The organism is Geodermatophilus sp. TF02-6, assembly GCF_003319115.1.
Taxonomy (GTDB): Bacteria; Actinomycetota; Actinomycetes; order Mycobacteriales; family Geodermatophilaceae; genus Geodermatophilus.
Genome location: NZ_QOHF01000017.1, coordinates 1 through 55,928 on the forward strand (window position 1 = coordinate 1; position 55,928 = coordinate 55,928).

The window sequence follows — 55,928 nt, forward strand, 5'->3', positions numbered from 1 at the left end:
CGCTGCAACGATGGATCGACCAGTGGAACGAACAGGCGCGGCCCTTCAAGTGGGTCAAGACCCCGGACCAGATCCTCAACAAGATCGCCCGATACTGCGCACGGATCTCCGGATCGGAACACTAGGGCAACGCGGCGACCGACGGTGCCCCCCTGCGCTGCCCCTCCGGGGTCAGACGACCGCGCCGTCGTCACCATCGTCGGTCGAGCGCTCGCGCATCCGCGACACGAGCACCCCGACCCCGCCGACGACGGCGGCCACCCCGAGCACCAGTCCGAGGTCCGCGGACAGCCCGAGCACCCGCGGGGCGCCCACGAGCACGGCGCCGGCCGCGATGAGCAGCACCGCGTACAGCGAGGCGGGCGCGGGAGCCGGGACAGGCGGGGGTGGCGGCGGCTCGTAGTGCTCGTCGGGCCGGTCGAGCACCGACGGCTCGACCGGTGCCGGAGGCGGAGCGGCGGAGGCGTCGGTGTCGCCGGATCCGAGATCGACCCCGGTGCGGCCGTGCTCGGCCTCGAACGCGGCGACGATGCGCGCCCACTCGGCGTCCTCGTCGACCTCGCGCCGGGGCGCCCGCGGAGCACGGGTGCGCTCCGGCGCGGCGTCGTCGACGTGCTGCTCGACCAGGGCCCGGGCCTCGCTGGTGCGGGAACGGTCCACGAAGAGCCGGTCGGTCGGCGGGCTGGGCAGCGACACGGCCCGGGTGTAGGGCTCGACGTCGGCCGAGGGCTCCAGGTAGGCGGCGACCCCGGCCTCGCGCAGGACGTCGAGCAGGTGCTCGCCGACCCGCGGGTCGACGTCGCGCAGCGGCGTCCACAGGGTCGCGGGCAGGCCGTTGTCCCGGCGGCCCCGGCCGCTCACGCGCCCTCCTCGAGCGCGGGCACCCGGGCGCGGATCCAGTCGACCGAGCCGGCGAAGATGCGCGGGGCGTCGTGGTCCAGGGTGGCGACGTGGTAGCTGTCCTCGAGCAGCACCTCGGTCGTGTCGGTGCTGGCGACCCCGGCCAGCAGCACCCGCACCGACGCCGGCTCGACGACGTGGTCGGTGACGCTGCGGAAGACCAGCAGGGGAGCGGTCACCCGGTGCAGGTCGGCGCGGGTCGCCGTCCACAGCCGGCCCAGCCCCAGCACCGCCCGGGTGGGCAGCCGGGAGTAGGCCCGCTCGGTGACGCCGGGCTTCTTGACGTCGTCGCCGATCGCCGTCCAGGCGGGGGTCAGCCGGGCCAGCAGCGGCAGGAGCCTGGCGTCCCGGCGCTCGGTCAGCAGCGAGGGGTTGACCAGCACCAGACCGGCGACGTCGTCCGGGCGCAGCTCGGCGAGCCGGACGGCCAGGGTGCCGCCCATCGACAGCCCGGCGACGACGACCCGCTCGCACTCGGCGGCCAGCTCGTCGAACGCGTCGGAGACCGCGTCCAGCCAGTCCCGCTCGGTGGTGCGGTTGCAGTCCTGCCAGCGGGTGCCGTGCCCGGGCAGCAGCGGTGCGCGGACGGCGAAGCCCTCGGCGGTCAGGTGCTCCCCCCACGGGCGCATGCTGAACGGGGACCCGGTGAAGCCGTGCACGAGCAGGACGCCGGTGCCCCCGCCGGCGGGCCCGCCGGGGAAGGCGAACGGCTCGGCGCCGGGCACCAGGTCGGGAATCGGCACGTGTCCTCCTCGGCGTCCGGCGGGAACGGGGTGCTCCGGCGGGACGAGGCGGGCGGATTGTCCTCACACCCCCGGGCTCCCTAGTCTGGCAGCCCCAGAGGGAGGGCGTGTTGTTCTACTGGTTCCTCAAGTTCATGGCGATCGGGCCGGTCGTGAAGCTGTTCCTCCGGCCGCGGGTCGAGGGCGAGGACCACGTGCCTCGCACCGGAGCGGCCGTGCTCGCCAGCAACCACCTGTCGGCGGCCGACTGGATCTTCATGCCCCTGTCGCTGCGCCGGCGGGTCACGTTCCTCGCCAAGGCCGAGTACTTCACCGGCCGAGGGGTGAAGGGCTTCCTGCAGCGGGCCTTCTTCGCCGGCGCCGGGCAGGTGCCCATCGACCGCAGCAGCGCCTCGGCCGCGGAGAACGCCATCCGCACCGGCCTGCGGATCCTGCGCGAGGGCAAGCTGCTGGGCATCTACCCCGAGGGCACCCGGTCGCCCGACGGGCGGCTCTTCCGCGGCAAGACCGGCGTGGCCCGGATGGTGCTGGAGACCGGTGCCCCCGTCGTCCCCGTGGCGATGCTCTACCGGCGTCGGCGGCTGCCGCTGGTGGGGCTCCACCTGCCGGCGGTCCGCGTGCGCTTCGGCCCTCCGCTGGACTTCTCCCGCTACGAGGGCCTGGCCGGCGACCGGTTCGTCGAGCGGTCGGTCACCGACGAGATCATGTACGAGATCATGACGCTGTCCGCGCAGGAGTACGTCGACGTCTACGGCGCCCAGGTGAAGAAGTCGATGGAGGACACCGGCGCCAGCGCCTCCGAGGTGGTCTCGCGGCTGCAGCCGCCGGTCCACGAGGCCGGCGACCGGGCACCGGAGTCCCTGGCCGGCTGAGAAAGGACCCGGCCCCCTTGCAGGGGCCCGCCGCGAGCTTGCGAGCGGTGGGGGGCAAGGGGGTCCTTACTGGGGCCGACCCGGGACCGACCCGCGAGGGGGCCGGGGCCGGGGAGGGCTCTGCCCCTCCCGCTTACGGTGGGACTCGTGCGGCGGTACTTCTACGACACGGAGTTCATCGAGGACGGCACCACCATCGACCTGGTGAGCATCGGCGTCGTCGACGAGACCGGCCGCGAGTTCTACGCCGTCAGCACCGAGTTCGACCCGGGCCGGGCGATCCCGTGGGTGCGGCGACACGTCCTCGACCAGCTGCCGCCGCCGGCCGACCGCGCCTGGCGCGACCGGCAGCGGATCCGCGAGGACCTGCTGGCCTTCCTCACCGGCCCCGGCGAGGAGGTCGAGCTGTGGGCCTGGTTCGCCGCCTACGACCACGTGGCGCTGTGCCAGCTGTGGGGGCCGATGCCGGCGCTGCCCCGGCCGATCCCGCGGTTCACCCGTGAGCTGCGCCAGCGCTGGGACGACCTCGGGCAGCCACCGCTGCCGCCCCGGCCCGGCGGCACGCACGACGCGCTGGTCGACGCCCGCTACAACCTGGCCCGCTGGCAGGCGATGCAGAGCGCGCGACGCTGAGCACCCGCCGGCCGGGACCCCGCACCGGGCGTCCACGAGCCCGGTCGGCGGACGGGGTGCGCGCGGGTCGGGCGGCTCCTGTGACGCCGCTCACGGGGTGCCGACGACCCGGCTCCCCACCTGCGGCATCATGACGCCTGCCCATGCCCCAGCAGCGCTTCGCACCCCGGAGGACGGCACATGCGCATCGGCATCCTGACCGGCGGCGGCGACTGCCCTGGCCTCAACGCGGTCATCCGGGCCATCGTCCGCAAGAGCCTCGCCCAGCACGGCGACGAGGTCGTCGGGTTCCGCGACGGCTGGCGCGGGGTGCTCGACGCCGACACGGTGACCATGGACCTGCGGGCGGTGCGCGGCATCCTGCCGCGCGGCGGCACCGTGCTCGGCACCTCGCGCACCAACCCCTACGCGCTCGAGGGCGGCGCCGACCGCGTGCTGGCCAACCTGGAGCGGCTCGGCATCGAGGCGCTGATCCCGATCGGCGGGGAGGACACCCTCGGCGTGGCCACCAAGCTCGCCGAGGCCGGCCTGCAGGTCGTCGGCGTCCCCAAGACGATCGACAACGACCTCGACGCCACCGACTACACCTTCGGCTTCGACACCGCGCTGGGCGTGGCGACGGAGGCCATCGACCGGCTGCACACCACCGGCGACAGCCACCACCGCACGCTGGTGGTCGAGGTCATGGGTCGGCACGCCGGCTGGATCGCCCTGGAGGCCGGGATGGCCGGCGGCGCCACCGTCGTCCTCATCCCCGAGCAGCCCTTCGACGTCGACGCCGTCGTCGCCCACTGCCAGCACCGGTTCGAGTCCGGCTACTCGCCGATCGTCGTCGTCTCCGAGGGCGCCTCGCCCAAGGGCGGTGAGCTGATGCTCGCGACGGGGGAGATGGACGCCTTCGGCCACGTCCGGCTCGGCGGGATCGGTACCGCCCTGGCCTCGCTCATCGAGCAGCGGACCGGCCGGGAGGCCCGGGCGGTGGTGCTCGGCCACATCCAGCGCGGCGGCACCCCGACGCCGTTCGACCGGGTCCTTGCGACCCGCTTCGGGCTGACCGCCGTCGACGCCGTGCACGACGGCGAGTCCGGCGTCATGGTCGCCCTGCGCGGCACCGACATCGTGCGGGTGCCGCTGTCGCAGGCGACCGCGCAGCTGAAGCTGGTCCCGCCGGAGCGCTACGCGGAGGTGGAGGTGTTCTTCGGCTGAGGTCTGGACACCCGTACCCTGTGGAGGCGTGACCCTTCCCGACCCCGCGGAACTGGTGCCCGGTCTGGACCGCTGGCGGGAGCTGCCCGCCGCCCAGCAGCCGCAGTGGCCCGACCGCGCCGCCCTGGACGGCGTCCTGTCCACGCTGTCCTCGGTGCCGCCGATCGTGGCGCCCAGCGAGGTCGACGAGCTGCGCGGTCGGCTGGCCGAGGTGGCGCGGGGCCGGGCGTTCCTGCTGCAGGGCGGCGACTGCGCGGAGACCTTCGACCTCAACACCGACGCGCACCTGCAGAGCACCACGCGCACGCTGCTGCAGATGGCCGTCGTCCTCACCTACGGCGCCAGCGTGCCCGTGGTCAAGGTGGGCCGGGTCGCCGGGCAGTACGCCAAGCCCCGCTCGTCGGACACCGACGCCCTGGGCCTGCCCTCCTACCGCGGCGACATGGTCAACTCGCTCGAGCCGGTGCTCGACGAGCGCATCCCCGACCCCAGCCGGCTGGTCCGCGCCTACGCCAACTCGGCCGCGGCGATGAACATGATCCGCGCCTACGCCCGGGGTGGGCTGGCCGACCTGCACGCCGTCCACGACTGGAACAAGGACTTCGTGGCCAGCTCCCCGGCCGGGGTGCGCTACGAGGTGATCGCCCGCGAGATCGACCGGGCGCTGGCGTTCATGAAGGCCTGCGGGGTCGACGACACCGCGTTGCGCGGCGTCGAGCTGTACAACAGCCACGAGGCGCTGGTCCTCGACTACGAGCGGGCGCTGCTGCGGGTGCACGACGGGAGGGCCTACGCCTCCTCGGCGCACTTCGTGTGGATCGGCGAGCGCACCCGGCAGCTGTACGGCGCGCACGTGGCGTTCATGTCGCGGATCGCCAACCCGATCGGCGTCAAGATCGGCCCGACGACGACGCCGGAGCAGGCGGTGGAGCTGGTCGAGCGGCTCGACCCCGATGGCGTCCCCGGCCGGCTCACCCTGATCAGCCGGATGGGCAACGGGCGGATCCGCGACGTCCTCCCCGCCATCGTGGAGAAGGTCACCGCCAGCGGCCACGCGGTCGTGTGGCAGTGCGACCCGATGCACGGCAACACCCACGAGTCGCCCACCGGGTACAAGACGCGGCACTTCGACCGGGTCGTCGACGAGGTCCTCGGCTTCTTCGACGTCCACCGGGCGTTGGGCACCTGGCCCGGCGGCATCCACGTCGAGCTGACCGGTGAGGACGTCACCGAGTGCCTCGGCGGCGCGATGGAGATCAGTGACGAGGACCTCAACAGCCGGTACGAGACGGCCTGCGACCCGCGGCTGAACACCGGCCAGTCGCTGGAGCTGGCGTTCCTCGTCGCCGAGATGCTGCGGGGATGATGAAGGACCCCTTGAAGGACCCCCCTTCCCCCCACCGCTCGCGAACTCGCGGCGGGACCCTGAAGGGGGGCCGCCTTGTCCGCGATGATTGACCTGCGGTCGGACACCGTCACCCGCCCGACCCCGGCCATGCGCCGGGCGATGGCCGAGGCGGAGGTCGGCGACGACGTCTACGGCGAGGACCCGACGATCCGGGCGCTCGAGGAGCGGGTCGCCGGCCTCCTGGGCCACGAGGCAGCGCTGTTCGTCCCGTCGGGGACCATGGGCAACCAGATCGGCATGCGCCTGGTCGCCGAGCCCGGCCAGGAGGTGCTCTGCGACGCCGACGCGCACGTGGTCACCTACGAGATGGGCGCGGCGGCGGCGGTGTTCGGCATCTCGACCCGCACGGTGGTCTCGGGCGGGCGGCTGGACGCCGAGGCGCTGGTCGCCCAGGTGCGCCCGCGGGGCGACTGGCACCTGACCGCGACCGCCGCGGTGGCCGTGGAGAACACGCACAACCGCGGCGGCGGGCTGGTGCAGCCGCTGGACCAGCTGCAGCGGCTGTGGAACTGGTCGCGGGAGGCCGGGGTCGCGGTCCACCTCGACGGCGCGCGCATCTGGAACGCCTCCGTGGCCTCCGGGATCGACCTGGCCACCTACGGGCGGCTGGCCGACACCGCGTCGGTGTGCCTGTCCAAGGGGCTCGGCGCGCCGGTCGGCTCGGTCGTCGTCGCCTCGGCCGAGCGGATCGCCGCCGCCCGGCTGTGGCGCAAGCGGCTCGGCGGCGGGATGCGGCAGGCCGGCGTGCTGGCCGCGGCCGGGCAGTACGCGCTGGAGCACCACGTGGAGAGGCTGGCCGAGGACCACGAGCACGCGCAGGCGCTGGCCAAGCGGCTCGGCGTCGACCCGGCCGGCGTCGAGACCAACATCGTGGTGCTCGACGACGTCCCCGCGCCGGTGGTCGCCGAGGCCGCCAAGGCGCGCGGCGTGCTGGTCTCGCAGGTGGGCCCGCGGCGGATCCGGCTGGTCACCCACCTCGACGTCGACCGCGCCGGCATCGAGCGCGCCGCCGACGTGCTCGCCGAGCTGCTCGCCCGCTGATCGGGGCCGATCGCCGTTGATCACCACGCGCTGACGGTGGTCGAGGCTGGGAATCCGGTAGCCGTCAGTGCGTGGTGATCACACGGCCAGGGCGTCGGCGATCATCGTGACGACCCGTTCGGGCCGCCGCATGTCGCTGGCGGTCACGAAGAGCACCCGCCACCCCGCGGCGAGGAGGCGGTTGAGCCGGTCGCGGTCGCGGGTGAACTCGCCCGGCCCGCCGTGCCAGGCGCCGTCGTACTCGATCGCCAGGCGCTGCTCCGGGTAGGCGAAGTCCACCCGGGCGACGAAGCGGCCGTCGGAGCGGACCTCGTACTGGGCGACCGGAGCGGGGAGTCCGGCTCGGTCGACGAGCAGCCGCAACCGCGTCTCCTGAGGTGACTCGGCGAGGCCATCGGCGCGGGCTGCGACGGTCCGTGCCTGACGGCTGCCCCGGCATCGCGGCAGGGCGGCGACGGCTGCCCGCACGTCGTCGAGGAAGGCGACCCGCCGGTGCACGAGCTGGTCGAGCAGGACGACGGCATCGTCCTCGGCGCCGCGACGGACGAGGTCGACCGCGGTTCGGGTGCGATCGGTCCATCGCAGCGTTCCGTCCGTGACCGCGGCACCGGTGGTGTCCGACGTCCGGACGACGACTCCCGCACCGGCGTTCCAGCGCACCCCCGGCGGGAGGACGACCTCCACCGGGTCGTCAGGTCCGGCGAAGGGCCCACGGGTGCTCCACAGCGTGGCCGCGGTGAGTCCACCCAACACCGCCGCGGGCGGGGCCACCAGGGCGACCGCCCGCGCGTGCAGCTCGTGCACGACCGGCAACCGGGAGTCGGCGTAGACATCGTGCCGCAGCCGTCGCCACGCCGATCCGCGTAGCTGGGCGCGGGTCAGCAGGCCCGCGGCCAGGGCCTCGCTCCCGCGGAAGACGGTGTCGATCGGAAGCGGGCCGGGGTGGGACACGAGCGCAGAGCCTGCCGCGAACCGGGCCGACCCCGCTCCCGCCGTCCACAGACGGTGATCACGGCACCCTGGTGGCTGCCACACCCGGCTGCGGAGCAGCCACCGACGTGTGGTGGTCGTGCTCGGGCCGCACTCAGGCGGCGGGGGCCTCGCCTGACCTGGACGTGCGCGCCGATCGGCGGCGCACCCGCAGCAGTGCTCAGCGTCCCGTCCTATCCGCTCAGCGTCCCGTCCTATCCGAAGGTCACCAGGATCGTCACCTCGGTGCCCACGTCGACCACCTCACCGGCCCCGGGGCTCTGCCGGAACACCCGGTCGCCGAAGAACTGGCTCACCGTGACGTGCAGCCCCGCGGCCTCCAGCGCCGCCCTCGCCTCGTCCTCGCCCTTGCCGACGACGTCGGGCACGGTCACCTGCGGCCGGCCGACCGACACCTGGATGGTGACCGTGCTCCGGTAGGGCGCCTGCTGGCCGGCCGCCGGGGTGACCGCCATGACCTTGCCGGAGTCGACGTCGGCGCTGCGCCCCTCCGCCCGCGAGACGGTGAAGCCGAGCGCCTGCAGGTTGGCCGTCGCCTCCTCCGGGGAGAGGCCGACCACCGCGGGGACGCCCACCGGCGCGTGCCCGCGGCTGACGAACACGGTCAGCGGCTGGTCGCGCTTGAGCTCGGTGCCGGGCTCGGGGTCGAAGCCGGTGACGGAGCCGGTGGGCACGTCGTCGTCGTAGTCCTGCACCTCGGTGGGGACGACGGGGATGTGCGCGAGCGCTTGGCGGACCTCCTCCAGCGGGCGGCCGACCAGCGCCGGGTCGACCTCGAACCGCTCGGGCCCCTTGGACACCACCAGCCGGACGTCGGTGCCGCGGATCGCCTCGCCGCCGTCGGGGTCGGCGGAGACGACCACACCCTCGGCGACGTCCTCGTCGAACTGCTCCGTGCAGCAGTCGGGGTCCAGCCCCGCCTGCTGCAGCAGGTCGATCGCGGTCGCCTGGTCCCTGCCCACCAGCTGCGGGACGGTCGTCCAGCGGCCCGAGCCCATCCACCAGCCGATCGCGCCGATCGTCACGGCGAGCAGCAGGACGACGGCCACGGCCAGCCGGGCGCGGCGGCGGCGGACGTGCTGCGGGACGCCGGGACGGGTGCGCTCGACCCCGGGGTGCCGTCCGGCCACGTCGGTGGTCGGGCCGGGGACCGTGCCGGGCAGCATCGAGGTGCGTCCCCCACGGCCGGGGCGGGTGCCGCTCCCCAGCACCTCGGTGCCCGGGTCGCTCGGCCGCCCCGGGTCGCTGGGGTGGCGGGCACGGGGAGGCCGGTTGGTCGGGCGCAGCGTGTCGGGGCCGGCGGTGCTGCGGCCGGTGGGCACCGGTACCCGCTCGATGCCCAGCTCGCGGCGCACGTCCTCGAGGTCGGCGAGGAATGCGCCGGCGTCCAGGGGGCGGACGGCGGGGTCGCGTCGGGTGGCGCGGGTGACCAGCTCGTCGACCTGCCACGGCGTGCCGGGCACCTCGTCCGACGGCGGGGGCATGTCGTGGTGCACGTGCTGGTAGGCCACCGCCAGCGGGGTGTCGCCGCCGTAGGGCGGGTGGCCGGTGAGCATCTCGAACAGCACGATCCCGGCGGCGTAGACGTCGCTGCGGGCGTCGGCCCGGCCGCGCTCGAGCTGCTCGGGGGAGAGGTAGGCGACGGTGCCGATGAGCACTCCGCCGGTGTGGCTGGTCTGCCCAGTGCCGGTGAGCGCGCGGGCCAGGCCGAAGTCGGCCACCTTGACGCCGCCGTCGGTGCCGATGAGGACGTTCTCCGGCTTGATGTCGCGGTGCACGATGCCGGCCCGGTGGGCGGCGGTGAGCCCGGACAGGACCGGCTCCAGGACGGCGAACGCCTCGGCGACGGTGAGCCGGCCGCGGGCCTGGAGCAGGTCGCGCAGCGTCCGGCCGCGGACCAGTTCCATGACGAGGAACACCAGACCCTGGTCGCTGCCCTGGTCGCTGACCGACACGACGTGGGGGTGGCTGAGCATCGCCGCGGCGTGCGCCTCGCGGGTGAACCGGCCGACGAACGTGGGGTCGTGGGCCAGGTGCTCGGCCATCACCTTGACCGCCACCGGACGGTGCAGCCGCAGGTCCGTGGCGGCGTAGACGGTGGCCATGCCGCCGCGCGCCAGCCGCTCCTCGAGGACGTAGCGCCCCTCGAGGACGAGGCCGACCACGGGGTCGGTCACGGCGGTGTCCACCCGGTCGAGTGTAGGAGCGGGGGCGGCCGGAACCGCCTGCACACGCGCAGGTGAGGGGTCTGCCGGGTTCACCCGTCACACCGGCCACGACGGCCCCCTCCAGGGCCCCGCCGGCCCCGTCCAGAGGCTCGCCGCGAGCCTGCGAGCGGGGAGGAGGACGGGGTCCCTTCTCCGAGGGGTGGGGAGGAGGTCCTTTCTCAGGCCAGCTCGAGGCCGGGGTAGAGGGGGTGGGCGTCGAGCAGCTCGGCGGCCGCGACGCGGGTCCGCGCGGCGACGCCGTCGGCGGTCGTGTACCTCGCCTTGGACGCCCCACCGTCGCGGGCGGCCGTGGGCGCGGTGGCCGAGAGGACGTCGACGATGAGCTCGGCGGTGCGGTCGAACTCGGCCGCCCCGAAGCCGCGGCTGGTCAGCGCGGGCGTGCCCAGCCGGATGCCGGAGGTGTACCAGGCGCCGTTCGGGTCGGCCGGGACGGCGTTGCGGTTGGAGACGACGCCGGCGTCCAGCAGCGCCGACTCCGCCTGCCGCCCGGTGAGACCGAAGCCGGACACGTCGATGAGCACCAGGTGGTTGTCGGTGCCGCCGGTGACCAGCCGCGCACCGCGCCGGGTGAGCCCCTCGGCGAGGCTCTGCGCGTTGTCTGCGACCGCCTGGGCGTACGCGGCGAACGCCGGACGGCGGGCCTCGGCCAGGGCGACCGCCTTGGCGGCCATGACGTGCGGCAGCGGGCCGCCGAGCACCATCGGGCAGCCGCGGTCGACGGCGTCGGCGAACTCCGGCTGGGCCAGCACCATGCCGCCGCGCGGGCCGCGCAGCGACTTGTGCGTCGTCGTCGTGACGACGTGCGCGTACGGCACCGGGTCGAAGTCGCCGGTGAACACCTTGCCGGCGACCAGCCCGGCGAAGTGGGCCATGTCGACGACCAGGGTGGCGCCGACCTCGTCGGCGATCTCGCGCATCACCGCGAAGTCGACCCGGCGCGGATAGGCGGAGTAGCCGGCCATGAGGATCAGCGGGCGGAACTCCCGGGCCCGGTCCCGGACAGCGGCGTAGTCGAGCAGCCCGGTCTCCGGGTCGGTGCCGTAGGAGGACTGCTCGAACATCTTGCCGCTGATGTTGGGGCGGAAGCCGTGGGTGAGGTGGCCGCCGGCGTCCAGGGACATGCCCAGCATCCGCTGGTCGCCCAGGGCGCGGCGCAGCTCGCGCCAGTCGGCGTCGGTCAGCTCGTTGACGTGCCGCACGCCGGCCCGCTCCAGCGCCGGGGCCTCCACCCGGGAGGCGAGGACGGCCCAGAAGGCGACCAGGTTGGCGTCGATCCCCGAGTGCGGCTGCACGTAGGCGTGCGGCGCGCCGAACAGCTCGCGGGCGTGCTCGGCGGCCAGCGCCTCGACGGTGTCGACGTTCTGGCAGCCGGCGTAGAAGCGGTGCCCGACGGTGCCCTCGGCGTACTTGTCGCTCAACCAGGTGCCCATGGTGAGCAGCACCGCGGGGCTGGCGTAGTTCTCGCTGGCGATCAGCTTGAGCGAGGCCCGCTGGTCGGCCAGCTCGGCGCCGATCGCCTCGGCCACCCGGGGCTCGACGGCGCCGATGACCTCCAGGGCGCTGCGGTAGGCGGCGGAGGCGGCCACGGCGTCCGGGACGGCGTCCGGGACGGTGGTCGGGGAGGTGGTCGCGTCGGTCGTCATGGGAGCACTCCAGCAGATGTCGACGAGGGGGGTGCCCAGGCGCCCGGCGGGGACGTGCAGGCCGCTCCCCGGTGGTTGACCCACCCCTGTGCGCCAGTCACGGCCCACCGTCGATCCTACCGAGCCGCCGGGCAGGGGGAACGGTGTCCCGGGGCGGCGGTGACGTCGCCGGGCCGACGGCCCGGCACGGTGGGTGTCCGCTCGTCGGGCGCCATAGGCTCGCACCCCATGGAGACGCTCACCCCTGCGGAGGTCGCCGCTGTCCTGGGGGTCTCGCCCAACCGGGTCCGCCAGCTGCTGCGCGAGTACAAGCTCATGGCGGTGCCCGGCAGCGGCAACAGCCGCATCCCCGCCGACTTCCTGCAGGACGGCGCGGTCCTCAAGCACCTGCCCGGCCTGATCACCGTGCTCAGGGACGGCGGGTTCAGCGACGAGGAGGCCTTCGCGTGGCTGTTCCGCGCCGACGACTCGCTGCCCGGCACCCCGGTGCAGGCGCTGCGCAGCGACCGGCACGGCGAGGCCACCCGCCGGGCTCAGGCGTTGGCGTTCTGATCCTCCCGTGGGTCACCTGACGTACCTGGCGCTGCTGGTCGGCTGCCTGGTCGTCACCACGCCGCTGGAGCTGGTGCTGCGGGTGCGGGTCTACGCCCGCTGGCGGCGGCTGCTGCTGGCGGTCGCCCCGGAGTTCGCCGTGTTCGTGGCCTGGGTGCTCTACGCCATCGCACAGGGTCACTGGAACTACTCGGCCGAGCTCACCCTCGGCGTCCGGCTGCCCGGCGGCATCCCGGTCGAGGAGGTGCTGTTCTTCCTCGTCGTCCCGCTGTGCTCGGTGCTCGCGCTGGAGGCGGTGCGCCGGGTCACCGGCTGGGACGCCGGCTACCCGGCCGAGGAGGCCGAGCCGGTGGCGCAGGAGCGGTCGTGAGCTACTCCGCCCTCGCGGTCACCGCCGTCGTCGCCGTCCTCGTCGTCGACCTGGCCGTCTACCGCACCCGGATGGTCACCCGCCCGGTGTTCTGGGTGGCCTACGCGATCATCCTGACCTTCCAGCTGCTGGTGAACGGCGTGCTGACCGGCCTGGACGTGGTCACCTACGACCCGGACACCATCTGGGGCCCGCGGATCGCCTACGCCCCGGTCGAGGACCTGCTGTTCGGCTTCGCCATGGTCACCCTGACCCTGGCCAGCTGGGCGGCGGTCAACCGGCGGGCGAACACCGCCAGGCGCCGCGGCCGGGACACCCGCACGCGGCGGTCGAGCACCCGGTAGTCGGCCCGCTCGATCTCGGTGAGGATGCCGCCGTAGAGGGCGGTCGCCGCGCGCACGCAGTCGCGGGACTCCGGCGCCAGCATCGGCGTTCCGGGGGCGGCGTCGTCGTAGCGGCGGCGCACGATGGCGATCATCTCCCGCATGAGCTCGCCGAAGTTGCGGTCGTACCGCTTGGCCGCCAGCTGCTCGCGGGTCACGCCGTGCGCGGCCATGAGGTCGGCGGGCAGGTAGACCCGGCCGCGGTCGACGTCCTCGGCGACGTCGCGGCAGAAGTTGGTCAGCTGGAACGCCTCGCCCAGCGCGATGGCGTGCGGCGCGGCCTCCTCGCGGGCCACCCCGGGCGCGGTGCCCAGCACCGGCAGCACCTGCAGCCCGATCACCGCCGCCGAGCCCCACGTGTAGCGGTCGAGGGCGGCCGTGTCGGCGTAGCCGGTGACCTCGAGGTCGCTGGTCATCGCGGCGAGGAAGTCGACCAGGTGCTCGACCGGGATCCGGTACCGGCGGTAGGTGTGCACCAGCGCCAGCCGCACCGGGTCGGCCGACCAGCCGGCGTCCAGCTCGGCGAGCACCGCCCGCGACCACGCGAGCAGGTCGCCGGCCGGGTCGGCACCGGGGACGTCGACCAGGTCGTCGGCGGTGCGCGCGGCGGCGTACAGGGCGTGGATCGCCGGACGGCGGTCGGGCGTGAGCAGCCGGGTGGCCAGGTGGTAGCTCTTGCCGTGCCGGGCGGCGATCGCGGCGCAGTGCCGGTAGGCGGCGTCCAGCCGTGCCTGCTGCTCGGCCCGCGTCGAGGGTGGCTGGACGACGCTCACCGGGTCCGCGCCGTTCCGGGAGGGGCCATCGTGGCCACTCCGGCCCTCGACGGGCCGGTGATCCGCTCGGCGGCCAGCCGGCCGCTGATGACGACCATCGGCACGCCCACGCCCGGCTGCACGCTCGACCCGGCGAGGACGACGTTCTCCGGGCCGCGGCGGGGCAGGGTCGGCGTCCGGAACGGGCCGGTCTGGCCGAAGGTGTGGGCCAGGGCGAACGGGGTGCCGGCGGCCATGCCCTGCGCGGCCCAGGTCAGCGGGGTGTCCACGTGCTCCACCTCGATCGCTGCGGTCAGTCCGGTCCAGCCGCGGCCCTCCAGCGCGGCCAGCACCTCCTCGCGGTAGCGCGGGGTCAGCGTCGTCCAGTCCAGGTCGGGGTTGCCGCCGCTCCCCGGGTCCAGGTTGGGTGTGGGCGCCACGATGCTGAGCACCTGCCCGCCGTCGGGGGCCAGGCTGCGGTCGGTGACCGACGGCATGCTCACCAGCAGGCTCGGGTCGCTCATCGGCCGGCCGTCGCGGGTGAGCTCGGCGAACACCTCCCGCCAGGCGGCGCCGAAGCTGATCGTGTGGTGCGCCTGGCCGGGCAGCTCGGCGCGCACGCCCACGTGCAGCGCCACGCAGGAGGGCGAGTACACCGGGCGGCGGCGCCGGGCGAACCCGGGCACGAGGCGCTCGGGTGAGTCCACGGTGACGACCACGACGTCGGCGGGCAGCCGCTCGCCGTCGTCGGTGAGCACCCCGGTGACCCGCCGTCCGGCGCCGTCGAGCCGCTCGACCGACGTGCCGTACCGGAACTCGACCCCCGCGTCGGCGGCGGCCGCGGCCATCGCCCGGGGGACGGCGGCGATGCCACCCACCGGGTGCCACACGCCGGCGCCGATGTCGAGCTGGGCGATGACGGCGTAGGCGGCGATCGCCCGGTACGGGCTGACCCCGGCGTAGAGCGCCTGGAAGCTGAACAGCCGGCGCAGCCGGTCGTCGGTGAAGTGCCGCTCGACGTGCCGGGAGAGCCGGCCGAACCCGCCGCGGCGGACCAGCGCGACCAGCTCGGGGCCCAGCAGGTCGAGCGGGGTGTCGAGGTTGCGGTCGATGAAGGTGGACAGCTGCAGCCGGTACAGCTCGGCCAGGTCGGCCAGGTAGCGGCGCAGCGCCGCGGCCTCGCCCGGCCCGCACAGCGCCTCGACCTCGGCGGCGAAGGCGTCCACGTCGGCGTGCACGTCCAGGTGCGAGCCGTCGGCGAACCGCGCCCGGTAGGTGGTCTCCAGCGGTACGAGGGTCAGCCGGTGCTCCGGCTTCTCGCCGACCGCGGCGAGGGCGTCCGCGACCAGCTCGGGCGCGGTGAACACCGAGGGGCCGGTGTCGAGGGCGTACCCGCGCAGCTCGACCCGGCCGGCGCGTCCGCCGGGACCCGGGGCCCGCTCGACGACGGTGACCTCCCGGCCGGCGCCGCGCAGCCGCAGCGCCGCCGACAGGCCGGCCAGACCGGCGCCCACGACGACGACGCGGTCGGTGCGGCCCGGGACGGTGCGCGCCATCAGGCGGTGCGGGTGGTCGCTGCCACGGCGAGCGCGTCGAGCGCGGCCCGGGCGTCGTCGGTGATCGGGGCGCCGGCGATGGCGGTGCGGGCCAGGGCGGTGCGCTCGGCGATGCGCTCCTCCACCCGGACGCGGGCGCCGGTGCGCTCGATGAGGTCCCGCAGCGCGTCGAGGTCCTCGCTGCCGGCGTCCGGGTTGCCCAGCACCTCGGCGAGCAGCCGGCGGCCCTCGGCGTCCGCGGCCTGCTCGGCCAGCGCGATGAGCAGCGTCTGCTTGCCCTCGCGCAGGTCGTCGTCGGCGGACTTGCCGGTCACCGACGGGTCGCCGAACACCCCGAGGACGTCGTCGCGCAGCTGGAACGCCTCGCCGAGCGGCAGCCCGATCCCGGTGTACACGTCGGCGGCGCGCTCGCCCGCGCCGGCGATCGCGGCGCCCAGCTGCAGCGGCCGCTGCACGGTGTAGCCGGCGCTCTTGTACCGGGCGACGGTGAGCGCGCCCTGGGCGCCGGGCAGTCCGCCGGCGGCGCGCAGCAGGTCCAGGTACTGCCCGGCGGTGACCTCGGTGCGCATGGTGTCCCACACCCCCCGGGCGCGCATCAGCGCCGCGGGGGACAGCCCCGAGTGGCGCAGCAGCTCGTCGGACCAGACCAGCGCCAGGTCGCCGACGAGGATGGCCGCGCCCACCCCGAAGGCGTCGCCGTCCCCGGCCAGCCGGCCGTCGCCGTGCCGCGCGGCGAACCCGACGTGCGTGGCCGGCCGGCCCCGGCGGGTCAGGGCGCCGTCCATGACGTCGTCGTGCACCAGGGCGCTGGTGTGCACGAACTCCAGCGCGGCGACCGCCCGCAGCACGGCCGCGTCGTCCTCGGCCGGGCCGTCCTCCTGGTGGTCGCCGAGCACGCCGCGCCAGCCCCAGTAGGCGAACAGCGGCCGCAGCCGCTTGCCGCCGTCGGCCAGGGCGCGCACCTCGTCGACGACCGGCAGGAGGGTGTCGTCCATCGCGGTGAGGGTCTCCCGCTGGACGTCGAGGAAGCCGGTGAGCGCGGCCGAGACGGCGCCGCGGACGCGGTCGAGCTCGGCGACGGCCGGCGGGGATGCCGGGGGGAGGGCGGTGGACTCGCGCTGCTGCGCCCCGGCGGTCACGGTCCGAGTATCGCCCGCGACCCGAGTCGGCGCGGCCGGAAGCCGGGGCCCGGTCGGCGTCAACAGGTCGGCCTCCTCGTCCCTCGGCGGTCGCGCTGGTGCTGCGCGGTCTTCGCCCGGACGGCGTCCGCCGGATGCGGCACGGGCGGACGACGGGGTCCGTATCCTCGGCAACCGTGACCCCCACCGTGCGCGAGCTGCTCGCCGACGCCCGGCCGACGTGGTCGTTCGAGTTCTTCCCGCCCAAGACCCCGGACGGCGCCACCCAGCTGTGGACGGCGCTGCGCGAGCTGGAGCGGCTGCGGCCCTCGTTCGTGTCGGTGACCTACGGCGCGGGCGGCTCGACCCGCGAGGGCACCGTCTCGGTGACCGAGCGGATCGCCACCGAGACGACGATGACGCCGCTGGCGCACCTGACCGCCGTCGACCACAGCGTCGCCGAGCTGCGGCACGTGGTCAGCCGGCTGGCCGCCGCGGGGGTGCGCAACCTGCTGGCGCTGCGTGGCGACCCGCCCGGCGCCGACCCGCAGGCCGAGTGGGTGACCCACCCCGAGGGGCTCGCGTACGCGGCCGAACTGGTCGAGCTGATCCGCTCGATGGGCGACTTCTCCGTCGGCGTGGCCGCCTTCCCCGAGGGACACCCGCGTTCGCCGGACCCGGACAGTGACGTCGAGATGTTCGTGGGCAAGTGCCGGGCGGGCGCGGACTTCGCGATCACCCAGATGTTCTTCCGCGCCGAGGACTACCTGCGCCTGCGCGACCGGGTGGCCGCCCGCGGCTGCGACGTCCCGCTCATCGCCGGGGTCATGCCGGTGACCAACGCCAGGCAGATCACCCGCATCGTGCAGCTGTCCGGGCAGGCGTTCCCCGAGGACCTGGCCGCCCGCTTCGCCGAGTTGGACGGCGACCGGCCCGAGGACCGGGCGGCGGTGCGCGCCTACGGCGTCGAGGTGGCCACCGAGCTGTGCCGGACCCTGCTGGACGAGGGGGTCCCCGGCATCCACTTCATCACCATGAACCGGTCGACGGCGACGCGTGAGGTGTACGCCAACCTGGCCGCGGTCGGCGCTACCCACTGAGCCGGGTCCCCGGCGCGGTCAGCAGCTCGGCGGTGCGGGTCGCGGCCCGGCGCAGGCCCTCCCGCTCGGCCGCGTAGCCGCCGGCCACCCCGACCACCGGCAGGTAGGCCAGCGCGCGGTGCCGCCGCTTGCCCCGCGGGCGGGCGTCGAGGGTGTCGTCGATGCGGCCGAGCAGCCGGGCGATGCGCCACAGCGTGCGGACGTTGCCGCGCACGCCGGCCCGCTCCTCCCGGGCGCCGAGCGCCTCCTCGGCGTAGCTGCCGCGCACCCGCTCCAGCAGCGGCTCGACCCGCTCGGCGGGCAGGTCGCGCTCCAGCAGGACCCGGGCCAGCAGCGACACCCGCTCGGCCGGGTCGCAGACCCCGTGCTCGGTCGCCACCCCGACGACGACCAGTGCCTGTACCGCCGCCCCGACGGTGTTCTGCAGCGGCAGCAGGTCGGCGACCTTGCCGGCCAGGCGCGGCGAGGCGCTGACTCCGGCGGCCACCCGGGCGACCCGGTCGGCCCACCACCGGTCGCGCTCGGCCTGCGGCAGCGCCGGTGGCCGGCCCAGCCGGCGGACCAGCGGAACGGTCAACCGGTCGACCCGGCGGAGGACGTCGACGACGACCGCGTCGCCGATGGGAGGCGCCATGCCCGCGCCCTACCCGCGGCCGCGGACGGACCATGCACGGCGACGTGCGCGAGGACGTTCGATGCACAGTGTCGTTCAGTGCAGCGTCGTTCAATGCACAGTGTATTGAGCCGGGGGTAGTCTGACCGCGTGGGCTCGTTGCTGCAGATCAGGGACGTGCCGGACGACGTCCGCCGCGCGCTCAAGTCGCGGGCAGCGGCCCGTGGGGAATCGCTGAACCGGTACCTGCTCGGTCTGCTCGAGCGCGACGCCGCCCGGCCCACCGTGCAGGAGGTCCTGGAGCGCGCTGCGCGCCGCACCGAGACGGCCACCGAGTCCGCGCTCGTCGCCCTGCACGAGGAGCGGGAGGAACGCGAGGGGCTGGGGGAGATTCGGCCGACGCGGTGATCGTCGTCGACTGTGCGGCCGTGGTCGACGTCCTGACCGGGGTCGAGGGCAGCGATCCGCTGCGGAGCCGCCTCCTGGCCGAGGACCTGCACGCGCCTGCGCTGCTGGACTACGAGGTGGTGTCGGCGCTGCGCCGCCTGGTTCGCCGTGGGGCGCTGAGCGCCGACGGGGCCACCGGCGTCCTCGCCGACTACAGCGACCTGGCGGTGGAGCGGTGGGCGGCGCATGACGCCCTCCGCCGCCGTGCATGGGTGTTGAGGGAGAACGTCTCGGCGTACGACGCGGCCTACGTCGCCCTGGCCGAGGCGCTGGAGTGTCCGCTGGTCACCCGGGACACACGACTGGCCCGCACCCCCGGACACGGTGCTCTCGTCGAGGTCCTGTGACGCGGACCCTGCCAGTTCGGCCACGGCGTGCCGTCCTCCTCGCCGCGACCGGCTCACCGCTCGGAGTGCACCGCGCCCGGCGTCCCGACGACGACCGCCGAGGGCCCGGCGACACGCCGCCCGTACGGTGGGTCGCATGGCCGCACGGGCGCACGGCGCGATCCGGCGCTGGGCGGTGGTCGGGCTCCTGGTCGCGACCCTGCTGGTGCTGCCCTCGCTCGTGGGCGCGCTGCCCGCCGACGTGGGGGACGCGCCGGCGGCCGAGCTGCGGACCGCCGCTCTGGCCAGCGCGGACGTCGGCTTCTCCGGGTACGCGGTGTCGGCCGGCGGGCTCGCCCTGCCGGTCTCCGACCGGCTGACCGACGTGGCCGACCTGTTCAGCGACCGGACGCTGATGCGGGTGTGGTGGCGCGGCCCGACCGAGCACCGCGTCGACGTGGTCACCGCGGCCGGCGAGACCGACGTGCACCGCGATCCCGCCGGGACGTGGACCTGGGACTTCGAGGCCGGGACGGCCACCCGCGGCGTCCCTGCGTCCCTGGCGCTGCCCACGGCGCCGGACCTGCTGCCCTCCTCGCTCGGTCGCCGGCTGCTGTCCGAGGCGCACGACGACGAGCTCTCCCGCACCGGCGCCCGCCGCATCGCCGGCCGCGAGGCGCAGGGGCTGCGGCTGGTGCCCTCGGACGCCGCCTCCTCGGTCGGCCGGGTCGACCTCTGGCTCGACCCGGCCAGCGGGCTGCCCCTGCAGGTCGAGGTCTACGCCGAGGGCGCGGAGCACGCCGCGCTGGACACCCGCTTCCTGGACCTCGACCTCGGCGACCCGCCGTCGCGGGTGCTGGCCTTCACCCCGCCGGCGGAGGCGAGGGTGCTCACCGCCCCCGACACCGACGACCTGATCGCGCAGGCCGAGCAGCGGGCACCGCTGGTCGCGCTGCCGTCGCAGCTGGCCGGGCTGACCCGCCGGACCCTCGACGGGGTGCCGCCGGCGGTCGGCGTGTACGGCCGCGGCATCACCCTGCTGGCCGTGGCGCCCGTGCCGCCGCGGGTGGCCGGCGGGCTGGACACGACGCTGCGGGCCAGCCCGGACGCCGTCGTCGACGCCCAGGGGGTGCGGGTCGCCGCCGGTCCGCTCGGCTTGATGCTGGTCGAGCGACCCGGCCGCACGGCCTACGTCCTGACCGGCACGGTCTCGCTCGACGCGCTCGCCGAGGCCGCCCGCCGGCTGCCCGGGGTGCCGACGTGACCTCGGTGGTCCGCACCCGCGGCCTGGTCAAGCGCTACGGCCGGCTGCGTGCGGTCGACGGCATCGACCTCGACGTCCGCGCCGGTGACGTCTACGGCTTCCTCGGCGCCAACGGCTCGGGGAAGACGACGACGGTGCGCATGCTGCTGGGCCTGGTGCTGCCCACCAGTGGGGAGGTGGAGTTGCTGGGCGAGCGGATGCCGCGGGCCGCCCGGCGGGTGCTGCCGCGGGTGGGCGCGCTGGTCGAGGGGCCGGCCGCCTACGGGCACCTGTCCGGCCGGGCGAACCTGGCGCTGTTCGACGCCGCCGGGCCCGGCGGCCCGCGCCGCACCCGCCGGCGGCGGGTCGAGGAGGTGCTCGAGCAGGTCGGGCTGGGTGGCATCGACCGGCGGCCGGTGCGCGCCTACTCGCTGGGCATGCGCCAGCGGCTGGGGCTGGCCGCCGCGCTGCTGCGCCGGCCCGAGCTGCTCGTCCTCGACGAGCCCACCAACGGCCTGGACCCGCAGGGCATCACCGAGATCCGCGAGCTGCTGCTCGACCTGCACCGCGGCGGGACGACGGTGTTCCTCTCCAGCCACCTGCTGGCCGAGGTCGAGCAGCTGTGCACCCGCGTCGGCGTGCTCGACCGCGGCCGGCTGGTGCTGCAGGACGAGCTGGCCACGCTCACCGCACCCACCGGCGCGACCGTCGTCCACACGCCGGCGGCCGACCGGGTGCCCGCCGTGCTCGACGGGCGGGTGGTCGCGGTCGACGGCTCCCGGGTGGTCGTCCGCGGCGCCGACCCGGCCGAGGTCAACGCGCTGCTGGTCGGCGCGGGTGTGCCGGTGACCGGCCTGGCGCTGCAGCGGCCCAGCCTGGAGGAGGTGGTCCTCGCCGCGGCGGGCAGCAGTCTCGACCGGGTGGAGGTGCACCGGTGATCGCTGTCGAGCTGCGCAAGCTGTTCCGGCGGCCCCGCACCTGGGCGACGATCGCCGTCCTCAACGCGCTGCCGGTGCTCGTGGCGGTCCTGGTGCGGCTCACCGACCTGGTGCCCCGGCCGGGGGAGGGGCCGCCGTTCCTCTCCGCCGTCCTGACCAACGGGTCGCTGTTCCCGCTGGCCGCGCTGGCCATCGTGCTGCCGCTGTTCCTGCCCATCGCCGTCGCGGTCGTGGCCGGGGACTCGGTGGCCGGCGAGGCGCAGGCCGGCACGCTGCGCTACCTGCTGGTCCGCCCGGCCGGGCGCACCCTGCTGCTGGTGGCCAAGCTGGTCGCCGTCGTCGCCTTCGTGCTGGTCACCGTGCTCGTGGTGGCGGCCGTCGGCTACGTCGTCGGGACGACGCTGTTCGACGCCCAGCCGCTGACCGCGGCCACCGGCGGGACGTCGGTGTCCGGGACCGGGCTCACCCAGCAGGAGCTGGTCGGCCGCACGCTGACGGCCATCGGGTACGTCGTCGTGTCGATGCTCGGCGTCGCCGCCTTCGGGCTGTTCTTCTCCACGCTGACCGACTCCCCGCTGGCCGCCGCGCTGGGTGCGCTGGCCGTGCTGGTCGCCTCGTCCCTGCTGTTCACGCTGGACGCCGCCTCGCCGATCGCGCCGTACCTGCCGACCCGCTACTGGCTGGCCTTCGTCGACCTCTTCCGCGACCCGATCCTGTGGCGCGACGTCGTCCGCGGACTGGCGCTGCAGGGCGTCTACGTCGGCGTGCTGCTCGCCGCGGCCTGGGCCAACTTCACCACCAAGGACGTCACCAGCTGAGGGGACCCCCTGCCCCCGCCTGGCCCCGTCCAGGGCCCCGCCCTGAGCTCGCGAGGGGTGGGAGGACGGGGTCCTTCTCGAGAGGGACGGGGTCCTTCCACCTGCAGGAGGCCGCCCGGGAGGGGGCCGCGCTCGGGGACGCCGAGGAGGCGGCCTCCCTCAGCCGCGCAGACGGGCGCAGTCGGCCGGGCCCAGCTCGACCGGCGGGCCGGCGCCGAGCTCGGCGAGCACCATCGCCTGCACCAGCGGGTCGCCGGGCAGCTCGGCGTGGGTGACCAGCGCGTCGGCGCACACCGACTGCACCGGCAGGTCCAGCGCGCCGGCCAGGCGGGCGGACTCCGGCGGGGTCACCGTCTGGTCCTGCGTCGTCCAGATGCTGATCCAGACCGGGCCCTCCGGCGTCTCGTCGCCGGCGTTGAGCCGGGTGAGCAGCTCGCTGCCGGTGGTCATCTGCCGGCAGGCCTCGGGGCACTGCTGCCCGACGGAAGAGGCCAGGTCGGCCAGCGTGGTGCCGTGGTGTGGGGAGCCGAGCGTGACGACCCGGCGGGCGACGTCCGCACCCCCCTCGGCCACCCACAGCCGGGCGACCACCCCGCCCGCGGAGTAGCCGACGACGTCGACGCTGTCCGCGCCGGTGCGCTCCATCGCCTGCTCGGCGGCCGTGGCCAGCGCGTCGGCGGAGGCGGCGAGGTCGCCGGTGCCGTCGCCGGGGACGGCGACCACCGTCGCGTCGCGTCCCTCGGCGGCCAACCGGTCGGCCAGCGGCGCCAGCGCGGCGGTCGACCCGCCGTAGCCCGGGACCAGCAGCACCGGCCCGGGCTCGTCCTGCGCGACCTCCTCGCCCCCGGCGGCGTCCGACGACCGGCCCAGCAGGAGCGCTCCACCGGCGACGAGTGCCGCGACCACGGCGAGGGCCAGGACGGCGAGGACCAGGCGGCGGCGGGCGGGGGACAGGCCGGCGAGCACCCCTCCACTGTCCCCGCCCGTGCCGGTGCTGGTGGACTGCACCGGTGATGGGGGCGCCGTGCTGAGCCGCGAGGAGTACCTGGCCGCGTGGTCGACCTGGCACGGCGGGACCGACCCCGGGGAGAGCCGGCTGGTCCGCGGGTGGCTGTCGGGCGCCTACGCGCTGGCCCGTCCCCTCGCCGGCCTGCCGCCGGTCGCGGTGACCGCCGCCGGGCTGCTCGTCGCCGCGGCCGCCGTCGTCCCGGCCCGGCTCGGCGGGCCCTGGCTGGTGCTGGCCGGGGTGCTCGTCGGGGTCTCCGCCGTCCTGGACTCCCTCGACGGGGCGGTGGCGATCGCCACCGGCCGGGCCTCGCGCCGCGGCTTCGTGCTGGACTCCGCGGTGGACCGGGCCAGCGAGGCCGCCTTCGCCACCGCGCTGTGGGTGGCCGGCGCGCCCGGTCCGCTCGCGGCGGCCTTCGGCGCGCTGTGCTGGCTGCCCGACTACCTGCGGGCCCGGGCCGGGCAGGCCGGGCTGGCCGAGACCGGCGCGATCTCGGTCTGGGAGCGCCCCACCCGGGTCGCGATGACCGGCTTCACCCTCGGCGGGGCGGGGGTGCTCGCGGCCCTCGGGCTCGACGGAGCGGGCGTGCTCCCCGCCGTCGGCGGCGCGGCTGCGGTGGTCACCTGCGGAACCGCCGTCGGCTGCCTGCTCGGCGTCGTGGGGACCGCCCAGCTGGGAGTGTCCCTGCGGCGGGCGCTGGGGGGGTGACGGTCCGGACGGCGGCCCCGCCGGCCGGCTCCTATGGTGTGCGGTGCCGGACTGCCGTCCACCCGGACCCGACACCGTGCGGGCCGTGCACCCCAGGGAGCGCCCGTGCCCGTCGTCGTCACCGGCTCCATCGCCACCGACCACCTGATGACCTTCCCCGGGAGGTTCACCGAGCAGTTCGTCGAGGGGCAGCTGGAGAACGTCTCGTTGTCCTTCCTCGTCGACGACCTGGTGCAGCACCGCGGCGGCGCGGGCGCCAACACGGCCTTCGGGCTGGGCCTGCTGGGGCTGGCGCCGGTGCTGGTCGGCGCGGTGGGCAGCGACTTCGCCGACTACGACGCCTGGCTGACCCGGCACGGGGTGGACACCGCCAGCGTGCACTGGTCGCAGCTCAAGCACACCGCCCGGTTCGTGTGCACGACCGACGTGGTCAACAACCAGATCGCGTCGTTCTACTCGGGTGCCATGTCGGAGGCGTCGTCCATCGAGCTGGCCCCGGTCACCGCCCGGGTCGGGACGCCGGACCTGGTCGTCGTCGGCCCCAACGACCCGACGGCGATGGTGCGGCACACCCAGGAGTGCCGGCAGCGCGGCTACCCCTTCGCCGCCGACCCCAGCCAGCAGCTGGCCTGGGCCGACGGCGAGATGATCCGCGAGCTGGTGGACGGCGCGCAGCTGCTGTTCACCAACGAGTACGAGGCCGCGCTGCTGCTGCAGAAGACCGGGTGGACCGACCAGGAGGTGCTCGCCCGCGTCGGGACGTGGGTCACCACCCGGGCCGCCGAGGGCGTGCTCGTGCGCCAGGGCGGCGCCGAGCCGATCTCGGTGATCGCCGTCCCGGAGACCAAGCCGGTCGAGCCCACCGGTGGCGGCGACGCGCTGCGCGCCGGCTTCATCGCCGGCCAGGTGTGGGGACTCTCCCCGGAGCGGGCCACCCAGCTCGGCTCCGCGGTGGCCACCGAGGCGGTCGAGGTCGTCGGCACGCAGGAGTACTCGCTGGTCCGCGAGCCGTTCCTGGAGCGCTTCGCCGCCGCCTTCGGCGCCGACGCCGCCGACGAGGTCGCCGCCCACCTGCCTGCCTGAGGCCCGGGCACCTGAGGACTGGGCATGGGAAGCGATACGTGCACTTCCGGCGCCAGAACGCACGTATCGCTTCCCATGCCCAGCTAGCCTGCCCAGCTAGCCTGCCCAGCTAGCCTGCCCAGCTAGCCGTCGCGCAGCTGCTCGCCGATCGTCGGGTCCTCGACCCAGCGGCGGTAGGGGATCCGCTTGATCTCCCTGACCTCGCCGAGCGTCGTCCACTCGTTGCCGCCGAGGCGGGCCAGCGGGCGCAGCCGCCCGATCCGCGGCCGACCGCCCTCGACCACGCTCTCCCACGCGCTGATCAGCTCGACCCGGCCGAAGACCACGGTGCTGTCGCCCAGCCGCAGCGTGGCGTGCAGGGTGCACTCCAGCGCCACCGGCGACCCGGTGACGCGGGGGACGGCGACCCGCTCGCCCGGCTCGAGCTCGACCCCCACCGCCTCGGCCTCGCTGACCCCGTGCGGGAAGTCGGTGCCGGTGGCGTTGACCTGCTCGAACAGCCACTCCGGGGTGAGGCTGACGGTGAACTCGCCGGTGGCCTCGACGTTGCGCAGCGAGTCCTTGCGGCCGATCGAGGTGAACTGGACCACCGGCGGGTCGGCGCAGGCCACCGTGTAGAACGAGTGCGGTGCCAGGTTCACCACGCCCTCGGCCGAACGGCTGCACACCCAGGCGATGGGGCGCGGCACCACGACGGAGTTGAGCACCCGGTAGAAGGCGCCGCCGTCCATGGTCGCCGGGTCGAACTGCACACGAGCGTCCGAGCTGGTCACCGGGACATCCTCGGCCACCTCCGGTCCGGTGGCGCAGCGAGGGCGTGCGGGCGGGTCAGCTCCCATGCGGCCGCCGCGTAGCCGACCGCGACGGCGAGCTGCCACCACCACGGCGCGGCCCCCGGGCTGTTGACCTGGCACCAGTCGTCCAGGCCGTGCAGCAGCGCCAGCGGCCAGAGCGCGACGGTGTGCAGGCGGAGAGCGGCGAACCCGGCCCCGAAGGCGGTCGTGGAGACCACCTGGGCGACCGTGTCGTCGACCGGCCGGCCGAACGCGACGGCCGACAGCACGTGACCCAGCCCGAACAGCACCCCCACGCACAGCACCCGCGGGCGCGGACGCAGCGGCGCCAGCACCTCCTGCACCACGCCGCGGCTCTGCAGCTCCTCGCTCGCGCCGAGCACCAGGAACAGGACGGCGGACGAGAGCAGCACGCCGGCGCCGCCCTCGATGCCGGGCGCGGCGTAGGACAGGGCCACGGCGAGCACCGGCACCAGCAGCAGCGGTCGGCGCGGCCAGGCGGTGCGCAGCCACGGGCGGTCTCCCCAGCCCCGGCGCACGACCACCGCAACCGGTACGACGGCGGCCGCCAGGTTCACCACGGTGGCGCCCAGGTCGGGGAACCAGGACGGCGAGAGCGGGGGCAGGCCGTACGCGGCGGCCACCAGGACCACGTGCCAGGCCAGGGTGAGCGCCGCGGCCTCGGCCACCGCGCGGCCGGCCGCACCCCGCACGCCGTCGGCGGCCGGGTCGCTCCCCGCGCCGGGGTCGGGCACCGCCCGTTCCTACAGGACGCGACCGCGCCAGGTCAGCACACCCCGCCGCCGGGCGGCCACCGACCCGGCCAGCAGGACGTCGAACAGCAGCACCGACACCGGGTGCGCCAGCGAGTCCGGCCAGACCCGGCCGCCGGTCGCCGCGGCCGACACCGCCCGCCCGGCCACCCCCGCCGCGTACCCGGCCAGCCCGGCCCGCGAGCCGCGCAGCGCGGCCAGGGCCGGCAGCACCCAGACGGCGGTCAGCGCGGCGGCGACCGCGACGCTCGCCCCCGGCGACCCGCCGACCGCGGCCCACAGCGACTTCGTGTAGCCCGCCCGCAGCGCCGACCAGCCCTCGTACATCCGGCAGCCGGCCAGCCGGGAACCGTCGACCGGCACCGCCCGGCCACCGGCCCGTTTCACCGCCCGCGCCAGCGCGACGTCCTCGATCACCTGGCCGCGCACCGCGCCGTGCCCGCCGGCCCGTTCGTACGCCGCACGGGTCAGGACGAGGAACTGGCCGTTGGCCGCGGTCAGCGAGGGCCGCGGCGAGCGCTCGGCCAGCCGCACCGGCAGCGTGGTGACCCACAGCCAGGGGCCCAGCGGCTGCACCAGCCGCTCGGCCGTGGTCGCGGTCACCGGCCGCGGCCACGGGGAGACCAGGTCCAGGTCGTGGGCGTCGAGGACGGCCACCGCGCCGGCGACCGCGTCGGGGGAGAGCCGGACGTCGGCGTCGACGAAGACCAGGACGCCGTCGCCGGCGCCGGCCTCGCCCGTCGCCACGGCCGCACCGGTGGCGCAGGCGTGCGGCTTGCCCAGCCAGCCCGGCGGCGGGGGCGGAGCGGTCACCAGCCGTACCCGGGGGTCGGTCACCGCCCGCACCACCGCGGCGGTGCCGTCGGTCGAGCCGTCGTCCACCACGACCACCCGCAGGTCGGGCACGCCCCGCTGGGCCAGCACCGCGGCCAGGCAGCCGCCGACCTGCGCCTCCTCGTCGCGCACCGGCAGCACGACGGTGACCGGGCGGCGCACCGGCGGCAGCTGCGCGGGGGGGCGGCGCAGCAGCGCCACGTTGACCGCCGCGTGCAGCGCCCCGGCGACCGCCGTCGCGGAGAGCGCGCGCAGCAGCCGGCCGGTCACCGCGGCCGGCGGGCCTGCACCGCCAGGGCGACCAGCACCGGGACGGCGAGCACTCCGCCCCACACCGCCGAGCCGGGCAGGCCCAGCCAGCCGGCGTGCGCCAGCGCGCCGCCGAGGGTCATCCAGCCCAGCACCAGCAGCGGCGCGCCGTCCCCGGCGCGCGGCACGGCCGCGGCGGTGCGCGCGACCAGCAGGTCGAGCAGCGTCATGAGGACGACGCCGGCCAGCAGCCAGCCGGCCAGGTTGGTCAGCGGCACCGTGACGATGCCCGGCAGCGACGGAGCCGGGTGCGTCCAGGTCCAGTACCCGGCCTGCACCATCTGCGGGTCGAGCACGACGTCCCAGCCGGCGAACACCGCCGCGGCGACGGCGACCCGGGCCGGCCGCCGGCGGTCGGCCCGGACGTCGCGGGTGAGCCGGCGGGCCAGCAGCCAGCTCGGCCAGGCCATCATCAGCCAGGCCAGCGGCACGAGGAACGGGACGCCGAGCAGCGTGGGGCCCAGGTCGTCGCTGTAGGTGTACTCCCCGTAGGGGACGCCGGCGGCCAGGCCGACCGCCTCGAAGAGCACCGCGGTCGCCGCGGTCAGCAGACCGACGCCGGCGCCGGTGCGCGCGCCCCGGCTGACCGCCGCGTGCGCCACCGAGACCAGAGCTCCGAGCAGCACGATGGTCCAGCTGACCGCGTCGCGAGCGGCGCCGGCGGTGAGCGGGTAGGCGATCGCGGTCAGCACCAGCAGGACCGCGGGCACCCACGGGAGCGCGGTCGGCCCACGGACCGGTCGCACGGTGGCGAGGCCGGTCACGTCCGCGCCCGAGCCAGCAACCGACCCGCGGTCGTGCGCACCCGGGCAGGCAGCCGGCGATCGGCCAGGACGACGCGGGCCGCCGTCCGCCCGGAGTTGCCCGACACCCCGCCGCCGGGGTGGGTGGAGGCGCCGGCCAGGTAGAGGCCGGGCAAGCCGGGGACGCGGTACCCCGACAGGGCGGGCGTGGGCCGGAAGGCGAACATGCTGGCCAGCCCCATCTCCACGTGCATGACGTTGCCACGCAGCAGCGACAGTTCCCGCTCGAGCAGCAGCGGGGTCTGCACGTACAGCCGCTGCACCGAGGCGGCGAACCCGGGCGCGAAGCGGGCGACCGCGGCGACCAGCCGGGCCGCCTCGGACTCGGCGATCGCGTCCCAGTCGGCGCCGTCGGCGAGCTCGTACGGGTACCACTGGCCCCAGATGGTCACCACGTGCCGACCGGGCGGGGCGAGGGTGTCGTCGCTGGCCGAGAAGCACATCGCCAGCGGCACCGGGTCGCGCGGCAGCCGGCCGGCCAGCCAGTCGCCGTGCGCGCCGGCCAGCTGGGCCCGGTGGGTGCACAAGAGCTGCAGCCCGCCCAGCGCCTGCGCCGGCTCGACCCCCGGGTAGGCCGGCGGGGCGTCGGTGAGCGCGCGGACGACGAGGCCGAAGCCGTTGCCCACCGGCGGGTCGGCCTGCACCAGCGCCGGCGGGGCGTGCTCGCCGGCCAGGTCGCGGGTGGCCAGCACGTGGCAGGCGGCGACGACGACCGGGGCCGCCACCCGCCGTCCGGACCCGGTCTCCACGCCGCTCACCCGGCCGCCCTCGACCAGCAGCCGGGCCGCGCCGTCCCCCAGGGTGACCCGCCCGCCGTCGGCCTCCAGCCGGCGGCGCAGCGCCTGGGTCAGCCCGCCGGAGCCGCCCACCGGGTGGCCCGGCGGGACGTCGTGCAGCAGCGTCACCCAGGCCACCATCGCCGCGGTGCCCGGCTCGGACACCGGCGGGCCGGACTGCGCGCCGAACCAGGCGAGTGCTGCCTTGAGGCGCTCGCTGGTGAACCAGCGGTCCAGCAGCGCGTCGCCGGAGCCGAGGAAGTCGACGGCGAGGTCGCCGCCCGACGTGCGCGGCCGGCCGTCGGCGGGGGCGCCCAGCGGCCAGAAGGAGCGCACCAGACCGGCCGCGGTCGGCCGCCGTCCGAAGGAGGCCACCACCGCCCGGCTGCGCGGCGCCCACACCTCGACGAAGCGCCGGTAGGCGGCCGCGTCGGCCGGGCCGCAGGCGGCCGCGATCGAGGCGCAGGTGGCGTCGAGGTCGACGGAGAGGACCAGCGGCTGCCCGTCGGGGCCGGGGTCGCCGGGGGACGGCGCGGGCGCGAAGCCCCACGGGTCGCAGTCGACGTAGCGCAGGCCGTGGGCTGCGAGGTCGAGCTCCTCGACGATCCCGCTCTGCCGGACGACGACGTGCGCGCTCGACCCCCGGTCGACGCGGACGCCGGGCCACCGCTCGACGGTGGAGACCGCGCCGCCGAGCACCTCGTCGCGCTCGACCATCTCCACGCGCAGCCCGGCGCGGGCGAGGTAGCAGGCGGCGACCAGCCCGTTGTGGCCGGCACCGACGACGACGGCGTCGACGGCGGTGTCCTGCGCCCTCACGGCCGGTCGGCCCGCGGGGCCGGCGACGGCAGCGGCAGGCGGGCGCCGAGGATCGCGAAGGGGCGGGAGTCGCCGGGGAAGTGGTGGTTGCGGGCCAGGTCGACGAAGCCGTCGGCGTGGTAGAGCCGGAAGGCCTTGGTGTCGGCGTCCGGGGTGGACAGCAGCGCCGTCGGGTACGGCAGGCCGGCCAGCAGGGCGTGCAGCAGCTGGCGGCCCAGCCCGCGGCTCTGGGAGTCGGGGTGGACGTGCAGCTCGCAGACCTCGAAGGCGCCGGGCAGCCACCGCTTCGCCGTGCGCCGGTCGAGCGCGGCGCGCACCTGGTCGTGCCACCACTGGCCGGGAGTGATCAGGTACCCGTAGCCGAACCCGACGAGGACCTCGCCCTCCCGGGTCGGCACGAAGGCGCCCACCGCCCGGAAACCGGCGCGCTCGCTGTGCTGGATGGCGTAGCCGTAGCGGCCGGCCACCACCGACGACGCGTAGCCCATCGCCGCGCCGTAGATCGCCAGGGCCTCGTGCATGTGGTCGCGCAGCCAGCCGGTGGACAGCTCGGTGACCCGCGCGGCAGGCGTCGTACCGGTCATGACGCGGTCGCCTCCGCGACCTCGGCCGGGTCGTCCCCGACCTCGGCCGCCGTGCCGCCGGTCAGCCGCAGCAGCTCTGCGTAGCTGGTGGGGAAGACCGCGTGCGGGTGCCCCGCGGCGGCCCAGACCCGGTCGTACCGGGCGAGCTCGACGTCGACCAGGGTGTCGATCGGCTCGGGGTGCCCGATGGGGGCGACCCCGCCGATGGGCTGCCCGGTGTGCCGGCGGACGAAGTCGGGGGAGGCCGGGCGCATCCCGGGGACGCCGAGCAGCGCGGCCACCTTGGCCACGTCGACCCGGTGGGCCCCGCTGGTGAGCACGAGCAGCGGCGCGCCGTCGACGTCGAACACCAGGCTGTTGGCGATCGCCCCGACCGGGACGCCGAGCCCGGCCGCGGCCTCGGCGGCGGTGCGGGCGCCCTCGGGGAGCTCGAGCACCTGCCCGGTCGCCCCCGCGTCGGCCAGCAGTCGGGCGATCGCGGCCACGCGGGGGTGCGGCGGGGCGTCCACGCCGGGAAGTCTCCCACTCGGCGCGGCATCCGGCCCGACCTGCTGGACGCACGGCTCTGGCGCCGCTGTCTGCGCGGATGCGATGACTGTGGCGGCATCCGAGGTCCCGATGATGGACCCTGACGTCGGGGTGAAGACCGACAAGGCGTCGGGCATCGTCAACGACCCCAACGACTGGTCCCGCGAGGTCGGCGACCCGCGCTACATCCTCGACCTGCTCGCCCGCATCGTGACAGTCTCGCTGGAGACCATGCGCATCGTCGACGCCCTGCCCGCCCTGGACATCCGGCCGGCGGGCTGATGCGCGGCGACGAGGCTCGCGTGGTCGACGTCTTCTGCGCCTTCCTCGAAGGTGACGGCTGGCAGGTGACCCACGAAGTGGAGTTCGTGGACGTGGTCGCGCACAAGGACGGCACGACGATCTACGCCGAGGCCAAGGGGCGCACCGCCAGCCCCGGCCTCGACACGATGTACGGCCAACTGCTGCGTCGCATGGGAGACGAACCGAGGTCGCGCACCCGCTGTGCGGTCGTCGTCCCGGACACCGCCCTGTCTGCCGCCAAGCGGGTGCCGACGTGGGTGCGATCTCGGCTCGGCGTCGACGTGTACGCGGTCGACGCGGACGGTCGGGTGGAGCTGCACGGGTCTACCGCCCTGACCGATCCGGCCAACTTCCAGCCTGTGCCGGTGGAGGACGACGAGGGGGAGCGATGAAGCTGATGGCATCCCTGAGCTCAGCGTTCCGGAGCCGGTGAAGACCTCGGGCTCGTCGCCCAGCGAATCGCGGTCGAGAAGTCGTCACCGTCTCGCTGGGGACCCGCGCACCGTCCATGCCCTGCTCGCCCTCGACACCTGGCCGGGTCCCCTGACATGACGGGCGAGTACGGGTACCGAGGGCGCGCAACCGAGCGCCACGGATGTGTCACGTCGGTTCGGCTGCGGGTGACTCCGTGTCCGGGTCCGCTTCGCGCACGTATCTGACCAGCCAGAATCGTCAGACCCCGTGGTTACCGTGCAGCCATGGAGGACGGAGGGGTGCCGCGGTCACCGGAGGAGGGCGAGCCGGTCCCCGTCCTGCCCTCGGAGGTGGTCTCGCCGCAGCTGGGTGAGCTGGAGCTGGTCTGCGACATCTGGTCGGCCGATGCGCACATGGCCCGCGAGCACGCCCGCCAGGCCGCCACCATCGCAGAGCTGGCCCGCCGGCGCTCGGCCGAGCGCGACCGCGACTTCGGTCCCCGGGGTGGGCCGGGGCCGGACTCGCGGGCGATGCGCCCGGCCGCGCTCGCCGACGTGTCCGACGACTTCGTGACCGAGCTGGCCCTCATCCGCCACTGCTCGGAGGCCGAGGCCTCCCGGCTGGCGGTCGAGTCGCTGCTGCTCACCACCAAGCTGGCCGCCACCTGGTCGGCGCTGTACGCGGGGCGGCTGACGGTGCGCAAGGCGCGGATCCTGCTCGACCTGCTCGGCGACGTCGACGACGCCGTCGCCGCCGGAGTTCAGGCGCGGGTGCTGGACGGCGCCGAGGACTGTCCGTCGTCCCGGCTGGGCGACCGGGCCCGTTACCACCTGTACCGGGTGGACGCCGAGGCCAAGGAGCGCCGCCGCAAGGAGGCCGAGCGCAAGGCCGACGTGCACGTGGAACGCACCGCCGACGATCTCGGTCGCCTGGTGATCGAGGGGCCGCTGCCGGCCGTGTACGCCGCTCGCGACGCGGTCGACCAGTACGCGCGGTGGATGCGTGCCGACGGCGACGACCGTCCGATGGGCCTGCTGCGCTCGGCCGCGGCGCTGGATCTGATCCTGCGGCCGTGGGACACCAGTCGCCCACCCGTGACCGCGCAACTGCTCCTCCACGTCGCACTGCCCTCGCTGCGACCCGACGCGCCGGTCGGCGCGGCACCGGCGGAGATGGACGGCCAGGTCATCTCGGCGGCCCAGTGCCGCGAGATCCTGGCCTCCCTGGACGTGCTCGGATTGCGCCCGCCACCGACCGGTGGGTCGATCGCCGTCGCGATCGACGACGCGGCTACCGGCGAGACCATCGCCGTGGCCACCCGCGCCGAGCTCCGCCGCGCCGCCGGACGGGGTCGCCGGGTCCGCCGCCGAGGTCGGCCGGGTGTCGGCCGGCCCACCCCCACAGCAGAGCAGTCTGCCGCAGCAACCGGCGCGTCCAGCGGAGTGGCACCGGCCGGCGAGGTGGATGACGGGCCCGGACTTCGACCTCCCGGGCCGACCCGCTGTTACCGGCCGAGGGTGGCCCAGCGTCACCTCGTCACGGTCCGTGACCGGCACTGTCGCATGCCGGGGTGCCGCCGCCGTCCCGGCCGCTGCGACATCGACCACGGGCAGGCCTACGCCGACGGCGGGCCCACCGCCTGCTGGAACCTCTGCTGTCTCTGCCGGCGACACCACCGGATCAAGACGTTCGCCCGCGGCTGGTCCTTCACCCTGCTCCCCGACGGCCGGCTGGCGGTCCGCACGCCGTCAGGGGTCTCCCGAACGACCCGCCCACCCGGCTGGTACCACGACCCCGAACCCGACCCGCCCTGGCTCGACGAGCTCGCGCCACCCGACCCGTTCCGCACGTGAGGCGGCCGGTCGACGAGGGGCTGGTCCGGCATCCGGCGGCGACAGTCCTTGGTCAGTACCCGTTCGTGGAGATCGATTTTCCTGTGGCTGCGTGGAACGCCGATGTGCGCAGTACCTGACGAGGCCGTGTGCCCGATGGCGCGTATGCATGTCCGCACGGTGCGCACGTCCAGCTTGACGTTGGCGGCAAGATGAGGTCTACTCGATGTATTCGAACACCAGTTCGAACTACGTCGGCCCTCCCGCCGCACCCGGGTCCTTCCCCACCCGGTGCGGTGGGTCGGGCCGGTCGAGGCGGCGAGCAGCGGTGGGGAGTCGTGGCATGAGCCGGGTGCTGAGCGGGGTCGGCGGTCGGGTCGGCGAGCAGGTGCAGGTCGAGCCCGGCCCGCTCGGCCCGGCGCAGTTCTGGCGCGGGCGGTCGCGCTACGTCGTGGGAGAGCTGCTCGACTCGTGGGTGGAGACCGCCCCGTGGTGGCAGTGTGCGCCCGAGGTGGTCGGCGGCGCCTCCGCCGACCTGGTCGCCACCCGCGAGGTGTGGCGGGTGGAGGCGGTCCGGGCCGGCCGGTCGCGGACGAGCTCTGCCGGCGTCTTCGACCTCAGCTGGGAGTCCGCCGCCAACCGCTGGTCGCTCGTGCGGGTGCACGACTGATGGGTGCCGTCCGCGCCGTGGCCGACCAGCTGCCCCTGCCCCCGCCGCTGCCACCCGCGGCCAGCCAGCTGCTCGACCAGGCCCACCGGGCGCTGGCCGAGGCGGCGGCGAGCACCGATGCCCGGCAGCGCTACGCCACCGCTCACCTGGGCGCGCTGCGCGCCGCCGCGGCGGTGCTGGCCGCCCGCACCCGGCCGGAGTCCGGGCGGCGGCGTCCGCGCAGCGCCTGGGTGCTGCTCGGGCAGGTCGCGCCGGAGCTGGAGGAGTGGGCCACCTTCTTCGCCGCCGGGGCCGCCAAGCGGGCCGCCGCGGAGGCCGGCCTCTCCCGGGCGGTGACCGAGCGCGAGGCCGACGACCTCGTCCGCGACGTCCGCACCTTCCTCACCGTGGTCGAGGACGCTGTGGGCAGCACGCCGTCACCCGGGTCCCCCCGTCCGGAGCGTCCACGCGTGGTCGGCGTCGAGCCCCGGAACAGGAGGTGAGGGCCGACCCCTTCGTCCACCTCCACGTCGCCTCGGGCTACTCCATGCAGTACGGGGCCAACCACCCGGCCGACCTGGTCACCCGGGCCGCCGAGCACGGGATGCCGGCCCTGGCGCTGACCGACCGCGACGGGCTCTACGGCACGGTGAAGTTCGCCCTGGCCTGCCGGGCGGCCGACGTCCGGCCGGTGTTCGGGGTGGACCTCGCCGTCGTGCCCACGGTGGACAGCACGGTGCCGCCGGCCCTCGCCCCGGTGCTCGGTGGCGGGCACTCGCCGGAGCGGACGAGGTCGCGCCGACCGGGCGGGCCGGTCGACGGGTCCGGCCGGGCCGGGTCGGGACGCCGGGTGCCGGCCCGCGGCGGGGCCAGCGTCGACCCCCGGCTGCCTCGGGTCACCTTCCTCGCCCGGGACGGCGCTGGCTGGCGGTCGCTGTGCCGCTTGACCAGCGCCACCCACCTGCGCGGCACCCGGGGGGAACCGGTCAGTTCGCTGGCCCTGGCCGCCGAGCACGCCGCGGGGCTGATCGTGCTGCTGGGGCCCGACTCCCCGGTGGGCCGGGCGCTGGCCGCCGGCCGGGCCGACGTCGCCGCCGCCCGGCTGGACGCCTGGCGCGCGGTCTTCGGCTCGGGGTCCCTGGCGCTGGAGGTCGTGCACCACCGCGGCCGCGGTGACCGCGCCCGGGCGCAGCGGATGCTCCGGTTCGCCACCGCGCAGGGGGTGCCGGCGGTGCTGACCAACGCCGTGCGCTACGTCGACGCGCTCGACGCGCCGACCGCCGACGTCCTCGACGCCGCGCGGCGGCTCGTCCCGCTGGACGCCCGGCACGTCGACCGGCGCACCGCCGAGGGCCACCTGAAGTCGGGCAAGGAGATGGCCGAGGTCGCCGAGGACGTGATCGGCCCCGACCGCGACGCGGTGCGGCGACTGCTGGAGCGCACCGCCCGGCTGGCCGAGCAGTGCGCGGTCGACGTCCGGGCCGACCTCGGCATCGGCACGGTGCGCCACCCCGAGCTCGACGTGGTCACCACCCCGGCCGAGCGGGGGATGACCCCGTCACAGGTGCTGCGCGCCCGCTGCGAGGCCGGGCTGGGCCGGCGCGGGATGCCGCTGACCGAGCGGGTGCGGGGGCGGCTGGCCGACGAGCTGGCCGTCATCGACGACCTCGGCTACCCGTCCTACTTCCTCACCGTCGCCGACGTGGTCGACCTCATCACGGGCCTGGGGATCAGGGCGGCCGCCAGGGGCTCGGGCGCCGGCAGCCTGGTCACCTACCTGCTCGGCATCTCCGACGTCGACCCGATCCGGTACGGCCTGCTGATGGAGCGCTTCCTCTCCCCGCTGCGCCACCAGCTGCCCGACGTCGACATCGACGTGGAGTCCGCCCGGCGGATGGAGGTCTACGACGCGGTCCTCGACCGTTTCGGGGCGCAGCGGGTCAGCTGCATCTCGATGATGGACACCTACCGGGTGCGGCACGCCATCCGCGACGTCGGCGCCGCGCTGGGCCTCCCGCCGGCCGAGGTCGACGCGGTCGCCAAGGCCTTCCCGCACGTCCGGGCCAGCCAGGTGCACGCCGCGCTCAAGGACCTCCCGGAGCTGCGGGCCAGCCGGCTCGGATCCCGGCGCGGCGGCGGCTCCGGCGACCTCGACCTGCTCTTCGACCTCGTCGCCCGGCTCGACGGGCTGCCCCGGCACATCGCGCTGCACCCCTGCGGGGTGCTGCTCTCCGACGCCACGCTGCTCGACCGCACCCCGGTGGAGAACAGCCACCTGGGCTACCCGATGAGCCAGTTCGACAAGGACGACGTCGAGGAGCTCGGGCTGCTCAAGCTCGACCTGCTGGGCATCCGGATGCAGTCGGCGATCGCGCACGCCGTCGACGAGGTGGCCCGGGTCGACGGTGAGGTCGTCGACATCGACGCGGTCCCGCGGGACGACCCGACGACGTTCGAGCTGATCCGCAGCACCCGCACGCTCGGCATGTTCCAGATCGAGTCGCCGGGGCAGCGGGAGCTGGTCGGCAAGTTCGGGCCGCGGTCGTTCGAGGACATCGTCATCGACATCTCGCTGTTCCGGCCCGGGCCGGTGAAGAGCGACATGGTGACCCCGTTCCTCCTGGCCCGGAACGGCTGGCGGGAGCCGGTCTACCCGCACCGCGACCTCGCCTCCGTCCTCGAGGAGACCGCCGGGGTGGTCGTCTTCCACGAGCAGGTGCTGCAGATCGTGGCGCAGATGACCGGTTGCGACCTGGCCCAGGCCGACGAGGTGCGCCGGGCCTTTGGGGAGAAGGACCTCCACCCGGAGGTGCGCGCCTGGTTCATGCCCGAGGCGCTGCGGCGCTACCCGGTCGAGGTCGTCGAGCGGGTGTGGGAGGTGCTGGTCGCCTTCGGCTCGTTCGGTTTCTGCAAGGCCCACGCCGCGGCGTTCGCCCTGCCCACCTACCAGTCGGCGTGGCTCAAGACGCACCACCCCGCGGCCTTCCTCGCCGGGGTGCTCACCCACGACCCGGGCATGTACCCGAAGCGGCTGATCCTCGACGACGCCCGCAACTTCGGCGTCCGGGTGCTGGGGCTGGACGTCAACGCCTCGACCGGCAGCTACCGCGTCGAGCGGGTCGAGCCGGAGGAGGACGAGCGACCGTGGCGGCGTCCGGAGTGGATGCCGGCGTCGATGCCCGACCCGTCGCGCTACGGCATCCGGCTGTCCCTGGCCGACGTGAAGGGCATCTCGGAGGAGGAGGTGGCCCGCGTCGTCGCCGGGCAGCCCTTCCGGTCGCTGATCGACTTCTGGCACCGGGCGTCGGTGTCCCGGCCGGTAGCGGAGCGGTTGGTGCTGGCCGGCGGCTTCGACTCCCTCTACGGGTTCGGGGTGCGCGACCGCGAGGCCGGTCGGCCCACCCGCAGCCGCCGGCAGGTCACCCGCCGCGACCTGCTGCTGCAGATCGGCGAGCTGGACCGGTGGAGCCGCAGCGGGGCGAAGGCCGCCTCGGTCGGCCAGCTCAGCCTCGACCTGATGGGGCTGGCGCTCCCCGGCGAGGAGGCGGAGGAACCGGGTCTCGACTGGGCCACCGGCAGCGGGCTGCCCGAGTTCACCGACGCCGAGCTGGTGCGCGCCGAGCTGGAGGTGCTCGGCCTGGACGCCAGCCGGCACGTCGTGGACTTCTACCGGCCCTTCCTCGCCGCGCTCGGCGCGGTGCCGGCGGGGGAGCTGCTCGGCTGCCGCAGCGACGCGGAGGTGCTGGTCGCCGGGGTCAAGGTGGCGACCCAGACCCCGCCGATCCGCTCGGGCCGGCGGGTGGTGTTCGTGACCCTGGACGACGGCACCGGGTGCACCGACTCCACGTTCTTCGAGGACGCCCAGGGCCCCTACGCCGCCACGGTCTTCCACTCGTGGCTGTTGGTGATCCGCGGGGTGCTGCGCCGGACCGGTCCGCGGGGGGTCTCGCTGCGGGCCACCGGGGCGTGGGAGCTGCCGGCGTTGCACGAGGCCTGGGAGGTCGGCGGGGTGGCCGCGGTCGCCGAGCACATGGCCGCTGGGTGGGCGGGGGACGGCGACGAGTACACCGAGGCGGCGATCACCGGGGCGGCGGCCTCGCGCGGCTCTCGTCCGGTGGTGGTCAAGCCGGTGCTGGTGCACCCGACCGGCTTCCGCATGTCGCCCTACGCCGACATCAGGCCCGCCGGCGAGGACGCGATGACGGTGGCCCGGCGGGAGGCCGCGCAGCCGGAGACGTCGCGCCGGGGGACGTCGGCGCCGCGCAAGCTGTGGCACTCCAGCCCCGGCAGCCCCGGCCCCTGACCCCACTCGGGAGCTGGTGGCCGCGGTGCTCGACCTCGCCGCAGCGGTCGGCGCCGCCGACGTCCGCCTGGCTGTCTGGACGTTCAACGAGCGTGCCATCCGGCTCTACGAGCGGATGGGACCGACCGCCCGACAGCTGACCATGGGCCGGCTGCTCCCTCGGGGCGCCGGGCCGGCTCCCGTCCCCGACGGGCGCTGACGTCCCGGCGAGGTCGCCGATCCCGCACGGCGGGGCGGGATCCGTGCGAGGTCGCCGATCTCGCCGACGCCGTCTGGGTGACCGATGAGTTGTGGACGCCGCTCGGGTCTCCTCCACGACCCCGGTACCCGACCCGGGGGCTCGAGGAGGAGAAAGGACAGACCGATGCCCGAGACGATCCCGTGTCTGTGGTTCGACGGCCGCGCCGAGGAGGCCGCCAACTACTACGTCTCCGTCTTTCCGAACTCCTCGATCGGAGAGGTGTCCCGCTACGGCCCCGGGATGCCCGTGCCCGAGGGCGAGGTGCTGACCATCGAGTACACGCTCGACGGCCGCACGTACACAGCGCTCAACGCCGGCCCGGAGTTCACCTTCTCCGAGGCGATCTCCTTCCAGATCATGTGCGCCGACCAGGAGGAGGCCGACTACTACTGGACCCGGCTGACCGACGGCGGCGAGGAGAGCCAGTGCGGCTGGCTCAAGGACCGGTTCGGCGTCTCCTGGCAGGTCGTGCCGACCGAGCTGCCCAGCCTGCTCAGCGACCCCGACCCCGAGCGGGCTCGCCGCGCCACCGAGGCGATGATGCAGATGCGCCGCATCGACCTCGTCGAGATCCGGCGCGCCGCAGACGGCGTCCCCGCCTGAAGAGGACCACCCTCCCCCGCCTCGTGGGAGGACCCCGTCCTCCCCATCCCTCGCAGTTGACGGACCCCTGCCCCCCAGCCCTCGCGAGCTCGGGCCGGTGCCCTGGACGGGGCCGAGGCCCGGGACGGGGCCAGCGGGACCCGGGAGGGGGTCGCACTAGGCTGCGACGGGTGCCGCCGTCTGCTCCCGCCTCGTCCGCCGCGGACCAGCTGCCCGCCCGTGCGGCCGCCGTCTGGGCCGCCCTCGATCCGGTCGTCGCGGCGGGTCCGGCGCTCCGCGTGCTCGACGTCGGCGGCGGGAGCGGCAACTTCGCCGTCCCCCTGGCCCGCCTCGGTCACGAGGTCACCGTCGTCGACCCCAGCGCCGACGCCCTCGCCACGCTGGACCGGCGCGCGCAGACCGCCGGGGTCGGGGAGCGGGTCCACGGCGTGCAGGGCGACGGCGACCTCCTGCACGAGGTCGTTCCGGCCGGCGAGGACGACGAGGGCAGCTACGACCTGGCCCTGTGCCACTCGGTGCTCGAGGTCGTCGACGACCCCGCCACCACGCTGCGCGAGATCGCCCGCGCCCTGCGCCCGGGAGGCACCGCCAGCGTGGCGACCGCCAACCGGGCCGGCGCGGTGCTGGCCCGCGCCGTCGCCGGGCACCCCGTCGAGGCCCTCGCCCTGCTCGAGGACCGCGACCCCGCACCGGTCCGCGCCCGCCCCGCCCGCCGCCGCTTCGCCCCCGACGACCTGCTCGCCCTCGTCGCCGGCGCCGGGCTGCAGCCGGGTAGCTGGCGCGGGGTCTCCGTCGTCGCCGACCTGCTCGACATGGCAGCCGGTGACACGGCCTCCGGCGCCGACCCCGCCGCGGTCCGCCGGCTCGAGCTGGCGCTGGCCGGCAGCTCGCCCTACCGCGACGTCGCCGCCGGGCTGCACGTCCTGGCCACCCGTCCGTGATGCTCCCGGCCGACCTGCACCGGCCCGACTACGGGGCGGCCACCCTCGCCGACGTGCTCCCGGGCGCCGCCGCCGCACTCGGCGTCCCGGTCGAGCGCGGGGACCTGCCGACCGACCCGCTCGGCCTCACCACCGCGCTGGCCGGCGCGCGTCGCGTCGCCGTCCTCCTGGCCGACGGCCTCGGCGCCGACCTGCTCCGCGCGCACGCCGACTCGGCGCCCACCCTCGCCGCGCTCGCCGCCCCCGCCGGCGACCTGTCGGCGCCCTGCCCGAGCACCACCCCGGTCAGCCTGGCCACCCTGGGCACCGGGCTGCCGCCGGGCAGCCACGGCGTCCTGGGCTTCGTCACCGCGATACCGGGGGAGGGGCGGACGCTCAACCACGTCCAGTGGACCGACGACCCCGACCCGCTGGTCTGGCAGGCGCGGCCCAGCGTCTTCGCGCAGGTGGCCGCCGCGGGGGTCGACGTCACCACCGTCGCCCCGTACGCCTATGCCGGCTCCGGGCTCACCCGCGCGGTCTACCGCGGCGCGCGCTACGCCGGCACCGTGGGCCCCGGCGACCTGGCCGCCGTCCTCCTGCGGTCGCTGGCCGCCGCCCCGCGCGCCCTGGTCTACGGCTACACCGCCGAGCTCGACCTCACCGGCCACGTCCGCGGCGTCGACTCGCCCAGCTGGCGCGCGCAGCTGGCGCACGTCGACCGGCTGGTCGAGCAGGTCCTCACCGGCCTCCCCGCGGACGCCGCGCTGCTGGTCACCGCCGACCACGGGATGCTCGACGTCCCCGCCGCCACCCGGGTCGACCTCGACACCTCCCCCGAGCTCACCGAGGGCGTGCGCCTGCTGGCCGGCGAGCCGCGGGCCCGCTACGTGCACGCCGTCGCCGGCGCGGAGGCCGACCTGCTGGCTCGCTGGCGCGCGGTGCTCGGCGAGCGGGCGTGGGTCGCCGGCCGCGACGAGGCGATCGCCAGCGGCGTCTTCGGTCCGGTGGACGACGGCCTGGCCGCCCGCATCGGCGACGTCGTCGCCCTCGCCCGCGGCACCTGGGCGCTGACCGCCACGGAGCAGGAGCCGGGTCCGAGCCGGCTGGTCGGCTACCACGGCTCCCTCACCGAGACCGAGCTGGCTATCCCGTTGCTCGCTGCCCGCGGGCCGGCGCTCGGCTAGACCACCGACAGCAGCCGCACGTGCCAGGTGCGGCTGTGCGCCTCGTGCCGGGCCCGACAGGTCAGCCGGGTGGCCTCCGGCGCGGGCCGGCTCTCCACCTCGGCCACCACGTCGCCGTCCGGACCGGCGAGGGTGACCACCCACCGCTCGACCTCCGCGCCGGCCGGGGTCAGCCGGCGCACCGCCCGCGGCGGCAGGTCGTCGACGCCGAGCAGCGCCAGCTCCTCCCGGGCGGTGTGCTGGGCCGCCTGCGCCGCCGGGGCGAGACCGGCCCGACCGCGCAGCCAGGGCAGCGCCACCCGGCCTCCGGCGTGGGCGGCGACCAGGTCGGCGCCGTCGCCGGGGACCTGCCCGTAGTAGAAGCCGTGCGGGAGCACCAGCACGTTGCTGGCGAACCGGCACCCACCCAGGTGGCTGCACTCCCACACGTCGGCGCCGGGCATCACCCGGGCCAGCGGCCGCCCGCGCAGCGCGCAGCAGGCGTCGTGTCCGCCGTGTGCGCACACCAGGTAGGTGGGGCCGCCGGTCGGTTCGCCGACCGAGCCGTCCCACGGCGCGTCGACGAGCTCGGCGTCGGTACCGCGCACCGACCACCACAGACCCTCGTGGCCGGGCCGGCCGTCGACGTAGGCCCAGCGCCGCCGCGAGTCGACCAGCCGGTCGCCGGGCCGGCGCACCAGCAGCACCCGGACGTTCTCCGCCCGCGCCCGCTGCGCCACCAGCTCGGCCACTGCCGGGTCGAACCGGGACTGCCGCAGCGCGTCGACGCCCCACGGCCCCGGCTGCTCGACGAGCAGCCAGCGCTGCGCCGGCGAGGCCGTCGCCACCCCGGAGTCGCCGCGGGCCAGGGCCAGCACCGAGCAGCGGTCGTCGGCGAGCCGACCGATCGGCCGTCCGGGTGCCTGCTCGGAGCGGCAGAAGTCGGGTCCGCCCGCTGCGTCCCGCTCCCGCCGTCCCCCGCGCGCGGGAGGCGCCCCCGGCTCGTCCGCGACCGGAACCGGCTCGTCCGGGACCGGAACCGGCCCTGCGGTGTCCACGGGTGACCCCGCGAGCTCGGTCACGTCGGGCGGTCCGCCCGGCTCACGACCCGGTCCGGGGAGCGCGGTCACGCCCTCCATCGTGCCCCTCGACCCGGTCGGGGGCGGCGGCGTCGGGGACCACCGCGACCGCCTCGGTGACCAGCCGCCGGGCGAGGGTGAGCTGGTCGGCCGGGTCCAGGCCCGGCAGGTCGGCCACCTTGAGCTCGCCGGCGGCCACCAGCGCGGCCAGCGCGGGCCGGGTCTCGGCCGACAGCTCCAGCGACCGTCGACCGGCGACCAGCGTGACCCGGCCGTCGGCGGGCTCGCGCAGCACGCACCGCAACCGGGGGCGCAGCCGCAGCACGGTGTCGGGGGACAGGGACGCCGCGGCGGTGGCCTGGGCCAGCGGCGCCACCGGCTGGGGCCGCACCTGGGCCCACGTCCGCGACCGCAGCCGGTCGGCGACCTCGGCCGGGTCGACCCGGTCCAGCCAGCCCTTGAGCGCGGCGACGACCGTCGCGACGTCGTCGGCGACCGTGCCCGGGTCGGCGAGGTCCAGGCCCAGCGGGAGCGAGCGGCGCAGCTCCGGGTCCTCGGCGGCGAGCACCCGCAGCAGGTCGAGCGCGGACTCCGCGGCCGCCCAGCGGGTCACCGGGTGCACGCCGACGGTCAGGTGCGCGCTGATCTCGCCCAGGGCGACGGCCGAGTGCAGGTGACCGCGGGGCAGGTAGAGGGCGTCGCCGGGCCTCAGCACCGCGTCGATCAGCGGCTCCCGCTCGGCCGCGGCCGCGACGGCGGCGGCGTGGTCGTTCCAGGGCTGGGTGCGCAGCGGGTCGGGCAGCACCGGCTCGTGGATCCGCCAGTGCTTCTCCCCGGCCACCTGCAGCACGAAGACGTCGTGCACGTCGTAGTGCGGGGAGAACCCGCGCGAGGACGGCGGGGTGACGTAGGCGTTGACCTGCGTGGGGTGGCCCAGGTCGGCGGCGAGTTGGTCGGCGAACTCGATCAGCGGCGGCCAGAGCCGGTGCAGGCCCTGCAGGACGACGGTGCTGCCGTCGGCGAACAGCCGCAGCACCGCGTCGGAGGACACCTGGTCGGCGATCTCGGCGCCGGCGCCTCCGGAGGTGGTGAAGCGCTTCGGATCGACGACCGCGCCGTCCTTGGCGATCCGCAGGAAGGGCGTGCGCAGACCACGGCGGGACAGCAGCTCGTCGACCGCGGTCAGGTCGAGCAGGTCGGCGAAGGACGCCCCGCTCTCCTCGGCCCGGGTCAGCAGCGGCCGGCGGGACCAGTACCGCTCGGCGAAGACCTGCGGGTCCAGGACGGTGCACCGGCGCAGGGCCGGCCGGGAGCCCGGCCGGCCCTGCGCGGTGGGGTTCTCGGTCAGGCGCCACCGTCCGCGCCGCCGTCGGCACCGCCGTCGCGGACGCCGGGCGTGCCCTGGCCGGCGCCGCTGTCCGCGGGGCCCTCGGCGCCGCTGTCGGCTCCGCCGTCGGCGCCGCCGTCGTGCACGCCCGGGGTGCCCTGGCCGGCGCCGCTGTCCGCGGGGCCCTCGGCGCCGCTGTCGGCACCGCCGTCGGCGCCGCCGTCGTGCACGCCCGGGGTGCCCTGGCCGGCGCCGCTGTCCGCGGGGCCCTCGGTGCTGGTCATGTCGTCGTCGAGCGCCATGGCTCCTCCGCTCTCTCGTCCGGGCCGCCCGGAGTGGGCGCCCGCGCCCGACCTTCCTACCGCAGCCGACCGGGCCTCACACCTGGCCGGCCGCGACCGCCGGGGTTGCCCCCGGCCGACGCCGGGTAGCCGCCGCCGGTGCCCGTCCCCGGCATCCTCTCCTCCTCCGTCGTCCCGGTCGACCCCTCGGTCGAGGCGACGGCCACGGCCCTGACCGCGCTGCTCGGCGGCGGGTGGTCGGTCCCCCCGCCCGGTGGGGGCGAGACCGCCACGCGCTGGCGGGCCCTGGGGCGCCTGGGCGGGGAGAGCCTGCCGCTCGCCCGGCTCGCCGAGGGGCACGCCGACGCCCTGGCGATCCTGCGGGAGCTCGGCGGCCCCGACCCCGGCCCGGGGGCGCGGCTGGGCGTCTGGGCGGCCGAGCCCCCCACGGCCCGGCTGCGGGCGCGCCGCTCGGCCGCGGGCTGGCGGCTCGACGGCCCCAAGGCCTGGTGCTCCGGTGCCCGCACGCTGACCTCCGCCCTGGTGACGGCGACCGCGGAGGACGGGCCCCGCCTGTTCCTCGTCGACCTGGGCGCCGGCGGGATCGCGGTCGACCCCACCGGCTGGGCGGCGGCGGGCATGCGGGCCAGCGACACCGACCAGGTGGCGTTCACCGACGTCCCGGCGCTGCCGGTCGGCCCGCCGGGGGCCTACGTCGAGCGGCCCGGGTTCTGGCACGGCGGGCTCGGCGTGGCCGCCGTCTGGCTCGGCGGGGCCCGCGCGGTGGCCGCCCCGCTGCGCCGGGCGGCCGGCGCCGGCGGGCGGGCGGCAGACCCCCTGCACGACCTGGCCCTGGGCACCTGCGAGGTGTCGCTCGCCGCGGCCGAGGCCGCGCTGCAGGTCGCCGCCGCGGAGGTCGACGCCGACCCGGCCGGCCTGCCGGCGGCCCGGCGGCGGGCCCTGTGGGTGCGCGCGCTGGTCGCCCGGTCGGCCGAGGAGGTGCTCACCGCCGTCGGCCACGCGCTGGGCGCCGGACCGCTGGCGCACGACGCGGCGCACGCTCAGCGGGTCGCCGACCTCACCGTCTACCTGCGCCAGCACCACGCCGAGCGGGACGTGGCCGCCCTCGGCGCGCTGCTGCGCGGAGCGGAGCCCCGGTGAGCCGCGGGTACCCCGCGCCGTGCGGCCCGGCCACGGACGGCGGCACGCCGGAGGACGACTGGCGGGCCTGGCTGGCTGCGCGCCGTTGGCCGGAGCTCGTCCCCGACCCCGGCTGGCGCACCGCGCTGGTCTGCGCCGCGCACCCCGACGACGACGTCCTCGCCGTCGGGAGCCTGATGCGGTGCCTGGGGGACGCCGGGGTCGCGCTGCGCCTGCTGGCGGCCACCGACGGGGAGGGCAGCCACCCGGGCTCGTCGGTCCTCGACCCGCCGGAGCTGGCCCGCCGCCGCGTCGCGGAGGTCGCCGCCGCCCTGGCTGTCCTGGGCGTCGCGCCGGCGGCCACGGTGCGGCTGCGGCTGCCCGACTCGGGGCTCGCGGCGGTGGAGGAGGAGCTCACCACCGCCGTCGTCGGCGCGGCCGAGGGCGCCGACGTGGTCCTCGCCCCGTGGGACGGCGACGCGCACCCCGACCACGAGGCGTTGGGCCGTGCCGCGGCCGCGGCCGCCGCGGCGGTGGGCGCGCCGCTGCTGGCCTTCCCGGTGTGGACGTGGCACTGGGCCGCGCCGGCCGACCGACGGGTGCCGTGGGACCGCGCCCGCGTCGTCCGGGTGCCGCCGCCGCTGCGGGCGGCCCGGCGGGCGGCCGTCGCCTGCTTCGCCACCCAGGTGCGCCCGCTCGGCCCGGCGCCGGAGGACGCGGTCGTGCTGCCGCCCGAGGTGCTGGCCCACTTCGACCGCGACGTCGAGGTGGTGTTCGCGTGACGCTGCCCGACGGCTACTTCGACGACCTCTACCGGGCCGCCGAGGACCCGTGGTCGATGCGCACCCGGTGGTACGAGCGGCGCAAGTACGCCCTGACCACGGCGGTGCTGCCCCGGGAGCGCTACGCCGAGGCCGTGGAGGTGGGCTGCTCGGTGGGGGAGCTGACCGCCGCGCTGGCGCCCCGCTGCGGTCGGCTGACCGCCTGGGACGTCAGCGCCGCGGCCGTCGAGCGGGCCCGCGCCCGGACCCGCGGTCTCGGGGACGTGCGGGTGCAGCGGCGCCGGCTGCCCGCCGACGTCCTGCCGCCGTGCGACCTGCTGGTGCTCTCCGAGGTCCTCTACTACCTCGGTCCGGCCGACCTGCGCGCCGCCGTGGCCGCGGCACGGGACGCCGTCCGCCGCGGGGGCACGCTGCTCGCCGTCCACTGGCGCCACCCCGTCGCCGACTACCCGCAGAGCGGGGACGCGGTGCACGCGGCGCTGCGCGCGGAGCTGGACTGGCCGCGGGTGGCCGGGCACGAGGAGCCGGACTTCCTGCTCGACTGCTGGGTCGCCGCGCCGGCGGACGACGTGCGGGCGGCCTCGGTCGCCGCGGCCGAGCAGCTGTGGTGAGCGGCGTCCGGGAGCCCGGCGTGCGGGAGCTCGGCGTGCGGGAGCTCGGCGTCGTGGTGCCCGCCCGCGACGAGGAGGAGCTGCTGCCGGCCTGCCTGTCCGCGCTGAGGGTCGCGTCCGCCGACCCCGCGCTCGACGACGTCCGCGTCCGGGTCGTCGTGGTGACCGACGGCTGCACCGACCGCACCGCGCAGCTCGCGCGGGCCGGCGGGGCGGTCGTGCTCGACGGCGGCGGGCCGGGCGGCAACGTGGGCGCCGCCCGCGACACCGGCGTGCGCCGGCTGCTCACCGACGCGGAGGCGGTGGGGGTGCCGCCGGAGGCGGTGTGGGTGGCCACCACGGACGCCGACAGCACCGTGCCCCCGGAGTGGCTGGCGCTGCACCGCGCCGCCGCGGCGTCCGGTGCCGACGCCCTGGTCGGCACCGTGACCGTGCCGGACTGGACCGGGGTCCCGCCGGGAGCCGCCGCGCAGTTCGAGGCCGCCTACCGGGCCGGGCGTTCCCGGCTGGAGCGCGCCGCGTCCTCGCCCACCCACCCGGCTCCCGCCCACCCGCACGTGCACGGCGCACACCTCGGGGTGCGCGGCAGCGCCTACCTGGCCGTCGGCGGCTTCCCCGCCGTGCGGGTGGGCGAGGACGTCGCCCTCGTCCGGGCGCTCGACGCGGCCGGTGCGACGGTCCTGCGCACGCTCGCCGGCCCGGTGCGGACCTCGGCACGACGCCGGCCGCGGGCTCCCGGCGGGTTCGGGTCCGACATCGACCGGCTGGTCACCGGACTGGACGCCGGTTGACCGCTATCCTCCCTGGGCATCGAACAGGCGTTCGACCAGCGGGGAGAGGGGACGGGATGCCGTCGTCGGGCCGTGCCGTGCCGTCGCGGGCTCCGGGGTGCAGCGTCCTGCACGTCGACATGGACGCGTTCTTCGCCAGCGTCGAGGTGCGCCGCCGTCCCGAGCTGGCCGGCACGCCGGTGATCGTCGGCGGGGCCGGCAGCCGCGGGGTGGTCACCTCGGCCACCTACGAGGCGCGCCGGTACGGCGTGCACTCGGCCATGCCGACCGCCCGCGCGCTGCGGCTGTGCCCCACGGCGACGGTGCTGCCGGGGGACACGGCCCTCTACACCGAGGTGTCCCGGGCGGTCATGGCGCTGTTCCGCTCGATCACCCCGCTGGTGGAGCCGTTGAGCCTGGACGAGGCGTTCCTCGACGTCTCCGGGGCCGGCCGCCGGCTCGGCGACGCCGCCGAGGTCGGCGAGTACCTGCGCGCCCGCGTCTACGACGAGCAGGGCATCACCTGCTCGGTGGGCGTGGCCGCCACCTTGTTCGTGGCCAAGCTGGCCTCCACCCGCGCCAAGCCCGACGGGCTGCTCGTCGTCCGGCCGGCCGAGGTCATCGGGTTCCTGCACCCGCTGCCGGTGGGCGCGCTGTGGGGGGTGGGCGCCCGGACCGAGGAGGTGCTGCTGCGGCTGGGGCTGCGCACCGTGGGCGACCTCGCCCACGTACCGGTCCGCACGCTGCAGCGGGCGCTGGGCCCCGCGGCGGGCGCCCACCTGCACGAGCTGTCGTGGGGCCGCGACCCGCGCCGGGTGGTGCCCGACGAGCCGGAGCGGTCGGCCGGGCACGAGGAGACCTTCGCCAGGGACGTCGACGACCCGGCCGTCGTCCACCGGGAGCTGCTGCGGCTGGCGGAGCGGACGGCGGCCCGGCTGCGCGCCGGTGGCTGCCTGGCCCGCACGGTGAGCATCAAGGTGCGCTTCGCCGACTTCGCCACGATCACCCGGTCGCGCACCCTCGACGTCCCCACCGACGTCGGGCAGGAGCTCTACGAGACCGCCCGCGGGCTGTTCGACGCGCTGGGCCTGGACCGGGCGCGGATCCGGCTGGTCGGCGTGCGCGCCGAGCGCCTGGTGGCGGCCGGGTCGACGCCCCGGCAGCTGGAGCTGGGCGCCCGCGAGCGCGGCCGCCGGGAGGCCGAGCTGGCCGCCGACCGGGCCGCTCGCCGGTTCGGCGCCGGCGCGGTGCGCCCGGCGACCCTGCTGCACCGCGACGGGCACCCCTCTCCATGACACCGCCCCCGATGACACCGCCCCCGATGACACCGCCCCCGACGACACCGCCCCCGACGACACCGCCCCCGACGACACCACTCCCGACGACACCGCTCCCGACGACACCGCCCCGACGACACGCCGGCCGGTGGGGTGCCCCGGGGAACCCCGGCCGGCGCCCGTTCGTGCACACCGGCGAGGCCGCGACCACCCCCGGGAGTGATCACGGCGGGTCGATCGCGGCCCGCCTTTCGCGCCCCGCGGAGGGCTCGTATCCTCGGTGTCACCGACGGTTCACCCCGCCGTCGGGTCTTCGGCTATGGCCCACATGGAGGTCGACGTGCCGCTCTCCGAGCACGAGCAGCGACTGCTGGAGCAGATCGAGCGCGCCCTCGTCGATGACGATCCCAAGTTCGCCTCGTCGGTCCGCAGCGGTGACCGCCGGATCAAGGCCCGCCGCCGGCTGCAGATTGGTGCCCTGCTGGTCCTGGTCGGGATGGCCGTCCTCGTCGGTGGCGCCGTCGCCCCGTCGGTGCCCCTCGGCGTCCTCGGCTTCCTGGTCGCCTTCGGCGGCCTCATCCTCGCCGTCCTCAACTACCGGTCCGCCACCGGTGCGGTCGAGGCCGGGGCCTCCGCTCCCGCGGGCAGCAGCGCGTCCGGGCGCAGCGGCCGTCGCGGCGGCAGGGCCCGCCGGCAGCCGCTCAAGAACCGCCTGGAGGAGCGCTTCCGCCGCCGCTACGACCAGTAACCGACAGACCCCTCCCGACAGCCGCCGTCCGCGCCGGACGGCGGCTGTCGTGCACCAGGGGCCGCAGAGGAGGAGTCCGGTGCCGCAGGAGCGGCTGTGGCGGCAGGTGGCCGCCCAGCGCGGGCTGTGGGGGTGGGGGGACGCCGACGGCGTCGTCCCGTGGAGCGACGACGAGGGGCGCGAGGCCGTTCCGCTGTGGACCTCCCCTGAGCCGGCCGAGGCGGAGTCCCGGGCCGGCGCGGAGCCGGGCGAGGCGCCGGTGTTCCTCGACCTCGACACCCTGCTCGACGCGGTCGGGGACTGGCTGGCGGCCGGGGTGACGCTGGCGACCCTGCGGTCCGAGGACGGGCGCCGGCTGCCGGTGCCGCTGGGGCCGAGCTGACCGAACGGCTCCTGCGCCTGCAGGTCGACCGGCCGTCCTGACGGTCAGCCGCGTGCCGGGGTGCGCCGCCCGGCTCCCGGCCGCGGCACCCGCGCCGCGGCGTCGCGCAGGCCGGCGAACAGGGAGGGCGGCAGCAGCAGCGCGCGCAGCCGGGCCGACCGCGGCGCTCCGGCCAGCAGCCCGCGGCGGGCCGTGTCCAGCGCCGCGCGCAGCTCCGGCCCGACCGCCGGGGCCGACCGCGCGTAGCTGGCCGCCTCCTCCGCCCGGGCCAGGCGCGCCACGGCGTCGGCCAGCGCCGGTGCCGGCGCCTGCCGGTGCCGGTGCGCACCCCCCGTACCGCGCGAGCCGACGGCGCCGGCCAGCTGCGCGGCCACCTGCCGCGGGGTCCGCGCCGGGTCCATCGCCCGGCCGAGGTCGAGCGCCGTGGCCGACAGCTCGTCCCACAACGCGGCCGCGCTGCCGGCGGCCAGCCGGCGCCGCCGCTGCAGGACCCGCAGCCCGGCCGGCACCGCGGCCAGCGCGAGCGCGACCAGGACGACGGCGGCGGCGCGCAGCACCGGCCCCAGCCGGTCCGGGCCCTGCGGGGTGGCCTGCGGCAGCGGCGCGTCCTGCGGTGCGGGCTCGGCCTGCGGCGCCGGGGCCACCGGTGCGGGCGCGGGTGCCGCCGTGGGGGCGGTGCGGGGGTCGACCTCCTGGTCCTGCACCCGCGGCGCCCACGGCAGGTCCACCGCGCGGTCGGCGTCGATGGGGGTGGGGTCGAACGGCACCCACCCGATGTCGTCGAAGTACACCTCCACCCAGGCGTGCGCGTCGTCGCTGGTGACCAGCCGGCTGCCGTCGGGCTGCGTCGTGCCGGGCGTGTACCCGAGCACCACCCGCGCCGGGACGCCGGCCGCGCGGACCAGCACCGCCATCGCCCCGGCGTACTGCTCGCAGTAGCCCTGGCGCAGCCGGAGGAAGTCGGCGAGGTCGTCCCCGCTGGTGCCCGGCGCGGTGGACAGCGAGTAGCGGTAGCCGCTGGCCGGGTCGGTGAAGTGCCGGTAGACCGCCTGCACCCGCTCGTAGGGCGTGCCCAGCCCGGCGGTCAGCGAGGTCACCAGGTCGGTCACGCTCGGGTCGAGGGGCGGCAGGGCGGTGTAGCGCTGCACCAGCGGCAGGCCGGGCGGCAGCGGGCCCGCGGCGGCCAGATCGTCCCCGGTGGGCCGCGGTTCCACGGCCGACACCGACCAGGTCAGGCCCGCGGTGCTCACGTCCCGGCCGAAGACGGTGCCCGTGCCGGGGTCGAAACGCCACCGGTCGGGGTCGGCCACGCTCACCGACAGGGGCGAGTACAGCAGCGGCAGGAAGCGGTCCTCGTGACCCAGCGCGGTGAGCACCGCGTCGACCGGGCGGCCGGTGCGCCGCCCGGGCAGCGGGGCCAGCTCCCGGTCGTCGGCGACCGAGGCCTCGCCGTCGAGGTTGCCCACCGTCCAGCCGGCGTCGGCGTCGTAGACCTCCAGGGCCACCACCCGCAGGTAGCCGGGGTCGGCGACCGAGGCGTTGACGCGCAGCAGGTCGACCGGCTCGTCGAGGGTCAGCTGGCCCTGCAGCGCGGCGGCCGGGTCGAGGGCGGTCCCGGTCGACCCCCCGCCGCCGGCCCCGCCGATCCCGCCGGCCAAGCGGCCCTCGGTCAGGGTCGGGACGACGGCGCCGACGAGCAACCCCACCGCGACGGCCACCGCGCCGGTGCGGACGGCCGTCAGCGTCCCCGTGCCCAGCAGCGGACGGGGCCCCTCCGCGGCGCGCCGGCCCAGCCGACGGTGCTGGTCGGCCCACAGCAGCAGCGCCAACCCGGCCGCGGGGGCGACCACCGGCAGCGCGCCGATCGTGCCGGTCACCGTGCTCACCGGCACGCAGAACAGGACGAGCAGCCCCAGCCCGGCCAGCGCCGGTTGCCGGCCGCCGACCGCGACCAGGTCGACGAGCACGGCCACCAGGCCGGCGAGCACCGTGGTCAGCGCCAGCAGACCGGTCAGCGGCAGCGCGGGCGTGGCCTGCTCGCGCAGCTCCACCGTGCCGTCGGTGAGCACCGACGTCAGGTCGGTCAGGCTCGCGCCGGTCGGGAACCAGCCGAGGTCGGCCCGGGCGGGCGCGAACAGCGCGGTGAGCACGCAGACCAGCACGGCCAGCTGGCCGACCGGGACGAGCGCGACGGCGAACCCGCCCCACCCGCCGGGCACCGGCCGGTCCCCGCCCAGCCGGGCCCACAGCGCGACGCCGGCCGTGCGCAGCAGCAGGCCGGTCGCGGCGACGGCGGCGACCGCCACGAGCACCGGCGGCAACCAGGACCGGTCGGTGAACACCGGCAGCAGCGCGCAGGCGCCCAGTGCGGTGGCCACCGCGGCGGCCAGCGTCGTCCCGGTGTCCTGCAGCAGGGCGCGGGCCGAGGCGGGGCTCACGTCGGCACCGCCCGGAGCCCGGGGGCCGCCGCGTCCGGCCGGCCCAGCCGCGCCCAGACCGAGGCGACCGGGTCCCCCGCGGCGGCGACGGCGACCTGCCAGCCGCCGGCGCGCAGCAGGTCCGCGGCGGCCCCCAGCTGGCGGGTGAGCTCGCCGTGAGCCGATGCACCGACCGGCCGCCGTCCCCGCTGCGCGCCGGCCGCGGCCCAGCTGCCCACGTCGGCGAGCACGGCCAGGTCGGTCGACGGGCCGGACCGGGCCCGGACCAGCTCGACCGCCTCGTCCGGGCCGATCGCGCCGAGCAGCGCGACGACCGGCCCGTCGCCGGCCGCCCGGGTGAGCAGCTCGATCCCCGGGCCCAGGCCCGACAGCCGCGACGGCGTCACCCCGGCGAGCCGGTCGAGCAGCTCGCCGGATCCCAGCCCGGCGGCGTGCTCGGCGGGGGCCAGCTCCAGGGCGTCGGTCACCACCCGCAGCGTCGCGCCGCGCTCGACCAGCGCGGTGCCGATGCTGGCCGCCGCCTCGACCAGCCACTCGAGGCTGTCCGGCGGAGGGGCGTCGGCCCGCGCGGTGGCGGCGCGGGAGTCGGCGGCGTGCCCGCGGGCGAGCAGGTGCGCGCGGGCCCGGGTGTCGAGCAGCAGGGTCGCCTGCGCTCGCCACGGCCGCTCCTCCAGGCGCACCATCAGCTCCCCGGTGCGCGCCGTCGCCCGCCAGTGCACCTTGCGCAGGTCGTCGCCCTGCCGGTAGGGCCGGGTGCTGACGTCGTCCTCGCCGTGGACGGCGATCGAGCGGCGCGCACCCGCCCCGCCGCCCTCGTGCCCGCCGACCGGGCCGCCCGGCCCCAGCGGCACGACCCGCGGCACCACGGTCAGCGGCGCGCTGTCGGCGCCGGCGACCGTGCGCAGCACCAGCCCGAACGGGTCCACCAGGCGCAGCCGCAGCGGCCCGAGCCGGTAGCGGCCGCGCCGACCGCCGTGCACCCGGTAGTGCACGGCGGCGCTCCCCCCGCCGTGCAGCCGGTCCACCACGAACTCCGGCGAGCGCCCCAGCTCCGGCGGCACCGTCTCGGCCAGCAGCCACAGCCCGCCGGTGCCCCGGCCGGCGTTGGTGACCTCCAGCCGCACCTCGGCGTCCCCGCCCCGGGGCACGCGGGCGGGGGTGACCGTGCGGCGGGAGGCGACCCGGAACCGGCGCCGGGCCACCGCGGCCGCCGACAGCAGCGGCAGCGCCAGCACGAAGACGGCGACCTGCACCAGCGGGCGCTCACCGAGCACCACTCCGAGCAGGAGGAGGGTGAGCCCGGCGGCGACCAGGCACCGACCCCGCAGGGTCAGGGAGGCCAGCGCCGTGGCGACCGGTCCGCGCACGGTCAGCGTCCGCGCAGCACCGGGACGGCCGCCAGCAGGTCGGTCACCACCTGCTCGGCGCCGCGCCGCGCGGCCGCGGCGTCGGGGGTGAGCAGCAGGCGGTGCGCCAGGACCGGGACGGCGACGCTCTGGACGTCGTCCGGCAGGACGTGGTCGCGCCCGGCCAGCGCCGCGGCCGCCCGGGCGGTGCGCAGCAGCTGCAGCCCGGCGCGCGGCGAGGCGCCCAGCCGCAGGTCGGGGGAGCGGCGGGTGGCCTCCACCAGGGACACCACGTAGCGGCGGACCGGCTCGGAGACGTGCAGCCGGCCGACGGCGGCGACCAGCGCCCGCACCCCCGCGGCGTCGGCCACGGGGGCGAGCGAGGCCAGCGGGTCGCTGGTGACCAGGTCGTCGAGCATCGCCAGCTCGGCCTCGCGGTCGGGGTAACCCATGGAGACCCGCGCGGTGAACCGGTCGCGCTGGGCCTCCGGGAGCGGATAGGTCCCCTCCATCTCGATGGGGTTCTGGGTGGCCACCACGAGGAACGGGCGGGCCAGCTCGTAGCTGACGCCGTCCACGGTGACCTGCCGCTCCTCCATGCACTCCAGCAGCGCCGACTGCGTCTTGGGCGAGGCCCGGTTGATCTCGTCGGCCACCACGACGTTGGCGAACACCGCGCCCGGCTTGAACTCGAACGCGCGGCTCTCCTGGTCGTAGACCGCCACGCCGGTGACGTCGCTGGGCAGCAGGTCGGGCGTGAACTGGATGCGCCGCACGGTCGCGTCGATCGAGGCGGCCAGCGCCTTGGCCAGGGTGGTCTTGCCGACCCCCGGCACGTCCTCGACCAGCAGGTGGCCCTCGGCCAGCAGGACGACCAGCGCCAGGCGGACGACGTCGGGCTTGCCGTGGACGACGCGGGCGACGTTCGCCGCGATGCGGGCGCCCTCGGCCGCGACGTCGACCGCGGAGCCGGTGCCGTCGGCGGTGCGGGTCACCTCCGTCACGTGTCCTCCTCCCTGGTGTTCTCCCTGGGGTCCTGGTGTTCTCCCTGGGGTCCTGGTGTTCTCCCTGGGGTCCCTCCCGCCCGACGGTGCGGTGCGTCCCCGGTGACCCCGCGGGCTCAGGCCGCCGACCAACGGTACGTGTCCGGCCGCGTCCCGGGCGCAGCGTGCGGTGCCGCCAGGGGTGCGGGGCGGCAGCAGCGCGGGCCGGAGCGCCGACGTCCCCCGCCGTCCCCCGCCGTGCCGCCGCGACCGTCGGCGACGACCGGCCGGGCCGGGCGTGGCGGGTCACGGCCCCACCCGGCCCCACCCGCCGGACCCGAGCGGCCGATGACGCGCTGACCTGCGGGTCGAGCGGTGGGGACGGTCGGTCACGACATGGTGTCGAGTGGTGTCCGGTGGGGCGCAGTGGGCTAATGTGTGGCTTGGTGGGGAGGTAGGACTCGGCATCGGGTCCGTGCACAGCCGGGGGAGGACCAGTGGGGGAGGTGATCCGGTGTTCGTCGGCAGCTATCCGCTGCGGCTCGACGACAAGGGCCGGCTCGCGCTCCCGGTCCGCTTCCGCGAGCAGGTGGCCGACGGCATGGTGATCAAGAAGGGCCAGGAGCGCTGCGTCTACGGCCTCACCCTGGCCCGCGTCACCGAGATCAGCCGCGCCGCCGCCGCGATGGCCCCCTCCGACACCGCCGCGGCCCGCATGCGGGCCCGCATGAGCTTCGGGTCGATGGTCGAGGTCGAGCCGGACAAGGCCGGCCGCATCACCATCCCGGCCGGCCTGCGCCAGTACGCCGGCCTCGACCGCGACGTCGTCGTGGTCGGCGTCGACACCCGCTTCGAGATCTGGGACGCCGTCACCTGGGACGCCTACGTGGCCGAGCAGGAGGCCGGCTACGCCGAGATGGAGAGCGAGGGGATGCCCACACTCTCCTGATCCGACGCCCGTACCCGTTGCGACCCCCTCCGGGCCCGACGCCGACCGAGCCGACTTCCCCGCGGCTCGACCGGACCGGCCCGAGCCACCTTCCCCGCGGCTCGGACCCCTCCCGGCACGGAGGACACGCACCGCCCGCCCGGGGCCGCCGGCGACCGACCGGCGCGGACTCCCGGCATCCCCGCGGGGCACCACCTGACGCACTTCCCCGGCGCCAGGCGGGCCCCGCGGGGGCGGGCCGGCGGAACGCCCCCCGCGTCCCCACCCCACTCCCTCCGGCACCGACCGCGGCCGGCGAAACGCCCGCCGCCCTCCACCCACCCAGCACCGCCCCGCGCCACCATGGACGGGCCGCCACGCCTCGCGACCGCGATCGCCCCCGAGGCCCCCCGACCCGTTCAGGAGCAGTCGACGATGAGCAGACCTGCGCCGGCGCCGTCCGCGGTGCACGTGCCCGTCCTGCTCGAGCGGGTCGCCGCGCTGCTGG

The 55,928-nt window shown here is 76.4% G+C and carries 57 protein-coding genes, 1 pseudogene and 1 riboswitch (1 of these 59 running past the window's edge); of the genes and pseudogenes, 35 read left to right on the forward strand and 23 right to left on the reverse strand.

Annotated features, from left to right (window positions below):
• Window positions 1-171 precede the first annotated feature (171 nt).
• A complete protein-coding gene (locus DQ238_RS15500) occupies window positions 172-861 on the reverse strand; it encodes a hypothetical protein (protein ID WP_113782173.1) in 690 nt (229 codons plus the stop codon).
• Complete coding sequence (locus DQ238_RS15505; protein WP_113782174.1) at window positions 858-1,643, reverse strand: carboxylesterase; 786 nt, start codon at window positions 1,641-1,643, stop codon at window positions 858-860. Before DQ238_RS15505 ends, DQ238_RS15500 begins: the two co-directional genes overlap by 4 nt.
• A gap of 107 nt (window positions 1,644-1,750) precedes the next feature.
• On the opposite strand from DQ238_RS15505, the gene DQ238_RS15510 reads away from it, so the two are divergent.
• From DQ238_RS15510 to DQ238_RS15530, 5 genes are all read left to right on the forward strand, one after another.
• On the forward strand, window positions 1,751-2,515 hold the full coding sequence (locus tag DQ238_RS15510) for a 1-acyl-sn-glycerol-3-phosphate acyltransferase (RefSeq protein ID WP_233496001.1): 765 nt from the start codon (window positions 1,751-1,753) through the stop codon (window positions 2,513-2,515).
• Window positions 2,516-2,662: 147 nt separating this feature from the next.
• Complete coding sequence (locus tag DQ238_RS15515; RefSeq protein ID WP_113782175.1) at window positions 2,663-3,148, forward strand: polyadenylate-specific 3'-exoribonuclease AS; 486 nt, start codon at window positions 2,663-2,665, stop codon at window positions 3,146-3,148.
• 180 nt (window positions 3,149-3,328) lie between these two features.
• Entirely contained in the window at window positions 3,329-4,354 is a 1,026-nt protein-coding gene (locus DQ238_RS15520; RefSeq protein ID WP_113782176.1) for a 6-phosphofructokinase, read from the forward strand.
• A 28-nt stretch (window positions 4,355-4,382) separates the two neighbouring features.
• Complete coding sequence (locus DQ238_RS15525) at window positions 4,383-5,720, forward strand: class II 3-deoxy-7-phosphoheptulonate synthase (RefSeq protein ID WP_113782177.1); 1,338 nt, start codon at window positions 4,383-4,385, stop codon at window positions 5,718-5,720.
• An 84-nt stretch (window positions 5,721-5,804) separates the two neighbouring features.
• Window positions 5,805-6,803, forward strand: a complete 999-nt coding sequence (locus DQ238_RS15530) for a low specificity L-threonine aldolase (protein WP_113782178.1) — start codon at window positions 5,805-5,807, stop codon at window positions 6,801-6,803.
• A gap of 78 nt (window positions 6,804-6,881) precedes the next feature.
• Here DQ238_RS15530 and DQ238_RS15535 read toward each other — a convergent pair whose 3' ends face one another.
• From DQ238_RS15535 to DQ238_RS15545, 3 genes are all read right to left on the reverse strand, one after another.
• On the reverse strand, window positions 6,882-7,754 hold the full coding sequence (locus DQ238_RS15535; protein WP_113782179.1) for an endonuclease domain-containing protein: 873 nt from the start codon (window positions 7,752-7,754) through the stop codon (window positions 6,882-6,884).
• A 233-nt stretch (window positions 7,755-7,987) separates the two neighbouring features.
• Window positions 7,988-9,982 carry a Stk1 family PASTA domain-containing Ser/Thr kinase gene (gene pknB, locus DQ238_RS15540; protein ID WP_199506376.1) on the reverse strand — a complete coding sequence of 665 codons (1,995 nt, stop codon included), beginning with the start codon at window positions 9,980-9,982 and terminating at the stop codon, window positions 7,988-7,990.
• Window positions 9,983-10,179: 197 nt separating this feature from the next.
• A complete protein-coding gene (locus DQ238_RS15545; protein ID WP_113782180.1) occupies window positions 10,180-11,664 on the reverse strand; it encodes a glycine hydroxymethyltransferase in 1,485 nt (494 codons plus the stop codon).
• A 26-nt stretch (window positions 11,665-11,690) separates the two neighbouring features.
• Window positions 11,691-11,775: riboswitch (ZMP/ZTP riboswitch) on the reverse strand.
• A gap of 117 nt (window positions 11,776-11,892) precedes the next feature.
• On the opposite strand from DQ238_RS15545, the gene DQ238_RS15550 reads away from it, so the two are divergent.
• From DQ238_RS15550 to DQ238_RS23835, 3 genes and pseudogenes are all read left to right on the forward strand, one after another.
• Entirely contained in the window at window positions 11,893-12,216 is a 324-nt protein-coding gene (locus DQ238_RS15550; RefSeq protein ID WP_113782181.1) for an Rv2175c family DNA-binding protein, read from the forward strand.
• Window positions 12,217-12,223: 7 nt separating this feature from the next.
• Window positions 12,224-12,586 carry a lycopene cyclase domain-containing protein gene (locus tag DQ238_RS15555; protein WP_113782182.1) on the forward strand — a complete coding sequence of 121 codons (363 nt, stop codon included), beginning with the start codon at window positions 12,224-12,226 and terminating at the stop codon, window positions 12,584-12,586.
• Window positions 12,583-12,792 (forward strand): annotated as a pseudogene (locus tag DQ238_RS23835) (lycopene cyclase domain-containing protein); the annotation flags it as partial. The gene DQ238_RS15555 and the pseudogene DQ238_RS23835, both read left to right, overlap by 4 nt.
• On the opposite strand, the gene DQ238_RS15565 reads toward DQ238_RS23835, so the two are convergent.
• Genes DQ238_RS15565 through DQ238_RS15575 form a run of 3 tightly spaced genes read right to left on the reverse strand, consistent with a single transcriptional unit; the run spans window position 12,789 to window position 16,416 of the window.
• On the reverse strand, window positions 12,789-13,742 hold the full coding sequence (locus tag DQ238_RS15565) for a phytoene/squalene synthase family protein (protein WP_113782184.1): 954 nt from the start codon (window positions 13,740-13,742) through the stop codon (window positions 12,789-12,791). The pseudogene DQ238_RS23835 and the gene DQ238_RS15565 sit on opposite strands and share 4 nt — an antisense overlap.
• Window positions 13,739-15,277, reverse strand: coding sequence for a phytoene desaturase family protein (gene crtI, locus DQ238_RS15570; RefSeq protein ID WP_113782185.1), 1,539 nt, complete (start codon window positions 15,275-15,277; stop codon window positions 13,739-13,741). Before crtI ends, DQ238_RS15565 begins: the two co-directional genes overlap by 4 nt.
• On the reverse strand, window positions 15,277-16,416 hold the full coding sequence (locus tag DQ238_RS15575) for a polyprenyl synthetase family protein (protein ID WP_113782186.1): 1,140 nt from the start codon (window positions 16,414-16,416) through the stop codon (window positions 15,277-15,279). Before DQ238_RS15575 ends, crtI begins: the two co-directional genes overlap by 1 nt.
• A 176-nt stretch (window positions 16,417-16,592) precedes the next feature.
• On the opposite strand from DQ238_RS15575, the gene metF reads away from it, so the two are divergent.
• A complete protein-coding gene (gene metF / locus DQ238_RS15580) occupies window positions 16,593-17,495 on the forward strand; it encodes a methylenetetrahydrofolate reductase [NAD(P)H] (protein ID WP_199506377.1) in 903 nt (300 codons plus the stop codon).
• Here the strand turns inward: metF and DQ238_RS15585 are convergent.
• Window positions 17,485-18,129: a hypothetical protein gene (locus tag DQ238_RS15585; RefSeq protein WP_113782187.1), complete on the reverse strand. Its 645-nt coding sequence runs from the start codon at window positions 18,127-18,129 to the stop codon at window positions 17,485-17,487. The two genes, metF and DQ238_RS15585, sit on opposite strands and share 11 nt — an antisense overlap.
• 129 nt (window positions 18,130-18,258) lie before the next feature.
• On the opposite strand from DQ238_RS15585, the gene DQ238_RS15590 reads away from it, so the two are divergent.
• The 5 genes from DQ238_RS15590 (at window position 18,259) to DQ238_RS15610 (ending at window position 21,880) form a co-directional block, all read left to right on the forward strand.
• Window positions 18,259-18,516, forward strand: coding sequence for a hypothetical protein (locus DQ238_RS15590; RefSeq protein WP_113782188.1), 258 nt, complete (start codon window positions 18,259-18,261; stop codon window positions 18,514-18,516).
• Window positions 18,513-18,902, forward strand: a complete 390-nt coding sequence (locus DQ238_RS15595; protein WP_113782189.1) for a type II toxin-antitoxin system VapC family toxin — start codon at window positions 18,513-18,515, stop codon at window positions 18,900-18,902. The genes DQ238_RS15590 and DQ238_RS15595 overlap by 4 nt, the downstream gene beginning before the upstream one ends.
• A gap of 136 nt (window positions 18,903-19,038) precedes the next feature.
• The gene (locus DQ238_RS15600) at window positions 19,039-20,145 is read left to right on the forward strand and encodes a sigma-E factor regulatory protein RseB domain-containing protein (protein WP_113782255.1); all 1,107 of its coding nucleotides are present in this window, start codon (window positions 19,039-19,041) and stop codon (window positions 20,143-20,145) included.
• Window positions 20,142-21,062 (forward strand): ABC transporter ATP-binding protein, encoded by a 921-nt coding sequence (locus DQ238_RS15605; protein WP_199506378.1) that lies wholly within the window; start codon window positions 20,142-20,144, stop codon window positions 21,060-21,062. Before DQ238_RS15600 ends, DQ238_RS15605 begins: the two co-directional genes overlap by 4 nt.
• The gene (locus tag DQ238_RS15610) at window positions 21,059-21,880 is read left to right on the forward strand and encodes an ABC transporter permease (RefSeq protein WP_113782190.1); all 822 of its coding nucleotides are present in this window, start codon (window positions 21,059-21,061) and stop codon (window positions 21,878-21,880) included. The genes DQ238_RS15605 and DQ238_RS15610 overlap by 4 nt, the downstream gene beginning before the upstream one ends.
• Window positions 21,881-22,039: 159 nt before the next feature.
• Here the strand turns inward: DQ238_RS15610 and DQ238_RS15615 are convergent, their stop codons facing one another.
• The gene (locus tag DQ238_RS15615; RefSeq protein ID WP_113782191.1) at window positions 22,040-22,846 is read right to left on the reverse strand and encodes an alpha/beta fold hydrolase; all 807 of its coding nucleotides are present in this window, start codon (window positions 22,844-22,846) and stop codon (window positions 22,040-22,042) included.
• A gap of 19 nt (window positions 22,847-22,865) precedes the next feature.
• Between DQ238_RS15615 and DQ238_RS15620 the strand changes: the two genes are divergently transcribed.
• Together DQ238_RS15620 and DQ238_RS15625 are read left to right on the forward strand one after the other, a co-directional pair.
• Window positions 22,866-23,594 (forward strand): CDP-alcohol phosphatidyltransferase family protein, encoded by a 729-nt coding sequence (locus DQ238_RS15620; RefSeq protein WP_233496002.1) that lies wholly within the window; start codon window positions 22,866-22,868, stop codon window positions 23,592-23,594.
• A 105-nt stretch (window positions 23,595-23,699) separates the two neighbouring features.
• On the forward strand, window positions 23,700-24,677 hold the full coding sequence (locus DQ238_RS15625) for a carbohydrate kinase family protein (RefSeq protein ID WP_113782192.1): 978 nt from the start codon (window positions 23,700-23,702) through the stop codon (window positions 24,675-24,677).
• Window positions 24,678-24,799: 122 nt separating this feature from the next.
• On the opposite strand, the gene DQ238_RS15630 is transcribed toward DQ238_RS15625, so the two are convergent.
• From DQ238_RS15630 to DQ238_RS15660, 7 genes are read right to left on the reverse strand one after another with little or no spacing between them, the layout of a single operon-like run.
• On the reverse strand, window positions 24,800-25,450 hold the full coding sequence (locus DQ238_RS15630; RefSeq protein WP_233496003.1) for a flavin reductase family protein: 651 nt from the start codon (window positions 25,448-25,450) through the stop codon (window positions 24,800-24,802).
• On the reverse strand, window positions 25,447-26,226 hold the full coding sequence (locus DQ238_RS15635; RefSeq protein ID WP_113782194.1) for a CPBP family intramembrane glutamic endopeptidase: 780 nt from the start codon (window positions 26,224-26,226) through the stop codon (window positions 25,447-25,449). Before DQ238_RS15635 ends, DQ238_RS15630 begins: the two co-directional genes overlap by 4 nt.
• Before the next feature lie 9 nt (window positions 26,227-26,235).
• Window positions 26,236-27,348: a glycosyltransferase family 2 protein gene (locus DQ238_RS15640; protein ID WP_113782195.1), complete on the reverse strand. Its 1,113-nt coding sequence runs from the start codon at window positions 27,346-27,348 to the stop codon at window positions 26,236-26,238.
• Window positions 27,345-28,097 carry a carotenoid biosynthesis protein gene (locus DQ238_RS15645; RefSeq protein WP_233496013.1) on the reverse strand — a complete coding sequence of 251 codons (753 nt, stop codon included), beginning with the start codon at window positions 28,095-28,097 and terminating at the stop codon, window positions 27,345-27,347. Before DQ238_RS15645 ends, DQ238_RS15640 begins: the two co-directional genes overlap by 4 nt.
• A 50-nt stretch (window positions 28,098-28,147) precedes the next feature.
• Window positions 28,148-29,785: an NAD(P)/FAD-dependent oxidoreductase gene (locus DQ238_RS15650; RefSeq protein ID WP_113782196.1), complete on the reverse strand. Its 1,638-nt coding sequence runs from the start codon at window positions 29,783-29,785 to the stop codon at window positions 28,148-28,150.
• Window positions 29,782-30,369 (reverse strand): GNAT family N-acetyltransferase, encoded by a 588-nt coding sequence (locus DQ238_RS15655; RefSeq protein WP_113782197.1) that lies wholly within the window; start codon window positions 30,367-30,369, stop codon window positions 29,782-29,784. Before DQ238_RS15655 ends, DQ238_RS15650 begins: the two co-directional genes overlap by 4 nt.
• On the reverse strand, window positions 30,366-30,878 hold the full coding sequence (locus tag DQ238_RS15660) for a YbaK/EbsC family protein (RefSeq protein WP_199506379.1): 513 nt from the start codon (window positions 30,876-30,878) through the stop codon (window positions 30,366-30,368). Before DQ238_RS15660 ends, DQ238_RS15655 begins: the two co-directional genes overlap by 4 nt.
• Window positions 30,879-30,990: 112 nt before the next feature.
• On the opposite strand from DQ238_RS15660, the gene DQ238_RS22880 reads away from it, so the two are divergent.
• From DQ238_RS22880 to DQ238_RS15705, 10 genes are all read left to right on the forward strand, one after another.
• Entirely contained in the window at window positions 30,991-31,179 is a 189-nt protein-coding gene (locus DQ238_RS22880; protein ID WP_199506380.1) for a hypothetical protein, read from the forward strand.
• A gap of 20 nt (window positions 31,180-31,199) precedes the next feature.
• Window positions 31,200-31,592: a hypothetical protein gene (locus DQ238_RS15665; protein ID WP_199506381.1), complete on the forward strand. Its 393-nt coding sequence runs from the start codon at window positions 31,200-31,202 to the stop codon at window positions 31,590-31,592.
• A gap of 306 nt (window positions 31,593-31,898) precedes the next feature.
• Window positions 31,899-33,467, forward strand: coding sequence for an HNH endonuclease signature motif containing protein (locus DQ238_RS15670; protein ID WP_147263096.1), 1,569 nt, complete (start codon window positions 31,899-31,901; stop codon window positions 33,465-33,467).
• Between the two features lie 322 nt (window positions 33,468-33,789).
• On the forward strand, window positions 33,790-34,116 hold the full coding sequence (locus DQ238_RS15675) for a DUF6504 family protein (RefSeq protein WP_113782200.1): 327 nt from the start codon (window positions 33,790-33,792) through the stop codon (window positions 34,114-34,116).
• Window positions 34,116-34,598 carry an SAV_6107 family HEPN domain-containing protein gene (locus DQ238_RS15680; protein WP_113782201.1) on the forward strand — a complete coding sequence of 161 codons (483 nt, stop codon included), beginning with the start codon at window positions 34,116-34,118 and terminating at the stop codon, window positions 34,596-34,598. The genes DQ238_RS15675 and DQ238_RS15680 overlap by 1 nt, the downstream gene beginning before the upstream one ends.
• Window positions 34,595-38,398 carry a DNA polymerase III subunit alpha gene (locus DQ238_RS15685; protein ID WP_113782202.1) on the forward strand — a complete coding sequence of 1,268 codons (3,804 nt, stop codon included), beginning with the start codon at window positions 34,595-34,597 and terminating at the stop codon, window positions 38,396-38,398. Before DQ238_RS15680 ends, DQ238_RS15685 begins: the two co-directional genes overlap by 4 nt.
• Before the next feature lie 16 nt (window positions 38,399-38,414).
• Entirely contained in the window at window positions 38,415-38,597 is a 183-nt protein-coding gene (locus DQ238_RS15690; protein WP_113782203.1) for a hypothetical protein, read from the forward strand.
• A gap of 165 nt (window positions 38,598-38,762) precedes the next feature.
• Window positions 38,763-39,242, forward strand: coding sequence for a VOC family protein (locus DQ238_RS15695; RefSeq protein ID WP_113782204.1), 480 nt, complete (start codon window positions 38,763-38,765; stop codon window positions 39,240-39,242).
• A 170-nt stretch (window positions 39,243-39,412) separates the two neighbouring features.
• Window positions 39,413-40,183 (forward strand): bifunctional 2-polyprenyl-6-hydroxyphenol methylase/3-demethylubiquinol 3-O-methyltransferase UbiG, encoded by a 771-nt coding sequence (locus DQ238_RS15700; protein ID WP_113782205.1) that lies wholly within the window; start codon window positions 39,413-39,415, stop codon window positions 40,181-40,183.
• Window positions 40,183-41,349: an alkaline phosphatase family protein gene (locus DQ238_RS15705; RefSeq protein ID WP_113782258.1), complete on the forward strand. Its 1,167-nt coding sequence runs from the start codon at window positions 40,183-40,185 to the stop codon at window positions 41,347-41,349. The genes DQ238_RS15700 and DQ238_RS15705 overlap by 1 nt, the downstream gene beginning before the upstream one ends.
• Here the strand turns inward: DQ238_RS15705 and DQ238_RS15710 are convergent.
• From DQ238_RS15710 to DQ238_RS15720, 3 genes are all read right to left on the reverse strand, one after another.
• Entirely contained in the window at window positions 41,346-42,410 is a 1,065-nt protein-coding gene (locus DQ238_RS15710) for a sucrase ferredoxin (RefSeq protein WP_233496005.1), read from the reverse strand. The genes DQ238_RS15705 and DQ238_RS15710 overlap by 4 nt on opposite strands.
• Window positions 42,411-42,429: 19 nt before the next feature.
• Window positions 42,430-43,458 carry a cupin domain-containing protein gene (locus tag DQ238_RS15715; RefSeq protein WP_370447523.1) on the reverse strand — a complete coding sequence of 343 codons (1,029 nt, stop codon included), beginning with the start codon at window positions 43,456-43,458 and terminating at the stop codon, window positions 42,430-42,432.
• 293 nt (window positions 43,459-43,751) lie between these two features.
• Window positions 43,752-44,036 (reverse strand): BatC protein, encoded by a 285-nt coding sequence (locus DQ238_RS15720; RefSeq protein WP_113782207.1) that lies wholly within the window; start codon window positions 44,034-44,036, stop codon window positions 43,752-43,754.
• A gap of 138 nt (window positions 44,037-44,174) precedes the next feature.
• On the opposite strand from DQ238_RS15720, the gene DQ238_RS15725 reads away from it, so the two are divergent.
• The 7 genes from DQ238_RS15725 (at window position 44,175) to DQ238_RS15755 (ending at window position 49,725) form a co-directional block, all read left to right on the forward strand.
• On the forward strand, window positions 44,175-45,176 hold the full coding sequence (locus DQ238_RS15725; protein WP_199506382.1) for an acyl-CoA dehydrogenase: 1,002 nt from the start codon (window positions 44,175-44,177) through the stop codon (window positions 45,174-45,176).
• The gene (locus DQ238_RS15730; protein WP_233496006.1) at window positions 45,173-45,937 is read left to right on the forward strand and encodes a PIG-L deacetylase family protein; all 765 of its coding nucleotides are present in this window, start codon (window positions 45,173-45,175) and stop codon (window positions 45,935-45,937) included. Before DQ238_RS15725 ends, DQ238_RS15730 begins: the two co-directional genes overlap by 4 nt.
• The gene (locus DQ238_RS15735) at window positions 45,934-46,548 is read left to right on the forward strand and encodes an SAM-dependent methyltransferase (protein ID WP_113782208.1); all 615 of its coding nucleotides are present in this window, start codon (window positions 45,934-45,936) and stop codon (window positions 46,546-46,548) included. Before DQ238_RS15730 ends, DQ238_RS15735 begins: the two co-directional genes overlap by 4 nt.
• Entirely contained in the window at window positions 46,545-47,339 is a 795-nt protein-coding gene (locus DQ238_RS15740; protein WP_199506383.1) for a glycosyltransferase family 2 protein, read from the forward strand. The genes DQ238_RS15735 and DQ238_RS15740 overlap by 4 nt, the downstream gene beginning before the upstream one ends.
• 56 nt (window positions 47,340-47,395) lie before the next feature.
• Window positions 47,396-48,613 (forward strand): DNA polymerase IV, encoded by a 1,218-nt coding sequence (dinB, locus tag DQ238_RS15745; RefSeq protein ID WP_113782210.1) that lies wholly within the window; start codon window positions 47,396-47,398, stop codon window positions 48,611-48,613.
• A 322-nt stretch (window positions 48,614-48,935) separates the two neighbouring features.
• Window positions 48,936-49,343: a DUF3040 domain-containing protein gene (locus DQ238_RS15750; RefSeq protein ID WP_113782262.1), complete on the forward strand. Its 408-nt coding sequence runs from the start codon at window positions 48,936-48,938 to the stop codon at window positions 49,341-49,343.
• Between the two features lie 79 nt (window positions 49,344-49,422).
• Entirely contained in the window at window positions 49,423-49,725 is a 303-nt protein-coding gene (locus tag DQ238_RS15755; protein WP_158550809.1) for a DUF2750 domain-containing protein, read from the forward strand.
• Between the two features lie 44 nt (window positions 49,726-49,769).
• On the opposite strand, the gene DQ238_RS15760 is transcribed toward DQ238_RS15755, so the two are convergent.
• From DQ238_RS15760 to DQ238_RS15770, 3 genes are read right to left on the reverse strand one after another with little or no spacing between them, the layout of a single operon-like run.
• A complete protein-coding gene (locus tag DQ238_RS15760) occupies window positions 49,770-52,163 on the reverse strand; it encodes a DUF3488 and transglutaminase-like domain-containing protein (protein WP_113782211.1) in 2,394 nt (797 codons plus the stop codon).
• The gene (locus DQ238_RS15765) at window positions 52,160-53,530 is read right to left on the reverse strand and encodes a DUF58 domain-containing protein (RefSeq protein WP_113782212.1); all 1,371 of its coding nucleotides are present in this window, start codon (window positions 53,528-53,530) and stop codon (window positions 52,160-52,162) included. The genes DQ238_RS15760 and DQ238_RS15765 overlap by 4 nt, the downstream gene beginning before the upstream one ends.
• Before the next feature lie 2 nt (window positions 53,531-53,532).
• Window positions 53,533-54,513: a MoxR family ATPase gene (locus DQ238_RS15770; RefSeq protein ID WP_113782213.1), complete on the reverse strand. Its 981-nt coding sequence runs from the start codon at window positions 54,511-54,513 to the stop codon at window positions 53,533-53,535.
• A 493-nt stretch (window positions 54,514-55,006) separates the two neighbouring features.
• On the opposite strand from DQ238_RS15770, the gene mraZ reads away from it, so the two are divergent.
• Together mraZ and rsmH are read left to right on the forward strand one after the other, a co-directional pair.
• Window positions 55,007-55,441, forward strand: coding sequence for a division/cell wall cluster transcriptional repressor MraZ (mraZ, locus tag DQ238_RS15775; protein ID WP_113782214.1), 435 nt, complete (start codon window positions 55,007-55,009; stop codon window positions 55,439-55,441).
• A 414-nt stretch (window positions 55,442-55,855) separates the two neighbouring features.
• A protein-coding gene (rsmH, locus tag DQ238_RS15780) for a 16S rRNA (cytosine(1402)-N(4))-methyltransferase RsmH (protein WP_113782215.1) crosses the window boundary here: on the forward strand, window positions 55,856-55,928 show its start. Its footprint extends 905 nt past the window's final position; only the first 73 of its 978 coding nucleotides appear in the window; the start codon lies at window positions 55,856-55,858; the stop codon falls past the right edge of the window.

What these genes read in the sequence shown, in the direction of transcription:
- DQ238_RS15680 (WP_113782201.1), top strand. Translation starts at nt 34,116, where the DNA reads ATGGGTGCCGTCCGCGCCGTGGCCGACCAGCTGCCCCTGCCCCCGCCG.
- DQ238_RS15585 (WP_113782187.1), bottom strand. Translation starts at nt 18,129, where the DNA reads ATGGCGCCTCCCATCGGCGACGCGGTCGTCGTCGACGTCCTCCGCCGG.
- DQ238_RS15550 (WP_113782181.1), top strand. Translation starts at nt 11,893, where the DNA reads ATGGAGACGCTCACCCCTGCGGAGGTCGCCGCTGTCCTGGGGGTCTCG.
- crtI (WP_113782185.1), bottom strand. Translation starts at nt 15,277, where the DNA reads ATGGCGCGCACCGTCCCGGGCCGCACCGACCGCGTCGTCGTCGTGGGC.
- DQ238_RS15655 (WP_113782197.1), bottom strand. Translation starts at nt 30,369, where the DNA reads ATGACCGGTACGACGCCTGCCGCGCGGGTCACCGAGCTGTCCACCGGC.
- DQ238_RS15705 (WP_113782258.1), top strand. Translation starts at nt 40,183, where the DNA reads ATGCTCCCGGCCGACCTGCACCGGCCCGACTACGGGGCGGCCACCCTC.
- dinB (WP_113782210.1), top strand. Translation starts at nt 47,396, where the DNA reads ATGCCGTCGTCGGGCCGTGCCGTGCCGTCGCGGGCTCCGGGGTGCAGC.
- DQ238_RS22880 (WP_199506380.1), top strand. Translation starts at nt 30,991, where the DNA reads ATGGACCCTGACGTCGGGGTGAAGACCGACAAGGCGTCGGGCATCGTC.
- DQ238_RS15520 (WP_113782176.1), top strand. Translation starts at nt 3,329, where the DNA reads ATGCGCATCGGCATCCTGACCGGCGGCGGCGACTGCCCTGGCCTCAAC.
- DQ238_RS15670 (WP_147263096.1), top strand. Translation starts at nt 31,899, where the DNA reads ATGGAGGACGGAGGGGTGCCGCGGTCACCGGAGGAGGGCGAGCCGGTC.
- DQ238_RS15720 (WP_113782207.1), bottom strand. Translation starts at nt 44,036, where the DNA reads ATGGCGCTCGACGACGACATGACCAGCACCGAGGGCCCCGCGGACAGC.
- DQ238_RS15675 (WP_113782200.1), top strand. Translation starts at nt 33,790, where the DNA reads ATGAGCCGGGTGCTGAGCGGGGTCGGCGGTCGGGTCGGCGAGCAGGTG.
- DQ238_RS15695 (WP_113782204.1), top strand. Translation starts at nt 38,763, where the DNA reads ATGCCCGAGACGATCCCGTGTCTGTGGTTCGACGGCCGCGCCGAGGAG.
- DQ238_RS15530 (WP_113782178.1), top strand. Translation starts at nt 5,805, where the DNA reads ATGATTGACCTGCGGTCGGACACCGTCACCCGCCCGACCCCGGCCATG.
- DQ238_RS15600 (WP_113782255.1), top strand. Translation starts at nt 19,039, where the DNA reads ATGGCCGCACGGGCGCACGGCGCGATCCGGCGCTGGGCGGTGGTCGGG.
- DQ238_RS15545 (WP_113782180.1), bottom strand. Translation starts at nt 11,664, where the DNA reads ATGACGACCGACGCGACCACCTCCCCGACCACCGTCCCGGACGCCGTC.